Genomic DNA, 57,671 nt, shown 5'->3' on the forward strand with positions numbered 1-57,671 from the left:
TGGTGCTGTGGGAGCGGGATGACGTCACGGTGTCGGAGATCGGTGAGCGGCTGTTTCTTGACTCTGCAACCCTGACACCGCTGCTGAAACGTCTGGAAACTGCCGGGCTGCTGCACCGTCTGCGTTCGCGTAAAGATGAACGTCAGGTGGTGGTGACGTTGACGGATAAAGGACATGAACTACGCCAGCAGGCGCGGGCTATCCCTGAATCAGTGATCGGTGCTACGTCCTGTGAGATGGAAAAATTACAGTCGCTAAAAGGCGAACTGGAAATTCTGCGCAATAATCTGAACGGCTAATCTGCCCTTGTTCTTTGAGTCAAAAAGCTTTATTAATATAAATAGTGTGCGATTTAATCGCGTGAAAACTAAAAAAGGAAACACACCATGTCGTTAGAAAAAGTTGTATACCGTGCAAAAGCAAAAGCCACCGGTGGCCGTGAAGGCCGCGCTACTTCTTCCGATGGCGTGCTGGATATCCAGCTGGGCCTGCCGAAAGAGATGGGCGGCGCAGGTGGCAATGTCACTAATCCTGAGCAGCTGTTCGCGGCGGGTTACTCTGCCTGCTTCCTCGGAGCGATGAAGTTTGTGGCGGGGCGTGACAAGTTCGCTATGCCAAAAGAGGCGTTTGTTGAAGGGGAAGTGGGTATTGGTCCATTGCCGACGGGCTTTGGCATTGAAGCGACCCTCAACATTCATCTGCCGGGCATGGACAGTGCTGAGGCGAAAAAGCTGGTCGATGCCGCCCATATCGTCTGCCCTTACTCCAATGCCACCCAGGGCAATATTGACGTGACGTTGAATATTATCAACTAAGCCGTCTGACCGGGGCTGTCGCCCCGGTTATCGTCATTCCTGCTGTATCTGATCCCACACTCTTGCATACCGTTCGCGGCACGATTCCGCACCTTCCTCTCAATGATACGTAAAATGCCGAAATTACATATCCTCACAGACTAACCCTGCTGAGTGTGTTTAACTACGCCCCCTGCGAAGGATTGTTACCCCTCATTTATCATCAGATTCCTCTGGTTATGGACGGCCTTAAGGTTTATCGGTATTGCGTCCGAACTCTGACGCCGTACCAGGGTCTGATTAGCGTTCAGATCGTGTTAGCAATTGTTTAGGTTACGCCAGGATTAAGGTCGAATGAATTCTATTAAATTGTTTACCCAGCAAAAGTTGTCGCTGTTGCTGGCTGTCTACATCGGGTTGTTTTTAAATCTTCCGGTATTTTATCGTCGATTTGATCCCTTCCTCGCTAAGTTTGAAATGATGCAATGGCTTTCAGCACTGGCAGAAGGGATGGCGGCGATCCTGCTGACCTTCTTCCTGTTACGTCTGCTATCGCTGGGTGGAAAAATGTTCTGGCGCGTTACCGCCAGCCTGCTGGTGCTGATCTCTGTCTCAGCCAGCTACTACATGGCTTTCTTTAATGTCGTTATTGGCTACGGCATTGTCGCTTCCGTGATGACCACCGATACCGACCTGTCTAAAGAAGTGGTGGGTTATCACTTTGTCCTGTGGATGGTACTGGTCAGTCTGATCCCGCTGGCGTTGATCTGGTGGAGCAGCCTGCGCATGACGCTGCTGGAGCAGCTTAAAACGCCCGGCCAGCGCATCAAGCCATTACTGACGCTGCTGCTGGCGCTGCTGCTGACCTGGGGCCCTATTCGCTATTTCGATAAGGTGCAGAGTGCCAATGAGAAGCTGACCAACGTTGACCTGCCGAGCTATGGCGGGGTGGTGGCGCACTCTTACCTGCCGTCCAACTGGCTCACAGCGGTCGGGCTGTTTGCCTACACCAGCTATGACGAAAAAATGGACAGCGATGATCTGTTCGATCCGGCAAAAAACTTTACCTATAAGGCGCCTGAAGGGCTGGATGATACCTATGTCGTGTTCGTGATTGGTGAAACCACCCGCTGGGATCATATGGGGCTGCTGGGCTATGAGCGTGACAACACGCCAAAGCTGTCAAAAGAGAAGAACCTGGTGGCGTTCCGCGGTGAGTCCTGTGATACCTCCACGAAACTCTCCCTGCGCTGCATGTTTGTGCGTGAAGGGGGAACGATGGATAACCCGGGACGCACGCTGAAAGAGCAAAATGTCTTTTCGGTGTTGAAATCGCTGGGCTTCAGTTCGGATCTGTACGCCATGCAGAGTGAGGTGTGGTTCTACAACAACACCAATGCTGACAGCTATGCCTTCCGCGAACAGATTGGCTCAGAGAAGCGTAACCAGGGGAAATCCGTGGACGATATGCTGCTGATCCCGGAGCTGAAATCGTCGATTGACGACCACCCGAAAGGTAAGCACCTGGTGATCCTGCATACTAAAGGCTCTCACTATCTTTACTCTCAGCGCTATCCGCGTGAATTCGCTCGCTACCAGCCGGAGTGCATGGGCGTGGATGATACCTGCAGTAAAGCGATGCTGATTAACGCTTACGATAACTCCATTCTGTATGTTGATACGATGCTGGACAGCGTGTTTGACCAGCTGCGTGATAAGAAAGCGATTGTGTTTTACGCCGCCGATCATGGTGAGTCCATCAGCGAAAACATGCACCTGCACGGTACGCCACGCAATATGGCGCCGCCGGAGCAGTTCCGTGTGCCGATGATTGTCTGGGCGTCGGATAAATATCTGGCAGACCCGGCCAATAAGAGCGCGTTTGAGCGCCTGCAGGCTGAGCAGAAAGCGGGCAAGACGCACCGCCATGTGGAGCTGTTTGACACCATCATGGGATGCCTCGGCTATACTTCTCCCGATGGTGGAATAAATCCGGCCAACAACTGGTGTGCTAAACCATAAACAAACGTAGGGGTCAGGCATTCCTGACCCTGACCTGGGCGAGGCATGCCTCGCCCTACGTTTGCCATCATCCAACCGAATAATCTGCTGCCGCTCAACCTCTGAACAGCCCCCCTTTTTTGCAAATCAATTCCCATAAAACCGCATAAATCCTTATCCCGCCTGTATTGCCACTTAATTCGCAACGCGTTTTTCTTATGACCGAATGTGACTTGTTGCCTGTTTCTTATCTTAGCGTTGCAGCATTTTTATCTATAAGTTAGCCATATAGACCATTTTATCGGGTGGAAATTGGTTGTTTGTGGATTATTTTGTGGGTTTTTTTCGGCGTGATGTTCTGTAGTTCTGCCATTAACCCAGGGTTTAATGTGGTAGTCATCACACGTAATAACGTTTTACGCTACAAATGTTATTAAATTGTTTTTTTTATATTTGCTTGCTGTTTCTCACACTCTGAGTAAATACCCTACGCTTGTATTGACGTTCCCTGAAACAATTGACAAATTGAAGCCTCAGTACAAAAGGTAAGGGGATTTTTCTGATAGTTTCTGCATCGTCAGAACGTCTCCACATCCCGTCAGATTGACTGATGCCGCAAGGCACCACGCACAGGCCACTCAAAAAAATTATCGGCCGGCGTAACTACTCCTCTTTCTGCCAAAAACAGTAAGTCGGGTATGCACACAACAACATCACATCACTATTGGAGCATAAGCATGAGTATTTCCCTGGCTAAATCCGGGATGCTGAAAGTCGGTCTCAGCGCGATCGCGTTGTTAATGGCTACAGGTGTTCAGGCGAAGACCCTGGTGTATTGTTCTGAAGGTTCGCCTGAAGGTTTTAACCCGCAGTTATTCACCTCTGGCACCACCTATGACGCCAGCTCGCGTCAGATCTATAACCGTTTGGTGGAATTCACCATTGGTACCACCGAATTACATCCTGCGCTGGCAGAAAAATGGGATGTGAGTGCTGACGGTAAAACCTACACCTTCCACCTGCGTAAAGGCGTGAAGTGGCAGACCACCAAAGACTTTAAACCGACGCGCGACTTTAATGCCGATGACGTGGTATTCACCTTTGAACGTCAGCTGGATAAAAATAACAAGTATCACGGCGTGTCTGGCGGCAGCTACGAATACTTCGAAGGCATGGACATGCCGAACCTGATCAGCAAAATCGTGAAAGTGGATGACTCTACTGTACGTTTCGAGCTGACCCGTCCTGAGTCGCCGTTCCTGGCCGACCTGGGCATGGATTTCGCCTCCATTCTGTCGGCTGAATACGCTGACAATATGATGAAAGCCGGTACGCCGGAAAAACTGGACCTTAACCCGGTCGGTACGGGCCCGTTCCAGTTACAGCAGTACCAGAAAGATTCGCGCATTCTGTACAAAGCCAACCCGGAATACTGGGGTACTAAACCGAAAATTGATCGCCTGGTGTTCTCCATCACTCCAGACGCTTCCGTACGTTACGCCAAAATGCAGAAAGGCGAATGTCAGGTGATGCCGTACCCGAACCCGGCTGATATTGCACGCATGAAGCAGGATAAAAACATCAACCTGCTGGAGCAGCCAGGTCTGAACGTCGGTTATCTGTCGTTTAACGTTGAGAAAAAGCCACTGGATAACCTGAAAGTTCGTCAGGCGCTGACCATGGCAGTGAACAAGAAAGCGATCATCGAAGCGGTCTACCAGGGGGCGGGCCAGGAAGCGAAAAACCTGATCCCACCGACCATGTGGGGCTACAACGATGCCGTTCAGGACTATCCGTACGATCCGGTCAAAGCTAAAGCCTTGCTGAAAGATGCCGGTATGGCAGACGGCTTCGCTATCGATCTGTGGGCGATGCCAGTACAGCGTCCGTACAACCCGAACGCACGTCGTATGGCTGAAATGATTCAGAGCGACTGGGCGAAAATTGGTGTGAAAGCCAAGATTGTCACCTACGAGTGGGGCGAGTATCTGAAGCGTGCTAAAGCCGGTGAACACCAGACCGTCATGATGGGCTGGACCGGCGACAATGGGGACCCGGATAACTTCTTCGCCACCCTGTTCAGCTGTGCAGCCGCGAAAGATGGCTCGAACTATTCACGCTGGTGCTACAAGCCGTTTGAAGATCAGATCCAGCCAGCACGTGCCACCGACGACCACAACAAACGTATCGAGCTGTACAAACAGGCTCAGGTTGTGATGCATGACCAGGCACCAGCGCTGATTGTCGCGCACTCTACGGTCTACGAGCCAGTGAGTAAGAAAGTGTCAGGCTATGTTGTTGATCCGTTAGGCGGGCATTACTTCGCTCAGGTTGATATCCAGGAATAGTGTTCAGGGACGGGACTGACCCGTCCCACATCATTATTTGTAGGGGTCAGGCATGCCTGACCCTTCTTGCCAGGAAGCAAAAAGGTCGTCAAGGCGCGGTTCGCTGCGTCGCGGGTGGATGTCCCCTGAGGATTTTCGCGCGCAAGATGTGAGCAATAATAATCCTGTTGGTTACGGCTGGCAGGAACTAATAGAGAATGCGGAATATGCTGCAGTTCATACTCCGACGCTTGGGGCTTGTCATCCCAACGTTTATCGGTATCACCCTGTTAACCTTCGCGTTTGTTCATATGATCCCCGGTGACCCGGTGATGATCATGGTGGGCGAGCGCGGTATCTCCCCTGAACGTCATGCACAGCTGATGGCCCAGCTCGGTCTGGATCAGCCACTCTGGCAGCAATATCTCTCCTATATCAAAGGCGTGATGCATGGTGACCTCGGCATCTCACTGAAAAGCCGTGTCCCGGTGTGGGAAGAGTTCGTCCCGCGCTTTAAGGCCACGCTTGAGCTGGGTATTTGCGCGATGCTGTTTGCCGTTGCCGTCGGTATCCCGGTAGGCGTGCTGGCTGCGGTTAAACGCGGTTCCATTTTTGACCACACGGCGGTGGGCATCTCCCTGACCGGTTACTCCATGCCGATCTTCTGGTGGGGCATGATGCTGATCATGCTGGTTTCGGTGCAGCTCAACCTGACCCCGGTATCCGGGCGCATTGGCGATACGGTGTTTCTTGATGACACCATGCCGCTCACCGGCTTTATGCTGATTGATACCCTGATCTGGGGCGAACCCGGTGATTTCAAAGATGCTGTGATGCATATGATCCTGCCCGCCATTGTGCTGGGGACCATTCCGCTGGCCGTGATTGTGCGTATGACGCGCTCGGCGATGCTGGAAGTGCTCGGCGAAGACTATATCCGTACTGCACGTGCCAAAGGGCTGACGCCGATGCGGGTGATTGTGGTGCATGCGTTACGTAACGCCATGCTGCCGGTGGTCACGGTGATTGGTCTTCAGGTCGGTACGCTGCTTGCGGGTGCCATCCTGACGGAAACCATCTTCTCCTGGCCAGGCCTGGGGCGCTGGTTAATCGACGCACTTCAGCGCCGCGACTATCCGGTGGTTCAGGGTGGGGTGCTGATGGTGGCCACGCTGATTATCTTCGTCAACCTGCTGGTCGACGTGCTTTACGGTGTGGTTAACCCACGCATCCGTCACAAGAAATAAGGGGCCAACATGTCTGTTGTGGATCCAGGCAGCGTCAACGCTGCACCCAAGCCGATGACCCCGTTACAGGAATTCTGGCACTACTTTAAGCGTAATAAAGGTGCAGTGATTGGCCTGGTTTACGTGGTACTGATGATTATTATCGCGGTGTTTGCCAACGTGCTGGCGCCCCACGCGCCTGCTGAGCAGTTCCGCGATGCGTTACTGCGTCCGCCAGCCTGGCAAGAAGGTGGCAGCTGGCAGTATGTTTTCGGCACGGATGATGTTGGCCGTGACGTTCTGTCGCGCCTGATGTACGGCGCCCGTCTCTCGCTGCTGGTTGGCTGTCTGGTGGTGGTATTGTCCCTGATCTTCGGCGTCATTTTCGGCCTGATTGCTGGCTACGTTGGCGGTTCCGTGGATGCGGCGATTATGCGTCTGGTGGATATTATGCTGGCGCTGCCAAGCCTGCTGCTGGCGCTGGTGCTGGTGGCGATCTTTGGTCCATCGATTGTTAACGCCTCGATAGCGCTGACCTTCGTTGCTCTGCCGCACTATATCCGTCTGACCCGTGCGGCGGTGCTGGTGGAGGTGACGCGCGACTATGTGACCGCCTCCCGCGTGGCCGGGGCCGGAGCTGTACGTCAGATGTTCGTCAATATTTTACCAAACTGCCTGGCACCGCTGATCGTGCAGGCGTCTCTCGGTTTTTCCAACGCGATCCTCGATATGGCCGCGCTGGGTTTCCTGGGTATGGGTGCGCAGCCACCAACACCGGAGTGGGGCACCATGCTCTCCGACGTGTTGCAGTTTGCGCAAAGTGCCTGGTGGGTGGTCACCTTCCCGGGTGTTGCCATTCTGCTGACGGTACTGGCATTCAACCTGATGGGCGATGGTTTACGCGACGCTCTTGACCCGAAACTCAAACAGTAGGCAGCGAGATGGCACTTTTAACTGTAGATAAGCTTTCGGTGCATTTCGGTGACGAAAAAGCACCTTTCCGCGCCGTCGACCGCATCAGCTACCAGGTTGAGCAGGGGCAGGTGGTGGGTATTGTCGGTGAGTCCGGCTCCGGTAAGTCCGTCAGTTCGCTGGCGATCATGGGGCTGATTGATTACCCCGGCAAAGTCATGGCAGACAACCTGGTGTTTAACCAGCGAGACCTGAAACGCATTTCGGAAAAAGAACGCCGCCAGCTGGTGGGCTCCGACGTTGCGATGATTTTCCAGGACCCGATGACCAGCCTCAATCCGTGCTACACCGTGGGTTTCCAGATTATGGAAGCCATCAAGGTGCATCAGGGCGGCAACAAACGTACCCGACGTCAGCGTGCTATCGACCTGCTCAACCAGGTTGGTATTCCTGACCCGTCGTCGCGCCTTGATGTGTATCCGCATCAGCTTTCGGGGGGGATGAGCCAGCGCGTGATGATCGCCATGGCGATTGCCTGCCGACCTAAGCTGCTGATTGCTGATGAGCCGACCACGGCGCTCGACGTGACCATTCAGGCGCAGATCATTGAGCTGCTGCTTGACCTGCAACGCCAGGAGAATATGGCGCTGATCCTGATTACACACGATCTGGCGCTGGTGGCGGAAGCCGCGCAGCACATTATCGTGATGTACGCAGGTCAGGTGGTGGAAACCGGCAAGGCGGTAGATATCTTTAAAGCCCCGCGCCATCCTTATACCCAGGCCTTGCTGCGTGCGCTGCCGGAGTTCGCGGCGGATAAAGCGCGCCTCGCCTCGTTACCCGGGGTGGTACCCGGCAAGTATGATCGCCCGAACGGCTGCCTGCTGAACCCACGCTGCCCGTATGCCAAAGATCGCTGCCGCAGCGAGGAACCGCCACTGCGTGATATTGCCGGGCGTCAGTCCAAATGTCATTTCCCACTGGATGATGCCGGGAGACCTACTTATGAAGCCTGAACACGATAAACCGACGCTGCTGATGCAGGCGATCGATCTGAAAAAGCACTACCCGGTTAAAAAAGGCTTGTTTGGTCAGGAGCGTCTGGTCAAAGCGCTGGATGGTGTCTCGTTCGATCTGGAGCGGGGCAAAACGCTGGCCGTGGTGGGGGAGTCCGGTTGCGGAAAATCAACGCTCGGCCGTCTGCTGACCATGATTGAAACGCCAACGGAAGGTCAGCTTTTCTATCAGGGGCAGGATCTGCTGAAGCATGACCCGCAGGCGCAAAAGCTTCGTCGCCAGAAAATCCAGATCGTTTTCCAGAACCCGTACGGTTCTCTGAACCCGCGTAAGAAGGTCAGTCAGATCCTCGAAGAACCGTTATTGATTAATACGGACTTTACGCGCGCCGAGCGCCGGGAGAAAACCCTGGAAATGATGGCGAAGGTTGGCCTGAAAACCGAACATTATGATCGCTACCCACATATGTTCTCAGGCGGCCAGCGTCAGCGTATTGCGATCGCACGCGGGTTGATGCTGGACCCGGACGTGCTGATTGCCGATGAACCGGTATCAGCGCTCGACGTGTCGGTGCGTGCGCAGGTGCTGAACCTGATGATGGACCTGCAGCAGGACCTCGGCCTCTCTTACGTGTTTATCTCCCACGACCTGTCGGTGGTGGAACATATCGCGGATGAGGTGATGGTGATGTATCTGGGCCGCTGTGTGGAGAAGGGGAGTAAAGAAGAGATCTTCGCCAATCCGCGCCATCCTTATACTCAGGCGCTGCTGTCAGCGACGCCACGTCTCAACCCGGATGAGCGGCGTGAGCGTATTAAACTGACCGGTGAGCTGCCAAGCCCGCTGAATCCGCCGCCGGGATGTGCGTTTAATGCACGCTGCCGCCGCCAGTTTGGCACTTGCGTGCAGCTGCAACCGCAGTTGAAAACCTTCGGCGCACAACAGGTAGCCTGCTTTGCCGTGGAGCAGGACGAAAACAGTCAGGCCTGACCTATCTGGCTACCCTGAAAATGGCTCTTCTCCGGAAGGGCCATTTTGCATTTCCCGCCCGCTATCGACCGGGCGCCGCCGCCCCAACCAGTCTTTTCCCTTCTTATTTTTCAGATGCCTCTACTCATAAGCCGGATGAAATGCTTAAGAGAAATACGAGATTCATGAAGTACTGCTATGCTGTATGAAAAGCAGGCTAATGTATCGATTCTAAGTCCAGGTGCTCAGAAATGAGCAGAACACGCGCAACAGACGTTTCTTTTCAGTAGGTTAGGTAGCCTGTACGCGAAAAGAGAAAAAACGATGTACTGGAAAGAATATTACAGAGGTAAATGAACCGCTATGAAAGAGTAAGAGTTAGCAGGGTATTTCATTTTCACGAAATAGCTCACATCAAAATGTCATAAATAGACGATTAAGACAAATAATCACCCGGCTGATATATCACTTATGTAATTATATTTTTTTATTAAATTTCAGGTTATTAGCTCATTTAAAGTGTTTCTTCTATGATATGAGAATAGTCTGAACTATTTAAAAATGTATGTTATATTGCCGCGAAATCATCCACCTTGCGCGATCAGACATATGAACAGTTATGATGACCTGCAGCGTTTTAAGGAAAAAACGCAAACAAACCACATTGAATTCAAAGATATGTCTGAGCAAACGCTGAACTCGACAACCACCAATTGGGCCATCATCAAACAGTTGCTGAATGAGGGCGCAGGGTCGGTGCTGGATAACAGTCAGCGTATTGATCGGGCTGTTCCTCAACCGGTTGATTTTGCTGCTTTTACATCGTCATCGGTGGAAAACGCGCCGGCTATATCATCGCTGCCGGTTCAGTCCTTTGTGCCTGCCACGCCGGGCGCTTCAGATCGCGTTGGTGCATCGCTGCTCGACAGTATTTCAGCCTCGTTGCAGCCTGCCGCTGCGTCTGCTGAAGCGGTTGAACCCACGACGGTTAAGGCACCGGCAGCCGAGCCTGCTCCGCTGCGCGCCATGCCGGTTGCACAGCAAACGGCGGTATCCGGTAGCTCACTATTAGCGCAGTTGGCCGTCAGTACCGCGCCTGCACCACAGCCAGCCGCTGTCGTTCCGGCACAGCCAGTGTTCCAGGCCGGCACTGCTCACGTACCGCAGGCTGTTGACGCTCAACCCGTTATGCCGGCACATTCGCCTGCTGTCGAAGCACCGGCGAATGTGAGCTACAAACAGTTGTTTAGCACGGCAGCCGCGCCGGGCTCCGCTGCACTTCCGAAAGATATGTTGTTACATCCCTTGCTGGAGAAAATTGCCTCATGCCGTTAGTTTGTGTTTGCTCCCCTAAAGGCGGTGTGGGTAAAACCACCATGGCAGCCAACCTTGCTCACGCCCTCGCTCGTGGCGGCAGTAAGGTGCTGGCGATCGATTTTGACGTGCAAAATGCGCTGCGCCTGCACTTTGGTGTTCCGCTGGCCGATAGCCGTGGTTTTGTGGCGAAGTCCGCCGAATCTTCTGACTGGAGTCAGTCCATTCTTACCACGGGTGGCAATATTTTTGTTCTGCCTTATGGCGAGGCGACAGAAGAGCAACGTGTTGAATTCGAAGAGAATTTAACCAAGGATTCTAACTTTCTTGCGCGTGGTCTGCATACGGTCCTGAACTATCCTGGGCTGGTGATCATCGCTGATTTCCCTCCGGGTCCGGGTCCGGCCCTTAAAGCTATGGCCGCACTGGCCGATATGCATTTAGTGGTTATGCTGGCAGACACGGCCTCACTGTCTCTGTTACCACAAATTGAAAATGAGAAAATGATTGGTGGCCCACTCAACCACCGTGATGGTCATTATTTCGTTCTTAATCAAAGCGATAGCCGCCGCAATATCAGCCGGGATGTTACCGCTTTCATGCAGCAACGCCTCGGCGACAAGCTGATGGGCGTCGTCAACCGCGATGAAAGCGTGGCGGAAGCCAATGCTTCCCAGCAGTCTATTTTTGATTTTAGCCCGGTCTCTGCCGCGGCATTTGACATTGAGCTGATCGGTAAACGCCTTGCCGCGTTGCTTGACATCAAAGTCGGTGACGGTGAAATGCACGCCCCGCTAAAGTCCCGCTAACTGCCGGAATATTGCCAGGCAGGGATGCCTGAAGACGCGCGGTCCGATTATTTGGGGCTGCCACGAACTATAACAATCCGTATTCAGGATGACTTATGAATAAAGTCATGTTTTATCTGCTGCTGCTGATATTATCCCCCTTAGCCGCAGTGATCATCATCACGCCGATGGATAGTCAGAAACAATATATTTTCGGCTTAATCTCTATCGCGATCCTGTTCTTATTAGGGATCAGTAAGAGCAAAAAAATCTCGCTGGTGATGGTGATTCTCTCCGCAATGATGTCTACGCGTTATATTTACTGGCGCGCAACGGAAACGCTGCATTTTAATTCTGAAGTAGAAGCCATTCTCGGTATCGGGTTATTTATTGCCGAACTTTATGTCTGGCTGATATTAATCCTCGGTTATCTGCAAACCTCATGGCCGCTTAAACGTACTATTGAGCCAATGCCGGACGATGTCAGCCTGTGGCCAACCGTGGATGTTTACGTCCCCAGCTATAACGAAAGCCTGGATGTGGTGCGTGATACCGTGCTGGCCGCCCAGTGCATCGACTACCCGCGCGATAAGATTAAAATTTATCTGCTTGATGACGGTAAGCGCAGCGAGTTTGCCCGCTTTGCCGCCGATGTGGGCGTGGGCTACATCACCCGTGATGATAACCGCCATGCGAAAGCCGGTAACCTCAACCACGCGATGAAAATCACCAAAGGTGAACTGATCTGCGTGTTTGACTGTGACCACGTCGCGACCCGTACTTTCCTCCAGGCGACCGTGGGTGCCTTCCTGAAAGATGAAAAGCTGGCGCTGCTGCAAACGCCTCACTACTTCTATTCACCAGACCCGTTTGAACGCAACCTCAAAGCCGCGCGTGACATTCCTAACGAAGGCGCATTGTTCTACGGCCCGGTACAGCAGGGTAACGATAACTGGAACGCGACTTTCTTTTGCGGTTCCTGTGCGGTGATCCGCCGTTCAGCGCTGGAAGAGATTGGCGGCTTTGCGGTTGAAACCGTCACCGAAGATGCGCATACCGCGCTGAAAATGCAGCGTCTGGGCTGGGGCTCTGCCTTCCTGGCGATCCCGCTGGCGGCCGGTCTTGCGACCGAACGTCTGGGCCTGCATATTGTTCAGCGTACCCGCTGGGCGCGGGGCATGACGCAGATTTTCCGCGTCGATAACCCACTGCTGGGCCGGGGTCTGAAATGGCAGCAGCGTCTGTGCTATCTCAACGCCATGCTGCACTTCCAGTTCGGTCTGCCGCGCGTCATCTTCCTGACGGCACCGCTGGCCTACCTGCTGTTTAACCTGAACATTATTCACTCATCAGCCAGCCTGATCTTTGCTTATGTGCTGCCGCATCTGGTGATGTCGCTGTATGTTAACTCCCGAATGAATGGTCGCTTCCGTGCCACCTTCTGGGGGGAGATATACGAAACGGTGATGGCATTCCATCTGGTGATCCCGACCTTCCTGACCATGATTTCACCGAAGCACGGTAAGTTTAACGTGACGGATAAAGGCGGCCTGCTGGATGTCGGTTTCTTCGACTTTAACATCGTTCGTCCACATGTGATCTGCGCCCTGCTGCTGCTAGTGGGTGTGGTCAGCGGCATCATCCGCGCTACCGCCCATGATTACTTTGGCGTTGACCCTTACGTGATTGCGCTAAACGTCGGCTGGGCTTTCTTCAGCCTGATTATTCTGATGGCCGCCATCGCCGTTGCGCGTGAGACCAAGCAGGTGCGTAAAACCATCCGTATTGATGTCAGTCTGCCGGTCGTAGTGCATTACGCCAGCGGCATCTCTTCGCGGGCCACCACCATCAACCTGTCGATGGGGGGGGCGCAGATTCAGGCCCCGGACCAGCGTCATGAAAACGATGAGATTGAAGCGATTGATGTCATCCTGCAATCCGGTGTGATCTCCATCCCTGCGCAGTTTATCGGTGCTGAAGATGACGTCATCCGTCTGCAATTCCACGAAATGCCGCTGTCGCGCCGCCGTGAACTGGTGCGTGTGGTGCTGTCGCGTGCCGATGCATGGATTCAGCCGGAAGGACGTAAAGATAATCCGCTGCGTTCGTTGTTAACCATTATTCGTACGGTATTTGAACTGTTCTGGCTAACGTGGAAAGACCGTCGTGCCAAGAAAAAACGTCTGGCACAAGCGGAAGAGGATAGTGTGGCATGAAGCATTTATTACTGCGCGCACTGTGCCTGAGTACAGCGCTTACCCTGGGCAGTGTTCAGGCCGATCCGACCAGCGTGACCCAGGACAGCAGCGCGCTGTCTGATATTCCGCCGCCGGCCGATGTCGGTGCGGCTGCGGAACCTGTTGCACCGTCTGCTGAGTTACAAGAAAACGATCAGCCTGCCGCTGCTGCGGAAGGCGACTTACCTGCGGGCGAAGAAGCCGCACTGCCGCCGGGGACTAATGAGGGGCTGCCTGCGGGCCTGCCACCGTTACCGGCCCCGGTGATGGACGATGCGGCGCCAGCAGAAACGGTGATGCTCAACCAGCCGCTGACCAGTACGGTCAGCGTGGCGCAGATGGGCCAGACGCAGGGTATTACACTGACCGGCGGACAGTTGCAGTCAGGCATCGTCTTTACACTGCCGACGGATGAAGTCATCACCAATGCGCGTCTGAACCTGTCGCTGAAAGTGTCACAGGCACTGGCAGCGCGTAACACCTCGCTGCAACTGATGCTGAACGGTCAGCCACTGGGCACCTTGCCACTGAGTGCGTCCGACCGTGCCAGCGAAGATTATCAGCTGGATATTCCCGCTGCGATGGTGGTATCGAGCAATAACCTGAGCTTCAAAGTTAACGATGCAGACCAGTTAATCTGTGAGCGCGATAGCGATCAGCTGTATCAGGTGACAATCCTGCCGAAAACCACGCTGTCGCTGGAAGGCCAGCAGTTGAACATCGGCACCAGCCTGCGTAATTTCCCACGTCCGTTTATTGATCCCCTGCGGATGAGTCCGTCCAGCGTTGCCATGATCTTCGGCGAAAATGTGACGCCAGGTGAAGTCAGTGCAGCGGCGATCCTGTCATCCTGGATGGGGATTCAGGCAGACTATCGCGGCATCAACTTCCCGGTGATTCGTGGACAACTGCCCGAGAAAAACGGCGTGGTGTTTGGTCACCCCGGCGAGAAAATTGGCAGCCTGACGTTACCGGACAGCGAAGGTCCGTCACTGCAAATCGTGAATAACCCGGATAACCCGGTCTATAAACTGCTGCTGATTATCGGGAAAACCGACGACCAGCTGCGTCAGGCGACCTGGCGACTGATCCAACCCCTCAGCGTGGATGAGTCTACGCTGGCCGTGTCTCCGCAGAGTATGCCGCTTCGTCAGCCTTACGATGCGCCACGCTGGATTAATACCGACCGCCCGGTTCGCCTGAGCGAGTTGCTGCGTAAAGATCAGAACCTGACCACCACCGGCCTCTGGCACGATGCGCTGCGCGTTAACTTCCGCGCCGCGCCAGATCTGTTCCTGTGGGACGGTGACAGCATTCCGGTGCAGCTGAACTATCGCTTCCCGTCAGAAAGCTGGATTGATGAAGATCGTTCCCTGCTCAACGTCACGCTAAACGGCACCTTCCTGCGTAACCTGACGGTGAACAAAGTGGGCCTGCTGGAGAACATCTGGCATCGCCTTGGCGGCGATGCACGTCAGGAGAAATACAGTCTGAGACTGGACCCGTACCTGATTTACGGCGACAACCAGATGCAGCTCTATTTCAACATCAAACCCAAGGCCAGCGCCCCCTGTAGCGTGCTGACCAATAACAACATTAAGAGCCGGATTGAGGATGATTCGTTTATCGATCTGAGTCATACCCGTCACTTTACGCTGTTGCCGAACCTCTCTTACTTCGTGGGTGCCTCTTTCCCGTTCTCGCGTCTGGCTGACTATTCGCAGACGGTGCTGCTGCTGCCCTCAAACCCAACCGATGCTGAAATCAGTACGCTGCTGGATATGGCAGGGCGTTCGGGTAATGCAACGGGTGCGGCGCTGAGTCAGAACAGCGTGATGTTTGGTATTCCGACGACCGGCACACTGCGCGGTCGTCTGGAAAACAGCGATATTCTCTCGGTATCCACGCTGTCGCAGGCCAGCTTTAACCGCGAGATGCTGGAGAGTTCACCGTATGAGCTGAATAACCATACGCTGGGCGTTAAAGTCCCGAATATACTGGATAACCTGCGTGGCTGGCTGACGGGTGACTGGTATCGCCAGACGCTGGATGCTGACCGTTACTTCTCGTCAAATGAAGACTGGCGTGGCTTTATCAGCTATCGCTCACCGTGGAACAGCAGCCGCCTCGTGGTCATGACGGTGGCAACGGATGATAACCAGCTGGCCCGTTTGCATACCGACATGACTTCATCGCGGATTAACGCCGGTATTCGTGGCGATACGGCGATCATTACGGATGAAAACGGTATTCGCAGCTTCCGCGTTGGCGCGCAGTTCCCGAGCGGGCAGATGCCGTGGTACATGATGGTCGTGTGGTATGCCAACCAGCATGCGGTATTGCTGTCGTTGCTGGCGCTGTTCTGTTCAACGGTGGTGGGCCTGAGTGTCTATGTCTTGCTGAAACGCCATGCACGGCGTCGTCTGCAACCGAATAATAATTCCAATAGCTCTGGCGAGACAAAAGAATGATGAAAACCAAACTCACCCCATTAACCGCCAGAATTCGTCATTGCTGGATGATTGGCAGCGGGCTTGCGCTGTCGGTGATGGCATCCCCATTGTTTGCCGCAGAGAGTAACCCGGCGATTCAGGCGCTGTTTGACCAGGCGAACTACTGGCATCAGAAAGCCCATGATGAGCTGGCGCGTGATGCGTTAAACAAAGTGCTGATGGTGGACGGCAACAACACCCAGGCACTGTATCTGATGGCGCTCTGGTCCCAGCAGAGCGGTGACGGGGCAGCGGCGGCTAAATGGCGTGCACGCCTGAGTCAGGTGTCTCCGCAGGATTCGCGTCTGTCTGAGCTGGATAACGCACGCCAGTTGCAAACGATTCCGGCGGCGCAGCTGTCGCTGGCACGTCAGCAGGCGCGCAGCGGCAACACCGCCGCCGCATTACAGACCTGGCGTAATACCTTTAAAGGCACCGAGCCTCCTGCCAGTGTGGCGGCGGAGTATTACCTGACAATGGCCGGTGACCGCGCCATGCTGCCGCAGGCGGTAGACAACCTGCGCCAGTTTGCAGCACAGCATCCACAGGATACGGGCGCGAAGCTGGCACTCGGTAAAGCGCTAACCTATCAGGAAGCGACCCGCCGTGAAGGTCTGCAAACGCTGGAAGGGCTGGCAGGCGGCAATGCCGATGCTGACCGCTCTCTGCGTCAGGCCCTGCTCTGGCTGGGTCCGCAAGCCGGGGATGCCCCGCTGTACCAAAATTACCAGCAACGTCATCCGCAGGATAAGACGGTGATGGACTACTTCCGTAAAAACGTGGGCGGCGCAGCGAAAGGCCAGGGCTTTAACGCACTGAACAGCGGCGACGTCACGGGTGCGCAAACCGCGTTCGACCAGGTCCTGCAAACCAACCCGGAAGATGCGGATGCGCTGGCCGGCCTCGGCTATGTGGCGCAGCGCAGCGGTAATTATGCCAAAGCGGCTGATTACCTGGATCGTGCCGCGAAGCTGGGTGGTACTAACAGCGAGCAGCGCCAGCAGCAGGCAACAGATGCCCGTTTCTACGGTCAGCTAGCCAGTGCGCAGCAGGCGATGAAATCCGGCGACAGCGCCCAGGCGCTGAGCCTGAGTGAACCGTTAACGCAGGCGGCGGGCGAGAAAGGCGTAGCGGCGAAGCTGTTCCGCGCTGACGTGCTGCGCCGTAATAATCAACTGGATCAGGCCGCACAGAGCTATCGTGATGTGCTGGCGAGTGATGCAGATAACCGCCCGGCGAAAGAAGGGCTGTTCTATGTGCTGCGTCAGCAGGGCAATACCGCCGAAGCCAACACGCTGCTGGCCTCGCTGCCTTCCAGCGTGCGCGAAGCGGTGACCCCACGTCCGGTGGCGACCAGCGAGCCGGTACGTCGTGAAGCGAAACAGGCGCTGGCTGCGGGTAATCCACAGCGCGCCATCAGCATCCTGCAACAGGGCATGCAGCGCTTCCCGGCTGACGGCTGGTTGCGCCTCGATCTGGCGCGTATTTATCAGCAGCAGGGCAATACCGCCGCCGCATCGGGTGTGATGCAGCCTGCCTTCCGTAACGGTGCCAGCAGCAATGAAGTGTATGCTGCTGCGCTGTTTGCCAGCGAAAGCGGTGCCTGGGCACAGGCGCAGAGCCTGCTGTCCCGCATTCCTGCTCGCAGCCAGAATGCTGATATGCGTGCGCTGGTGCAACGTGTGAACTTCAATCAACAGATGTCCGTCGCTCAACAGTATCTGGCGCAGGGCTCGAATGCGGCGGCAGCGAATACGCTGAAAGCGCTGGCGGCGAACCCGCCACAGAACCCGGCCGATGTGGGTAACCTGGCGAAAGGGCTGGCGCAGGCGGGCGATATGTCCACGGCGGTGGCTCTGGTGCGCGCGAATATGCAGCGCGGCGTGCAGGGTAATGCCGGTGACTACGCGGCACAGGTGGCGGTACTGAACCAGGCGGGCCTGGGCGCAGAAGGGCAGGCCTTCCTCAGTAACCCGGAATTGCAGTCACGCAGCACCAGCGAACAGCTGGCAGGTCTGCGTAACGGCGGGGTGATCAATGAAGTGGATAACCTGCGCGAACGCAAACAGTATGCTGCGGCCTACGACAAGCTGATTGGCGCCCTGCAGAAAGATCCACAGAACACCGATCTGATGTTCGCGATGGCGCGTCTGTACCAGTCCGGCAAAATCAACAAAGAAGCGGCGGTGGTTTACGACTACCTGATGACGCGCGACACCGAGACCCAGGACGCGCGCGAAGGGGCAATCAATACTGCCCTGGCGCTGAATGACGTGCCAAAAGCACGCGGTCTGGCCAGTGGCCTGCGCGGGGAACCTTCACCGGAACGTCTGCTGCTGCTGGCGCGAGTGTCCGAAGCGGAAGGCGACCACAACCAGGCGCTGAGCTATCTGCGCACGGCGAAAGGCAAGATGATTGGCCTGGATGGCAGCAGCGTGGGCAGCACGGCCGGTATTGGCGGGCTGACGTTATCAGATAACCCGTTTATCAACCGCACCACCATGACGGTACGCAAATCACCTTCGGTGTATGGCAATACCATGCCCTGGCAGCAGGCACCGGATGCACGTGACTACCGTGATATTGAGGGTGTCAGCGGCGGCCTGACGGTGGTTGGCGGTGGCTCAGAGGCCGCCCTCAAGCAGAACCAGACGCTGCACCAGATCGACACCATGATGGACGATCTGACGAAAGATACCGGAACCTGGATGCAGGGGGGCGTGCAGATCCGTGGACGTGACGGCGAAAACGGCTTAAGTAAGCTGACCGAAGCCAAAGCCCCGCTGGTGTGGTCAAGTTCTCCGCTGGGTGATGCGCGTTTTGAGTTTACCGTAACGCCAATGACGCTGAGTGCGGGTAGTGCTGATGGGGATGCTTATCGCCGTCTCGGTACGGGTGCCGCGGGTGTGTCTGTAGAGAACCTGATTCAGAATATCAAGAATGAGCAGACCAACTACAGCGGGTTAACCGCCACCGAGAAGGCGACATTTGATGCCGCTAACCCGGGCGTGGGGGCTGAGCTTACCAACCTTACAGGTATTGATAGTGCGGATTATAATCCGTTCACTAACAGTGGCCTGAGTAACTTGCAGAGCCTGAACAATAACGCCACGCTGGCAAAATATCTGGCGGCTTCCTCTCGTAAAGTTAACGTTGATACTGCATCGTCAGCCTCAACCGATTCTCAGACCGCAACCGGTGTGGAGCTGAACCTGGCGTTAAGCGGCGACAGCTACAAAATTGACCTCGGCAGTACACCGCTGGGCCAGGATCTCAGCACCATGGTCGGTGGCGTGAAGTGGGCGCCGAAGCTGACGGACTACCTGACGCTGATCCTGACCGGTGAACGCCGTGCCGTCACCGACAGCCTGCTCTCTTATGTGGGTGTTAAAGATGCTTACTCTGGTAAGAGCTGGGGCCGCGTGACAAAAAACGGCGGTAACGCCATGCTGAGCTACGATGACGGCGATGCCGGATTCTATGTGGGTGCAGGCGGTTACAGCTATATCGGTGAAAACGTCGCCAGCAACACCTCGTTAATGGGGAATGCCGGCGCCTATGTGCGTCCGTTCCACTTTAATGACCGCGAGCTGAAAACCGGGATCAACATCAGTTGGATGGACTTCTCGAAAAACCTCAGCAACTTCAGCTACGGTTCAGGCGGTTACTTTAGCCCGCAGAACTATGTCAGCGTGTCGTTCCCGGTGGACTTCACCCAGACCTATGACGATGTGAGCGTGAAGATTGGCGGTTCGGCGGGCTATCAGTCCTATACTCAGGATAAAGCTGCCTATTTCCCGAACAACAGCGATTATCAGTCACTGCTGGAAGATATGGTCACAGCGGGCTATGCCAAAGAAGCCTACTTCAGCGGCGGCAGCAAAAGCGGCATCGGCTATAACCTGCATGCGGGTGCCGATTACAAGATCAACAAAGACGTTACCATTGGCGGTCAGTTGGGCTATGACACCTTTGGCGACTATAACGAAAGTACAGCGCAGCTCTACTTCCGCTACATGCTGGGAGGCAAATAAGCATGAGTCAGTTACAGGAACGCACCCTGCAATATTACCGTCAGCAGCAGTATCAGCCGGGCTGGTTTGATCTGCTGAGTGTGATGATTAACGGGATGCTGAATAACGCCGGTGAGCGCGAAAGTCAGGCCTTTTTACGTCAGATGGGCGATAACCTGGCCCACCGTTACCCGCTGGGAGCGATCGCTACCGTGGCGGATCTGGAAGCACAGATCAATCAGGTGCTGGCGCGCTTCAACTGGGGATTTGTTGATCTTAAACCGTCGGAGACGGCGATTGTTATCGATCATCTGGCGCTGCCGCCGGGTGATGGGGTGATGCCGGACCGTCAGTGGCGTCTGGCGTTGGGTGCGGTTCTGTTGGGCCTGTATGCCCGCTGGCTGCGCGGTCAGGGAGGGAGCGATAACGTTGCCCTGACCTGTGAAGAAACCGGTGAAAGCTCACTGCGTTTTCGTTACCAGGCGTGAGGAATATGATGATGGCAATGCTCAGGACAGGCATGATTCTGCTCGCACTGGTGCTGGGGATGTCCCAGGCCAGTGCCGCAGACGGTTGGAGCACGTTTAAAACGCGTTTTATGACATCCGAAGGACGTATCCAGGATACGGGCAATAAGAATGTCAGCCACACGGAAGGCCAGGGCTATGCGATGCTGATGGCGGTGTATTACAACGACCGCAGCAGTTTTGACAGCCTGTGGGGCTGGACGCAGAAGAACCTCAGCAATCCGAACAACGGTCTGTTCTACTGGAAGTACACCCCCGGTGCCAGCGACCCGGTCAGTGACCGCAACAACGCTTCTGATGGTGATGTGCTGATCGCCTGGGCCCTGCTGAAAGCGGGCAATAAGTGGAACGTACCGGCGTATTTACAAGCGTCCGATCGTCTGCAAAAAGCGATTATTGACCGCAATGTAATCACCTTTGCCGGGCGGACGATTATGTTGCCTGGCGCCCAGGGTTTTAACAAAACCAGCTATGTGATCCTCAACCCGTCTTACTTTGTTTTCCCGGCATGGCGTGACTTTGCTGCCCGCAGCCATTTGAAGGTGTGGAACGCTCTGATTGACGATGGTACGCAGTTGCTCTCTGAAATGCGTTTTGGTGACAGTGGCCTACCAATGGACTGGGTGGCAATGAACGCCGACGGTTCAATGGCTCCGGCTACCGCCTGGCCGCCGCGTTTCAGTTATGATGCAATCCGTGTTCCGCTTTATCTGCACTGGTATGATCCTGCCTCGCTGCAACTTGTGCCGTTCCAGCGTTTCTGGATGAACTTCCAGCGGCTGCAAACGCCGGCCTGGATTGATGTGCTGAGTAACGATAAAGCGCCGTACAATATGGCGGGCGGCCTGCTCGCGGTACGTGATTTGACGCTGGATGATACCGGTTATATTAATGATGCGTTGAACAGCAGTGAGGATTATTATTCGGCCAGTCTGCGTCTGTTGACGTTCCTGGCGCTGAACGACCGCTAATGCCTGTGGGTCGGGCATGCCCGACCCCTACAACGGACAGGTCACCCACCCTCATTTTGCATAGGGTCGGCCCCCCCCCCCCCCTACTGTGGATACGCCACCCAATCCCCACCGTTCAGCCGAATCCACGGTTTACCCTGATACATCATCACCACCGCATTATCATTCTCGGAGATCACCGGGGTCTGGGGTAAATCAGCCGTCAATGTCGCCATATTCACATTGGCGGCATTAAACACCTGACCATCAACCACGCGGGAAACCAACTCGGAAATCGCCAGCAGGCTGGTCGGTGTACTGACATCCAGCGGCTGTGCCGCATGGGGTGCCTTCATACCAACAAACTTGATGCCCACCGGAACATGGGTAATCGACGGGCTGGGAATATCGCGCAGGCCGGACATCTGCATCCGGTCACCTTCCAGCGCCGCACCGTGCTCCGGCACCACCAGCACCATCACCCGGCGGCCGGACTTATCCAGATTGGTCAGGAAAGCATCCAGCTGATCGAACAGCTTTTGCGCCCGTGGCTCCCAGGGGGCGGTTTTGTTGCTGCCCAGTGCACGTGTGCCGTCGTGCAGCGGAATCAAGTTATAGAAAGTGGCGCTGCGGGCATCGCTGCTTTTCTGCCGGTCATCCAGCCAGCGCTGCATTACCTGGGCATCATCAAACACCGGTTCCCCGTCAAACGAGGTTAACTGAGGTTTCAGCCCGGCCTGTGACATCAGCGGGGCCTGTAAATTGCCGTCATCACGCAGCTCCTGCAAATAACCGCCAAATACGCCCGGATGGTCCAGCATCAGCTGCTGCTTAAAGCCGAGCTTCGCCAGGTTATCAAACAGATAGCAACGCTCATCAACCGGTTTGTACAGATCGCTGTGCGAACTCTGACCACAGCTGGCACGCAGCAGGCGGATCCCCGCCGGCCCGCTGTAGCCGGTCGCGGCATTGTAGTTATCCAGCACCACATCAAAGTGCTGCCACAGTGGGTGATTGCGCAGTTTCGCAAACTCGATGTCCGACCAGGCCAGCGAGCAAATATTGATCACCAGAATATCAAAGGGCGCGGAGTCCGCAGGCAGCGTCTCCGGGAACTGCGTAATACGCTGTTTTTCGCTGTTATAGAAGGCGTTGAGATGAGCCGTCAGGTTGGCGCTGGTGGGAGGAAGTGTCTCTTCCATACCGCTTGCCGCACTTTTTGTGGCCTCAGGTGCCGGGTTTGTTGCCACCGGCGGTGTGGCTTCCCCGGCTGGCAGCAGGGTAAATGCCGGTCCGGCGAGGTTCACCACGTTCACCCACACCAGCATCAGCGAAACCACTACCGTCACCCGTACCCATTGGGCAAGGAACAGGTACAGCACCAGAAGAATAAAGGCACCACCAACCATCTGCCAGTTAATGAAGCGGGTCGCTAAGTCCAGCAGATAGTCGGCGGAAAATCCGGCGAGCTGCCCGCCCTGGCTAAGCAGTGTTTGCAGGCCCGGTAGCCAGGTATCCTGCCAGAACAGGGCAATACCAATAGGAATGGAGACCCAGTGACGCAGCCGGTGCAGCTTCACCGATGGGATCGGCATCAGCAGCCACGCCAGGAAAATCAGATTGTTCAGCGCATGGAAATTAAGGTAGCCAAACCACAGCAACCCAAACTTGAGCAGAAAGTAAAAATTCCAGCCGCCCAGCCCGCGCCAGTAGCGCCAGACAGGGGGGGAAGAAGAAGTGACAGGTTGGCGATCGTTCATCGTTTCTTGGTTTCCGAATCAGGAGATTTTCGCCGCCAGGTCCCTTCATATTTCAGGGCGCGGGGGGGCAGAACACGGTGCAGGATCCCGCGCCATTTTTTGGGCAGCCAGCGGCTGTAAAAAGGCTTCAGTAATAACAGGATCAACAGCAGCAGAATGACGATCTGCACCCCATCCATCAGTGTCATTGCGGGCCCTCTTTATCTGAACGGGTGGCGAGCGTCACTTCTTCCGGCACCAGGCGGATCTCTGGCTGTTTGGTATCGGCCGCCAATTCGTGGGTCTCAGTCGGTGGGGCATCACGCCAGGCGCTGGGCAACATACTGGTTATCTGCCTGACTTCCGAGAGGATTTGTAAATCTTCAAACCACACCATCCGGTTGGTGAAAATCTCGTTGGGTGGCAGATGGAAAATGTACTGCAATGCCGTATCCAGGTCGTTGTAACGGCAGGAAGAGAGGAACAGATACACCCGGTCCTCTATACGCGTCACAAGGTCACCGTAGCGTCGCGGCTTGCACAGCGTCAGTGCCTGTTCAGGGCTGAGTTCCGGAACGGGACGCAGGGCCACCAGCAGACCTTTGCCATCCTCCGGCAGCATGGTGTTATCGATCAACCGTGCCACTGAGCGGCAAAAATGCTCCAGCGGCAGGTAGCCTTTCTCCTGCAGTGGCTGCATGGAGCGCAGTAAAACGCCAAGGTCAGCAGGCACATGGCGGTTATAGAACTGCCCCTGCAACCCTTCCAGAGTGGTCAGAAAACGCGACATAGTGGCATTGAAGGGCACGATGGCATTCACGCCGCAGGCCAGCAGCAGGCGTTCATCGCTGTAGCGCAGGGATGTTTGCATTTCACGCACCACAATTTTCAGGGCGCTGCCGCGCGTGCGGCGCAGGCCGTGAATATCACCCGCCAGAGTCGCGATCTGGTCGTTATGATGCAGATTAAAGATCACCGTGGCGGCACTGGCCTGCTGTGCCCGGCTGGCAAGCTGGCTGTTATCATCAAACAGCGTCCATGCGCTGGAAAGAGGGGGCGCACCTTCCAGTACCGTTTTTTCTGCCAGATAAAGATATTCATCATTTAATGTTAACGGTGTGTTTTGCTCTTCTTCATTAATTTGCTGGAAAGCATCCTGAATCAAAGTGAGGCGCAGCGCACGATCTGCCAGCATGCCACTTTTATTACACCACCAGTTAACCCGGTAATTCCAGCTGTCCTGTTGCCATTCAAGATGCGACAAACCATCCAGATGGCGATAGCGTGTCTGTAAATCATTGCGCAGAAGATTAACGCCGGGACCGGAGGTGATAATCAACAATGTTGATTTTCGCGCGGTTAACCATTTTTGAATCCCCTTCAGCCAGTTATTTAACTCAATGGACGATAACGTCTCCCACGTACTGAAGGCGGTATAAAAAATCAGGAATCGGGGTTTATTGGCTAATACCCGGGAAAAATCTTCCGCTAAATCCATCAGCGCTTCGGTCGTTTCAGGCAAAGAGAATAACGGGATCTTATTCGGGCCGCCTTGTGGGGCAGGTGTCAGCAGGCTGTGGGGAGGTTCAGTCGTGCTGATCAGGGTCAACGCTCGTTGAGCGGCTATCGTCTGGCGCACCAGCAGGCGTGCATCTTCCTGCCTGTTTACTGTGACCCAGTAGCAGCCTGGCGGTTGCATCAACACTAATTCATTTTGAACCTGTCCAAGCCCTAAGGTAAATGAAATCGTCATAAGATTTTTTTGCACCAGGAATAATCCAGCGTGATGGCAGCCTGGAAAAAATTTTCATACCGCTTGTTATACTGTAAATATACATTACTACTTAACAGGTGCCAGTGAATCATTGATATCGCTTTCACATTTTTATGCATTAGATTGTCGGGATAGTCTGACCACTGACGGCGGTCAGTGTGGGGTCGTGCGCCATCGATGGCTTTTCTGGCATGGTAAAGCAATGAGCTTTAACTCATTAACGTGACAAATGTGTATTATTAAATCGACCTGTTCCTGCATAATGGCTGGCAAAGATGAATAAAAATCAGCGTCCTGCTTTACAAACCGAGAGTGAGCCACCTGATGATATTAGTGCATTGGGGGAGGCATTTTCACTCGGCGCATTTCGTTATATCGATATTGCCCGTCAGGAAAGACTGGCTGCCATTTATGCGCGATGGCCACTACTGACAGAATTGGGTGCACTTCAGAATAAGGAAAGTTAATGCCGATCGTTGCATTGTCGGGATTACGTGGCGGTGTGGGTACCACTTCTGTCACAGCAGGGCTGGCCTGGGCGCTGAACCGCCTTGGGGAAAGGACTATTGCCATTGATTTTTCACCACATAATCAGCTGAGTACCCATTTTAATTCTCCCGTAACACAGTCCCGTGGCTGGGCACACAGCATGCGACACCAGCAGCCGTGGCAGCAGAGCGCGATGCGTTATACCGCGCAACTCGACTTTATTCCCTTTGGGCAGCTTCCGCGTGAAGAAGGGCAGGATTATTTTCGTCAGCCTGAAGCGTTACTGACCCCGTGGTCCACGCGTCTTGAAGCCCTGCGTAGCGAGTATCGCTGGGTACTGCTGGATATCCCGGCGGAGTTATCCCATCTGAATCCTCCGCTGCTGCAGGCCGATCACCATTTACTGGTGCTCAACCCGGATGGCAACTGCCATCTGCGCCTGCATCAGGCGAGCTTTCCTGCCAACACCCTGTTCCTGATCAACCAGTTTACTTCCGTCAGCAAGGCGCAGCAGGATTTGCACCAGCTGTGGTTAAGCTCGCTCAGGGCGATGGTTCCGCTGGTGATCCATCGCGATGAGGCAGTGGCCGAAGCGCTGTTGAGCAAGCAACCGCTGGGCGAATATCGCCCACTCAGCCTGGCGGCAGAGGAGATGGCGACACTGGCGACCTGGTGCCTGGTCAACCTTAAAGGTAAAGCGGCATGAACCCGCTGCGCTGGCTGTTGATCCCCCCGGTGTGGCAGGCATTACACCAGCGTTATCGCGACTATCGCCGTCATCGTACCCCGGTGCTGGCCGCCGCGCTCCAGTGCCTGCTGGTGATGTTGGGCTGGACGCTGCTGCGATTTGAATCCCCGGAGTGGCAGTCCGTGCGTGCCCGCCGTCGCCATCTTTACCCGCAGATTTCGCCGGAACGTCCACGCCCGGCGGATCTGTTGCGTTATCTGGTGCAGAGCCTGTGGCTGATGTTGTTTATGCCGCTTGATGCCTCACCGCGCAGTGAGCGCGTGCGGCTGAATGCCTTCCGCCCGCTGGCACTCAGGCGCAAACTCTTTCATCGCTGGCTGCACCGCCTGTCGCAAAAAGCGCAACGCAGCAGGCTGGAGAGCCGGGGTGAGCGCTGGTTAAATCAGCTGCATCCGTGGCTGCGCAAAGCCTTGTTCAGCGTGGCGGTGCTGGTGGCTACGGCGCTGGCCCTGCTGTGCATCTCGCAGCCGTTTGATATCTGGACGCAGTTTATTTTTGTTATGGTGCTGTGGATGGTGGCGATGGTGGTGCGGCGCATTCCGGGCCGCCTGCCGGTCATGATGATGATTGTCCTGTCACTGACCATCTCCTGCCGTTATCTGTGGTGGCGTTATACCGTTACGCTGAACTGGGATGATCGGCTAAGCCTGTTTTTTGGTTTGCTGCTGATTGCCGCTGAAACTTATGCCTGGGTGGTGCTGTTACTGGGATATTTCCAGAGCCTGTGGCCACTGCACCGTCAGCCGGTGTCGATGCCGGAGGATACTCATAGCTGGCCGACGATTGACCTGCTGGTGCCAACCTACAATGAACCGTTAAGCGTCGTTAAGCCGTCCATTTATGCTGCACTGGGCCTCGACTGGCCGCGAGAGAAGCTGACGATCTATCTGCTGGACGATGGGCAACGCCCGGAATTTCGTGAATTTGCCGCCAGCGTTGGCATTCAGTACGTGGCGCGTGAAACCCACGAGCATGCGAAAGCCGGCAATGTTAACCATGCCCTGCGCACGGTGTGCCGCAGTGAGTACGTCGCCATCTTTGACTGCGACCACGTGCCGACGCGCTCGTTCCTGCAAATGACCCTGGGCTGGTTTCTCAAAGATCCTAAACTGGCGATGTTGCAGACACCGCATCACTTCTTCTCGCCGGACCCCTTTGAGCGTAATCTCGGACGATTTCGCCGCACGCCCAATGAGGGCACGCTGTTCTACGGGCTGGTCCAGGATGGGAATGATGTCTGGGATGCCACTTTCTTTTGCGGTTCCTGCGCGGTGCTGCGCCGTAGCGCCCTGGAGGAAATAGGCGGGATTGCCGTTGAGACCGTCACGGAGGATGCCCATACCTCGCTACGCCTGCACCGTAAAGGCTATACCTCGGCCTATATCCGCATTCCGCAGGCCGCCGGGCTGGCAACGGAGAGCCTGTCGGCGCATATCGGGCAGCGCATCCGCTGGGCGCGCGGGATGGTACAAATTTTCCGCCTGGACAACCCTTTGCTCGGCAAAGGGCTGAAGCTGGTTCAGCGCCTGTGCTACGCCAATGCCATGCTGCACTTCCTTTCGGGCATTCCCCGGCTGATTTTCCTGCTGGCCCCGCTGGCCTTCCTGCTGTGCCACGCGTTTATTATCTTCGCCCCGGCGCTGGCGATCGCCATTTACGTGCTGCCACATATGCTGCACACCAGTCTGACCAACTCGCGTATCCAGGGACGCTGGCGGCACTCCTTCTGGAGTGAGGTCTATGAAACCGTGCTGGCCTGGTATATCGCGCGCCCGACCACCGTGGCGCTGCTGAATCCGCATAAGGGGAAATTCAACGTTACGGCCAAGGGCGGGCTGGTCGCGGAAGAGCACCTCGACTGGGTGATCACCCGCCCCTATATGTGCCTGGTGCTGATTAACCTTGCCGGCGTTGTCGCCGCCGTCTGGCGCCTTGCATACGGCCCGCCCAGCGAGATCCTGACGGTGCTGGTCAGCCTGATCTGGGTGTTTTACAACCTGATTATTCTGGGGGGCGCGGTGGCGGTGTCCGTTGAGGCCCGGCAGATCCGTGAAGCGCATCGCGTGGAGATTGCGATGCCTGCGGCGATTGCCCGCGCAGACGGGCATCTGCTGCCCTGCACTTTGCGTGACTATTCAGACGGTGGCGTTGGGGTGGAGCTGCGTGAAGGCAATGCGCTGAGCGATGATGAGGCGGTATTTTTACTGCTTAAACGGGGCCAGCAGGAGTTCAGCTTCCCGTGCATTGTGCAGCGCACCTTTGGCCGCCGGGCGGGCATCCGGCTGGATAACCTGACGACGCAGCAGCACGTTGAATTTATTCAGTGCACCTTTGCCCGGGCCGATACCTGGGCACTCTGGCAGGACGGCTTCCCGGAAGATAAACCGGTACAAAGTCTGGTTGATATCGTGGTGCTGGGCTTTAAAGGCTATCTGCGTCTGGCGGAGTACGGGCCACCGCGCATGCGCCAGTTATTTGTTGGTTTAACCGCGCTGGCAGCGTGGATAACCTCTTTCCTCCCTCATGGTGTGGGGCGCGTGCGCAGCCCCGTGACGCAACAGTGAAGATAAAATGATGATGATAAAAAAAAGCTGGTTTACTGCGCTGTTGATCGGGGTGATGCCACTGAGTCAGGCGGCCGATATCCCCACGCCACAGGCGCCTGTGATATCACCGCTGCCCGCTGCACCGCTGCGCGAGTCCGTGCTCAATTTTGCAAAAATCGCGCCGCCGCCCGGGGCTTTCTCCCTGCGCGGCACCCATCCCGAGGGGCAGATTGAATTTGGCGTGCGCAGCGATGAGGTGGCGACAAAGGCGCTGCTGATGCTGAGTTTCCGCCCGTCACCCGCGCTGCTCCCGACGCTGTCGCACCTGAAAATCTACCTGAATGACGAAATGGTCGGACTGGTGACGCTCACCGCCGAACAACTGGGAAAAGAGAACCAGGTGGAAGTGCCGATTGACCCGCGTTTTATTGGTGATTTCAACCGCATTCGTTTTGAGCTGGTGGGACATTACACCAACGTCTGCGAAAACCCGGCGTACAGTTCGATCTGGCTGGATATCGGTAAAGAGAGCCGTCTGGCGTTGACGCTGCAAAAGCTGCCGCTGACCAACGATCTTTCACATTTCCCGGAACCGTTCTTCGACAGCCGCGATAACCGTCCGATGTCGCTGCCGGTGGTGTTTGCCTCAGCGCCGGACCTTGCCGAACAGCGTGCGGCGGGTATTCTGGCGTCCTGGTTTGGTACCAAAGCGCAGTGGCGCGGGCAGAACTTCCCGGTGATGTACAACCAGCTGCCGCAGGATCAGCATGCAGTGGTGTTTGCGACCAACGCTAAGCGCCCGGATTTCCTGAAGGATCTTCCGCCGGTGAATAAGCCGACCGTGTCGATCGTCAGCCAGCCAGACAATCCCTATCAGAAAATGCTGCTGGTCATGGGCCGTGACGATAACGATCTGATTATGGCGGTTCAGGGGATCGCGCAGGGGGAGTTGCTGTTACGCGGACAGACGTCCATCGTTGACTCACTGAAACCGCTGGCTGACCGTCAGCCTTACGATGCCCCCAACTGGGTGCGTACCGACCGCGCCACCACCTTCGCGGAATTGCAGCAGTATCAGGGGCAGTTGCAGTCTGATGGCCTGCAACCTTCGCCGCTCAATTTCACCCTCAATCTGCCGCCGGACCTGTTCCTGATCCGCGCGCGTGGGATTGATATGGATCTGCGCTATCGCTACACCTCGCCGATCCTGAACGACAGTTCACGACTGGCCGTTCACCTGAATAATCAGTTTGTTCAGGACTACCCGCTGGTGGTGAAGAAAGACCGCAGTCAGCAGCTGCTACACATTCCGCTGATCCAGGGACTGCAGGATGGCAGTACTAACCTGACGATCCCGGCACTGCGCCTGGATGTGGTCAATCAGCTGCGCTTCGATTTTGACTATGCCCTGACCTTTATTGGTGGAACCGCCGACGGGCGCTGTGAAACGGTGGTGCCGGTTAAAAATCACGTGGTGATCGACGGTAGCTCCACCGTCGACTTCTCGGGTTATCGCCACTTTATCGAAATGCCGTCCCTGCGTGCTTTTGCCTCCGCCGGGTTCCCGTTCAGCCGTCAGGCCGACCTGGCGAAGACCCTGGTACTGGTCAACGCGCAGCCGCAGCCTGAGCAGGTGACCGCAATGCTCGACGCACTGGCCACCATCAGCGCACAGAGTGGCTATCCGGCGATGAAGGTTCGCCTGACTGATAATTGGTCGCAGGCGAAAACAGAGGATGCTGACCTGCTGATGATTGGCAGCCTGCCCGCAGACTTAAAAGATGACAGCAAAATTAATCTGCTGGTGGATGCGGCAAAAAGCTGGGTTAACAAACCGCTGCGTCAGCCGGTACTCAGCAGCGTTGACGGCCCGGCGGTCGATCGGCAGCCGGAAAGCCAGACCACCATTGTTTCCGCCGGGCCGATGGCCGCCGTTGTGGGCTTCCAGTCGCCGTTCTTTGAGCAGCGTAGCGTGGTCGCTCTGCTGGCCGACAGTCCACAGGCCTGGCGACTGCTGGCCGATGCCATGAATGACAGCGGCAAACGGGACGCGATGTTTGGGTCGGTGTCGATTATTCGAGAGTCCGGCGTTAACAGTCTGCGTGTGGGTGAGACCTATTATGTCGGGCACCTGCCGTGGTGGGAGCGCCTGTGGAACCTGCTGGCGACGCACCCGCTGTGGCTGGCAACGCTGGCGGGTGTGGTGGTGATCCTGTTCGCGGTACTGGTCTGGCGCGTGATGCGCGGCATCAGCCGTCGTCGTCTGTACGACGAGGATGACGAAGAGTGATGCGCCCGCTGCATGGGCTGCTGCTGCCTGTTCTCCTGTTGCCGCTCAGTGCCGTTTTTGCGGCGGACAGTGTGGCGCCGGTAGCGTGGCTGTTACAACAGGTGCGTACCGGGGAGGCGACCAATAAGTACGACCTGGTCGCCCAGTCACTCTACCGACTGGACAAAATTGCCCCGGATAACCCGGATGTGCTGGCGGCAAAACTGCGTCTGGCGCTGCGCCAGGGCGATCAGGCCACCGCTGCCCGGCTGATGAGCCAGCTTAATCAGATTGCCCCGTCTTCGGCGGCAGCGCGGCAGGCAGCAGCCAGTATGCTGCTGATCACGCCGGAAGGGCGTCAGCAGTTCCAGCAGGCACGGCTACTGGCGGCGTCAGGTCGGCTGGAGGAAGCCCGGACCGCCTGGGACCAGCTGTTCCACGGCGCGTTTCCGTCAACTGATATTGCGCTGGAGTACTGGCGTCTGGTGGCGCGGCTGCCCGGCCAGCAGGCGCTGGCGCTGGCAGAAATGCAGGCACTGGACGGCCAGGCACCGGGCAATGCAGAGCTACAGCAGTCGATTACTCTGATAAAGCAGGATGTCGGCCGCACACAAGCGGATACCCGTGCCGCGGCGCTGGGCGCACGCGGCCAGGCGCTGACTCAGGCCGGTAACCGTGCGGCTGCCACGACCTGGTTTCGCCAGGCGATCGCTGCTGCCCCGGAGGGTGACGACGTGAGTAAATGGCAGAGCCTGCTGCGTTCGAATCAGTACTGGCTGGCCATTGAACAGGGCGATAAGGCGCTGGCGCAGGGGGATACTCGCGCGGCAGAGCGTTACTACCTGCAGGCACGGCCGCTTGACCCGCGTGACGGCTATGCGCGCATTGGCCTGGGCGATGTGGCGCTGGCCCGTAAGGACAATAGTCAGGCCGAACAGCATTACCGCGAAGCGCTGCGCGTTGAGCCGGGTAACACCACGGCGGTGCGTCGGCTGGCCGCTGTTTATCAGCAACAGTCCCCGCAGCGGGCGCTGGATTTCCTGAATACCCTGCCCGTTGCGCAGCAGCGTGCGCTGGGCGATACCCTTGCCAGTCTGCGTAGCAGTGCGCTCAGTGATGAGGCCGATCGGCTGGGGCAGCAGGGGAAATGGTCGCAGGCAGTAGCAAAATATCGCCAGGCGCAGCCGGATGCCCCGGATGATGTCTGGCTGAATTATCGCTACGCCGGAGCGCTGCGCGAAAACGGCCAGACGGCAGCGGCAGAGGCGGTGATGGCGGCGATGGCCCGGCGCCAGCCGCAGGACCCGGCACAGGTCTATACCTACGGGCTGTGGCTCTCCGGGCGTGATAACGATGATGCCGCGTTGAAGCAGCTAAATACTCTGCCAAAATCCCGGTGGACGCCCGATATTCAGGCGTTGTCAGACCGTCTTGAAAGCCAGCGTCTGCTCGACCAGATTGATGCTCAGATAGCGCAGCAGCAGCCTGCTGATGCGCAGCGTCTGTTACAGGCGTTGCCCCCTGTGGTCAGTGCAGCCAGCCTCAGCAACGGACGCCGGGTGGCGAATGCCTGGGCGAGCATCGGTGAAACCGATCGTGCGCGGACACAGTATGCCGGGCTGAAAGCGCAGGCAGAAAAAGAGAGCCCGTCGGAGCTGAGTGCGCTGGTCCTGCGTGATGCCGCCAGGCTGGAGGCCGCACAGGGCCAGTCCGCGGCCGCACTGAACGATTACCGGCAGGCGATGGTGTCCAGCGGTATTGCTGCACAGCCCCCGGTCGATAACGATACCTTTACCCGGCTGACGCGTAACGATGTGCGCGATGACTGGCTGAAACGGAGTATCCGCAGCGACAGTGCCGACCTGTATAAGCAGCAGGATACGGTGTTCACGCTCGAAGAAGATTACTCGCGTAATAAAGGCACCGGCGGTATTTCAGATTTCACCGCACGTACCACCATGTTGCAGGCGGAAACGCCCTGGGATGAGGGCCGTAGCTGGCTACGACTGGACAATGTCGATGTGTCGGCGGGGACCTTTTCACGCAATAGCAGCGGTAATATCACCGAAAATTTCGGCACCTGCGCCAATGACGATGCGCAGTGCCGCCAGGACGTTAAACAGCACCAGAATGGCACCAGCATCGGCGCAGGATATCGCAGCGATCGCTGGTCAGCCGATCTCGGCACCACCCCACTCGGTTTCGAGGTCACGAACTGGGTAGGGGGCCTGACCTGGAATACCGATATTGATGAGGTGGGTGTTTCGCTGACCGCCTCACGGCGACCGATTTCCAGCTCGTTACTGGCTTTTGCCGGGGCGCGCGACCCGAACCCGGCCAGTGGAAAAACCTGGGGCGGGGTGGTGGCTACCGGGGGTGCCATTGGCCTGAGCTATGACCGGGGTGAGGCACATGGCATCTGGGCCGATATCAGCGCTCATCAGATCGGCGGCACTAACGTGGCGGATAACTCTCGCGAACGCCTGATGAGTGGCTACTACTATAAGTGGATTAACGAGGATAACCGCCGCGCAACGATTGGCCTGAATGGCATGCTGTGGCATTACGCGAAGGATCTCAGCGACTACTCTCTCGGCCAGGGCGGCTACTACAGTCCACAGCGTTATGCGTCAGTGTCAGTGCCTGTCACCTTCCGTCAGCGCACAGAAAACTGGTCATTTGACCTTGGCGGTTCGGTTTCGCTGTCCCACTCAAAAACGCGTGCTCAGCCGCGCTATCCTCTCAGTTTTGGCGACCTGACCCGCGATAATCCGCCGGGCAGTGACGGGGGCGGCAGCGGCGTTGGCTACACGTTACAGGCGCTGGTGGAACGGCGGTTATCGTCACACTGGACGCTGGGGCTCGGGGTGGATATTCAGCAGGCGAAGGATTACACCCCCAGCCACGGATTGATGTATCTGCGCTATTCGATGGCGGGCTGGCAGGGCGATCTGGATATGCCGCCGCAGCCGCTGATCCCCTATGCAGATTTTAAATAATGCGCAGGGAGCCTGAAAAGGGGACAGGAAGACCAGGAAAATCCCTAAACGAACGATTGCGAGGCGTGATAGCTTAAAATACGCTTGCCTTAGGATATACTCGGGACTGTTTTTTTTGCCCTATATGCCCTGAATCAGAGATTCGGTGCTTCGGAGAACAGGCTTGCGCGTCAGTCGTTCGTTAACGATTAAGCAAATGGCGACGATTTCCAGCGTTGCAGTCGTGGCCATTTGTATTTTTATAGTCATACAGCTTTTTCATTTTGTGCAGCAGCGCAGAATCGACTACGCCCAGCAAATGGAGAACGTGGCACATACCGTTCGCCAGCCGTTGTCACAGGCGGTACTCAAAGCGGATATTCCTCAGGCTGAATATATTCTTAACTCACTGCGTCCGGCCGGTATTCTGGCGCGCGCAGAAGTGGTGCTGCCCAATGGGCTCCAGGCGCTGCATACGGACTTTGAGCCCGAGAAACCGGTGCCACGTTTTATCATGGAGTTGTTTGAGCTGCCGGTGCAAATCACGGTCCCTCTCTATTCTGTCCAACCGGCCAACCCTAAGCCCCTGGCGATACTGGTGTTGCAGGCCGATTCCTGGCGCGTGTATCAGTTTATCCTTAGTGCTGTCTCGACGATGGTCACCGCCTATCTGCTGCTGGCGCTGATCCTCTCTGTCTCTATCAGCTGGTGTATTAATCGGTTGATGGTGCGCCCGCTGCGCAATATTGCCCACGAGCTGCGGGACCTGAGCCTGCAACAGGCGATCGGTCATCAGCTGTCGTTGCCGCGTCATCATCGTGATGATGAAATCGGCATGTTGATCCGCCACTACAACCGTAACCAGAAGATGCTGGCATCGTCCTTTGATGAGATGAGCCACATGAGCACCCATTTTTCTCTCACCGGCCTGCCGAATAAAACGCTGTTCCTGGCGCTGCTGGAGCAGCATCTGCGCGCTGTTGGCCCGGCGGGTATGTTTACTCTGATCGTGGTGCGTATTGAAACGCTGCTGGAGACCAACGGGCTGGTCACCGACGAACAACGTCATGCCATGCTGCTGACGCTGGTGGAGAAAATGCGCGAGTGTATTGATGAGCGTACGGTACTGGCGCAGCTGTCGATCTGCGATTTTGCCCTGCTGGTGAAACGCGCGAATAACCCGTTCCGTGGACTGCGGCTGGCGCGGACTCTGATGGTGCGCCTGAATCAGCCGATCGGTTTGCAGCATATGCAGCTGCGGCCGAATATCAGCGTGGGCATGGTACTGCGTGAAGCCGACAGCCTGAGTGCCGCCGATCTGCTGGCCCGTGCGACCTCGGCCATGATGTCGGCACGCCATCAGGGGAAAAATCAGATCCTGTTCTTCGACCCGGCATTAACCGAGCGCGCGCAGAAACGTCTCACCCAGGAACATGATATTTTGCAGGGGCTGGAGCAGCAGCAGTTTGCGCTATGGTTGCAGCCACAAATTGATATGAACAACGGCAAGCTGGTGGGCGCTGAAGCGCTGCTGCGCCAGCGTCAGCCCGATGGCTCCTGGTGCCTGCCGGAAGATCTGATTACTAACGCGGAAGAGATTGGGGTGATTACCGCACTCGGCCGCTGGGTGTTTGAAGCCTCCTGTCGTCTCCTGGCCGACTGGCAGCAGCAGGGGATCGAATTGACGCTGAGTGTGAATCTCTCGGCAATCCAACTGCGCGAAGCCACAATGGTCAGTCATTTACAGGAGCTGATTCAGCGTTATGACATCCGTCCTGGTCGTCTGATGCTGGAGATCACTGAAACCGCCCAGATCGGTGAGCCAGAGCAGGCGCTGCACCTTTTGCAGGAATTACAGAAAACCGGCGTTTCCATCGCGCTGGACGATTTCGGTATGGGCTATGCCAATCTGAACTGGCTGAATCAGTTTAAAACGCTGCCGATTAGCAAACTAAAAATGGATCGCAGCTTTGTCGCCGCGTTGCCGAATAATGACAGTATGGTGAGAATTGTTTCTTTCATCGCTGAGATAATGCATCTGGACGTCGTGGCCGAGGGTGTGGAAACCGAAGAGCAGCGTGACTGGCTGCTGGCACGGGGTATCTCTATTGGTCAGGGTTATCTGTATTCAGAGGCGCTGCCGCTGCCGCAATTTGAGCAACGTTATCTGTCACAATCCTGAGACGCGGGTCTACCTTCTACTTTCTTTAGTTATACAACTTTCTGCTGACGTGATTCAGCTCTTATAAATGTCGATTAGGTGGCCCCACGCCGGGCCACCCCGTACCAATCCTGTTAACCGGATGTTACTTTCGCGCTGTCGTTGGACTAAAAAACAACAATTAACGCGGTTAACGGATACCTTTATGAAAACTTCCCTGTTCAAAAGTCTTTATTTCCAGGTACTGACAGCTATCGCCGTCGGTGTTCTGCTCGGGCATTTCTACCCGGAGCTGGGCGCGCAGATGAAGCCGCTGGGTGATGCCTTCGTCAAGCTGATCAAAATGATTATTGCCCCGGTGATCTTCTGTACCGTGGTGACCGGTATTGCCGGTATGGAAAGCATGAAAGCGGTCGGGCGCACCGGTGCCGTGGCGCTACTCTATTTTGAAGTGGTCAGTACCATTGCGCTGATTATCGGCCTGGTGGTAGTGAACGTGTTGCAGCCTGGCGTGGGCATGAACGTTGACCCGGCTACGCTGGATGCTAAAGCGGTGGCGATGTACGCCCAGCAGGCTGAACAGCAGGGCGTGGTGGCATTCCTGCTGGATGTGATCCCGGGCAGCGTCATTGGTGCCTTTGCCAGCGGCAATATTTTGCAGGTGCTGTTGTTCGCGATCCTGTTTGGCTTTGCTCTGCACCGTATGGGCGATAAAGGCACGCTGGTGTTCAACTTTATCGACAGCTTCTCCAAGGTCATTTTCGGCATCATCAATATGATTATGCGCCTGGCACCGATCGGGGCTTTCGGTGCGATGGCCTTCACCATTGGCAAATACGGCGTGGGTTCACTGGTACAGCTCGGCCAACTGATCATCTGCTTCTACATCACCTGCCTGCTGTTTGTGGTGGTGGTGCTGGGGCTGATTGCTCGCGTGGTTGGTTTCAATATCTTCAAATTTATTGCCTATATCAAAGAGGAGCTGCTGATTGTCCTGGGGACGTCCTCTTCTGAGTCGGCGCTGCCACGTATGCTGGATAAAATGGAGAAGCTGGGGTGTAAGAAATCGGTCGTCGGCCTGGTGATACCCACCGGTTACTCCTTCAACCTCGACGGCACCTCGATTTACCTGACGATGGCGGCGGTCTTTATCGCTCAGGCCACCAATAGCCATATGGATATCTGGCATCAGATTACCCTGCTGGTGGTGTTGCTGCTCTCCTCGAAAGGTGCAGCAGGGGTGACCGGCAGTGGTTTTATCGTGCTGGCGGCAACGCTCTCGGCCGTTGGGCACCTGCCGGTGGCGGGCCTGGCACTGATTCTCGGCATTGACCGCTTTATGTCCGAAGCCCGCGCACTGACGAATCTCGTGGGTAACGGCGTGGCGACCGTGGTGGTGGCCAAATGGGTGGGTCAGCTGGACGAAAAGCAGTTAAAAGAGACGTTGAATGCGAGTAAAAAGCAGCAAAAAGTAGCCTGAAACATCGCGATAAGTACTTAATTCACAAAAAATCACCTCAAATGCCCGTCGTGACTTGCCCTCACGGCGGGCATTTGCATAATAACCCTCATATTATTTTATGATTTTTCATTCCGCTGTGTGACATCCTCGTCGATGCGTGGTCTAAGAGCTGTTCCTTTTAAAAACAGTGGCTTTCCGGAGCCATCTGTCACCGTGACAGAATCAGGCCGTAGACCGCCAGTGATAATTATTTGGTTTGTGATTGAGTAGGGGTTCACATGCAGGGCACCAGAATTCGTTTATTGATTGGTGGAATCTTACTGGCAGTGGCCAGTAGCACTGTACAGGCTGAAACACTCCAACCCGATCCTGCCTGGCAGCAGGGCAAACTGGAGAACGGTTTTAGCTGGCAGTTGCTCACCACCCCGCAGCGTCCAAGTGACCGCGTTGAAATTCGCCTGTTAGTTAACACGGGCTCGCTGGTAGAAAGCGCCCAGCAGGCTGGCTACAGTCATTTGTTACCCCGTCTGGCGCTGGTGCATAATGCCACGCTGGATCCGGCGCAGCAGCGCTCACTGTGGCAGCAAAGTATTGATCCGCAGCACCCCCAACCGCCAGCCATCACCTCATACGATTACACGCTTTACAATCTGAGCCTGCCGAATAACCGCCCGGAAATGCTGAAAGAAGCCCTGACCTGGCTGGCTGCAACCGCAGGTAAAATGACGATTAACGATCAGGTGGTGAACACCGCCATCAATGCTGATGACCCGATTGCCACCTGGCCGGGTAATCCGCAGGATGTCTGGTGGCGTTACCGCCTGAAAGGCTCTTCGATGCTGGCGCATGACCCGGCCGCCGCGGTAAAAACCCCGGTCGATATGGCGCAGCTCTATGCATTCTATAAGCAGTGGTACACGCCCGATGCCATGACGCTGTTTGTGGTGGGTAACGTAGACAGCCGCAGTCTGGCCGAGCAAATCAATAAAGTGTTCTCCCCGCTGGAGGGCAAGCGCGATCAGCCTTCCGCGATGCCAACGCTTTCGCCGTTGCCACAGCAGCCGGTGAATCTGGTGAACAACGGTATTAGCCAGGATCGTCTGTCGCTGGTGTGGGATACGCCGTGGCAGCCCATCCGCGAATCACAAAACCTGCTGCGCTACTGGCAGAGCGATCTGGCGCGTGAAGCGCTGTTCTGGCATGTGCAGAAAGTCCTGAGTGATAACAAAACCCAGGGAATGCAGGTTGGCTTCGATTGCCGGGTGCTGTATCAGCGCGCCCAGTGTGCCATCAATATGGACGCAGACAACGCGGCACTGAACAACAACCTGGAGCTGATCGCCAAAGAGATGGTCAACGTGCGTGATAAAGGGCTGACTCAGCAGGAGTTCGATGCGTTGATGACGCAGAAGAAAAGTGAACTGACCAAGCTGTTTGCCACCTATGCACGCACCGATACCGATGTTCTGATGAGCCAGCGCCTTCGCTCTCAACAGAACGCAGTGGTGGATATCGCTCCTGAGCAGTATCAGAAACTGCGTCAGACTTTCCTGTCAGAGTTAACCCTCGACCAGCTCAACCAGGAGCTACGTCAGCAGTTAACCCAGGATATGACGATGGTGCTGATGCAGCCGCAGGGCGAACCTGAAACCAAGGTGAAGATGTTGCTCGAAAGCTGGCAGAAAATTATGACGCCGATAGCGCCAGTGGCTGCCCCAGCGGACGCGGCACAAACGGACGGCAGCGCACCGGCACAGTGACAGGTGTGATCACGGGGCGGACCCGCTGTTTTGGCCCGCCCGTGATATCACCATTTCCGCGCGCGTAGCCATTCGTTGACCAGCATCGGCCAGCTGGCGAGCGGCAGGTCGGCCACGTTGCGAATGCCAAAGCCGTGGCCGCCTTTTTCATAGAAGTGCAGCTCGCACGGCACCTGATGTTCACGCAAAGCGCTAAACATCACCATGCTGTTATTCACCGGGACTGACGCGTCATCAACGGCGTGGATCAGCAGCGTCTGCGGTGTGTTATCGCTCACGCGATTCTCCATTGAGTACGCGTCAATTTCCTTCTGGCCTGGTTTTTCACCCAGCAGTTGCAGACGCGACCCGCTATGAGCCAGCCCGTCACGCATACTGATGACCGGATAGATCAGTACCAGCGCATCGGGGCGCGGAGAGCGCGCATCAGCAGCATCCTGCACCGGATAGAGTTTTTCACCGAAACGCGTTCCCAGACTGGCGGCGACATGCCCTCCGGCTGAGAAACCCATCATGACAATTTTCTCACCATTGCGGCCACGCAGCGCACGTTCACGCAGCACTCTGACGGCGCGCTGGGCATCGGCCAGTGGCGCATCAGCACCTTCATGGTGACCATCTGCGGGCAGACGATAGGTCATGACCGCCAGCGTATAGCCCATAGAGGTAAAGAACATCGCCAGGGCGCTGCCCTCTTTATCGATCATGATGCGCTGGTAACCGCCGCCAGGGGCGACCAGCAGCGTGATGCCGTTCGACTGTTCCGGGTACCACACTGCCAGCTCCGGACAGCGGACGCCGCTGGCAGCACGGTCGAAGGGCTCATAAGGTTTGGCCAAATCAATAATCTGCGGCTGCGCCCGTGAATCGCTGGCGCCTGGCGCATCGCCGTGTGGCCAGAGGTTGAAAATTTCTGCGTTCATAGGCGCCTCAATATTATTGCTGCAACAATAATTAGAAATTATAGAAGCCGTAGAAAAAAGGAAGGTGATATTTATCACGGCGTATTGAACAGAAACTGTGCCGCTTTATTTTTCCGCCGTCTACTATTTCACCTCATCGGTAATCAATTTCGGAATATACTCAATTCTTTCTTTTTTCCGGCCTGATGCACTGTCATTGCTGCTCTGGGCGGCTTTTACATTAGATTTTTTTAAATATTGACCTAAACACAAACTATTTATGCGGCTGCTGTTTTTACTCATTAATAATGGTTCTTTGCTCAGGAACTTTCCCCGGTAATAATTTGACTTAATATTATTGATTCATCAGAACGGCATATTTTACTGTCAGAGACTATGCTGTCAGACGGAATCTGAACGGAGAGTGAAGATGAAACGCAGTGTGCGTTATATCCTGATTTTATGTCTGGGGATGTTCGTCAGTTTGCCCCTGTTTGCGCAGCAGTATGCGTTTCTCAACCAGGATGACCTGGTGCTGAATAAAACGCGGTTGCAGCAGCAGCAGGCACCCACGCTGACACTGAAAGCCTGGCATCAGCTACAGCACGAGGCCGATAAGGCGCTGGTTGCGCCACTGCTGAGCGTGGCAGAGAAAGGGCTTACGCCTCCCAGCGGTTCAAAACACGATTACCTGAGCCTCAGTGCCTACTGGTGGCCAGATGACGCGTCTCCGGATGGGCTGCCGTGGGTACGCCGTGACGGTAAAATCAACCCTTCAACTAAGAACAATGACAGCGACGGTGTGCGGCTGGCGACGTTTACCGCCCGGGTACAGACCCTGACGCTGGCCTGGTATTTCTCCGGCGATGAACGGTATGCCGATCGCGCGATCGCCCTGATCCGCCACTGGTTTCTCGATCCTGCCACGCGGATGAACCCTAACCTGAACTGGGCCCAGAGCGTACCGGGCAAGGCGGAAGGGCGGCGCTCCGGCGTGCTCGATGGACGTTACTTTGCCACGCGGATTGTGGATTCCCTGCTGATGCTGCGCACCGCGCCTGGCTGGCGTGCGCAGGATGAACAGCAGATGCAGCAGTGGATGAGTGATTACCTGCACTGGCTACAGACCAGCAAACAGGGTAAGGGGGAAGCGCAGGCGGAGAATAATCACGGTAGCTGGTACAACGTGCAGGTGGCGGGTATTGCCTGGTATCTGCAACGGCCTGAGGCGATCACACCCATGCTGGAGCAGGCAAAAAAACGCATGAATCACCAGATTGCTGCCGATGGCAGCCAGCCGAAAGAGCTGGCACGCACCCGATCTTTCCACTACAGCTGGTTTAATTTGCAGGCACTGACCGCGCTGGCCACGGTGGCGCAGAACAGTCATACCGGCGATCTGTGGCATTACCGTACCCCGCAGCAGGCCAGCCTGCTGACAGCGCTGGATTTTATGGCACCGTACAGCGGCAACAACAAAATCTGGCCCTACCACAGCCTTGACCGTATTGGCGTGCGCCTGATCCCGTTGCTGTCGCAGGCCGATAATCAGCGTAATAGCGATCGCTATCAGGCGGCGATCCGTCAGGCTAACTGGGATCTGCCCAATGGCGGAGAAGGGCGCGGGGCAACGATCTCCGCGCTACGTGATACCTGGCTGCTGGCCGTGCCGCGCGTTAGCGAGGCGCAGGCATCCGCTCACGGGGAATAATCGCCCCGCGATGCTGGATCACCGTACTGGCGGTGAGGTGGCCGCGCTGTGCGGCTTCGGTTGCGCTCCCGCCGGTCAGACGTACGGCGAGGTAGCCAGCGCTGAAGGAGTCCCCTGCTGCCGTGGTATCAACTATCGCTGATGCCGGCAGACGCACCGCGGGGATCTCCAGCAGCGGCTCGCTGCCATTCGCTACCAGGCAGGCATCGGCACCGCGTTTAATCACAATCTCACTGACGCCCGCCTGCTGCGTGCGTGCAATCACGTCTGCTACGCTGGCTTCGCCCCACAGCAGGGTTTCATCGTCCAGCGTCAGGAACGCGATATCGGTGCAGGCGAGGATTGCCTGATAGGCACTCTGCGCCTCTTGCGGGTTCTGCCACAGGCGTGGGCGGTAGTTATTATCTAAAATAATCTTGCCGCCGTTTTTGCGGCAAGCGGCCAGCAGGGCGTAGAGGGTTTCCCGGCTCTCTGGGCTTAAGATCGCGAGGCTGATCCCGCTCAGATAGAGATAGTCATAATGGGCCAGCTGCTGACAGATCGCTTCTGCACGCTCGCCTTCCAGCCAGTAACGCGCGGCAGCATCGTTGCGCCAGTAGTAAAACGTACGCTCACCCTGCGGGTCGGTTTCAATCACATACAGGCCTGGCAGTTTGTTCTCCATGCGCTGGATCAGGCCGGTCTGTAGCGACTCGCTTTGCCAGGCGGCGATCATCTCACTGCTGAAGCTGTCCTGACCCAATGCGGTCACATAATCCACCCGCAGCGCCTGCTCTGGTACCTGGCGAGCTACGTACACCGCGGTATTCAGCGTATCGCCACCAAATCCCCGGCTCATATCGCGACCCTGCTGGGAGAGTTCAATCATACATTCGCCGATCACGGCCAGTTTCTGTTGCGTCATGGTCATTCGCTCAATGAAAAGTCTGCGTTCAGTCTCGCTGCGTGCGGGGCAACAGTCAATGATTTAAAACGATGTTTTAATTTTATTGTGACGTGGGTTTAGTCCGGGCCAACTGATGATAAAACGCCCTAAACAGCGCCTGTTTTAGCGATTGAAAGGGCAAAAGATGGGTAATCTTAGCAAGGCTAACGTGGCTGTATGTCGATAAAGTTCTCAGGGACAGTGCCGATACTTGCAACACGGGATGCCATACGAAGGCGGTCTCACAAATAAAGGATCATAATAATGGTGCTGAATAGCCTCAGTCACCGGTTACCGAACGCAATCGTCGAACAAGAGCAGCTTAAAGAACCTGTTTACTGGCAACAGTGTCAGCGTTCCTATAACTTCCAGCCGATTTACCGGGTAGACGGTAGCCTGATGGCAATTGAGTTGCTCACAGCGGTGTTTCACCCATCCGCGCCGAGCCAGAGAGTTTCGCCGGAGCTTTATTTTGCAACGCTTGAGATCCCTCAACGCCTGCATATTGTGGCCGAGCAGCTGACGCTGCTGGCTAAATGGGAAAGAAAATTTGCCAGTACTAACATCGTCGCCTCCGTCAATATCGACGGGCCAACGCTGTTGGAAATCCAGCATAACAGAACCGTTCGTCAGTTAATTGCACGCTGCCCGTGGGTGCGTTTTGAACTGGTCGAGCACCATGTGTTGCCACAGGAAGTGATTGTTGCGCAGATGCCTGAACTGGGGCCGCTGTGGCTGGATGACTTCGGCTCCGGCATGGCGAACTTCTCCGCGCTGACCGAACTGAAGTACGACTACATCAAGCTCGCACGCGAGCTGTTTATCCTGCTGCGTGAAAGCGAAGAGGGCCGAAATCTGTTTGGAATGCTGCTGGCCCTGATCAATCGCTACTGCAAAGGGGTGATTGTTGAAGGGGTAGAAACACCTGAAGAGTGGGAGCAGGTACGTAACTCTCCTGCCTATGCTGCACAGGGGTATTTCTTTGCCCGTCCTATGCCGTTTGAACAGCTTGAGGCATTGCCGCTGAACCTCGTCTGATCCCATGTGCTGTCGTCTCGACTATCTTTAACCAGAGACGGATAGCCATCAAGGAGACGACGAATGTCGCGTACGGGGAAAGTCATTAGCTGGATTGCCGGGATTTTTGTGCTGTTGGTGGTGGTGATGGTCATTGTGATCGCCACCTTCGACTGGAATCGCCTGAAGCCCACCATCAACCAGAAAGTTTCTGCCGAGATTAACCGCCCGTTTGCCATTCGTGGCGATCTGGGTGTGGCGTGGGAGCGCAACCGCAGCGAACCTGGCTGGCGTCGTTGGGTGCCCTGGCCGCACGTCCATGCCCAGGACATTATGCTGGGTAACCCTCCTGACATTCCTGATGTCACCATGCTGCATCTGGCGCGTATCGACGCCACTCTCTCACCCCTGGCGCTGCTGAGTAAGCAGGTGTATCTGCCGTGGATCAAACTGCAACAACCGACCGCAAAGCTGGTGCAAACGGCCGACCGCAAAAATAACTGGACGTTTAACCTCGCGGGCAGTGACTCAAAACAGGAAAATCAGCCGCCTTCCGCATGGTCGTTCCGTCTGGATAATATCGTTTTTGACCAGGGGAACATCGCTTATCGTGATGCGATCAATAAGGCGGATGTGCAGATCACCGTCGATCCGCTGGGTAAACCGGTGCCTTATGCCCAGTTGGCAGGAGGCAACGACCAGCAAAAAGGGGCGGCAGATTTTGTCTTCGGCTGGCGAGTCAGCGGGACGTACAACAACGAGAAACTGAACGGTGACGGCAAAATGGGCGGCATGCTGTCGTTACGCAGCCAGAATACGCCATTCCCGATTCAGGCTGATATCCGCAGTGGCACCACGCGCGTGCGGGTGGCGGGGACCGTGCAGGACCCGATGAACCTCGGCGGGGTAGATATTCGCCTGCGTTTCTCCGGTGATACCCTGGCCAACCTCTATGGGTTGACGGGCGTTCTGCTGCCGGATACGCCGCCGTATGAAACGGATGGCCATCTGACGGCGCGTTTCCAGCAGGCCGCCGGTGCGGTGTTTCGCTATCAGGGCTTTAACGGCCATATCGGCGACAGCGATATTCATGGTTCCCTGACCTACAGTCAGAGCAAACCCCGACCTAAGCTGGAAGGGACGCTGGAGTCGCGTCAGCTGCGTATGGCCGATCTCGGCCCGCTGATTGGCGTCAATTACGGTAAAGGCAGTGAAAAGACCGAAAAGGCCAAGGCACAACGTGGAGAGGCCGCCACGCAGCCCGCCGATCGCGTGCTGCCGCATGATAAGTTCGACACGAAAAACTGGGATGTGATGGATGCGGATGTGACATTCAAAGGTCGGCGCATAGAGCACAGCAGCTCATTGCCGATCAGCGATCTTTCCACTCATCTGATCCTGAAAAACGGCGATCTGCGCCTCGACCCGCTGCGCTTCGGCATGGCGGGAGGAAACCTGAATGCCAGCGTCCGGCTGGAAGGCGACAAATCGCCAATGCAGGGACGCGTGGATCTCCATGCCCGCAATCTGAAGCTGCGGCAGCTGTTCCCGGGCGTGGAAGCGATGCAGAGTGCGCTTGGCCAGATGAACGGTGATGCGACGCTGAGCGGGCGCGGTAATTCAGTGGCCGATTTGCTGGCAACCAGCAACGGTGACCTGAAGCTGCTGATGAACGATGGCCTGATCAGCCGCAGTCTGATGGAAATTGTGGGTCTGAACGTGGGTAACTACGTGGTGGGTAAGCTGTTTGGTGATGATGAAGTGAAAATCAACTGCGCGGCCGCCAATCTTCAGGTGAACAACGGGCTGGCCTCGTCACGGTTGTTTGTCTTCGATACTGAAAACGCGATTATCAATATTACCGGCACCACCAATTTTGCTAACGAACGGCTGGATCTGTCGATTAACCCGGACAGCAAAGGCATCAGGATTATCACGCTGCGCTCACCGCTGTATGTGCGTGGCACCTTTAAAAATCCCGATGCCGGTGTGAAACCCGGGCCACTGATTGCTCGTGGTGCGGCGGCGGTGGCATTAGGTGCCGTGGTGGCCCCGGCAGCGGCGCTGCTGGCGCTGATCTCACCGAGTGACAACGACGATAATCAATGCAGCCGCGTATTGCAGCAGATGAAAAGTGGGAAATAACGTCGTGCAGGGCGGATATTGATAAGGACGAGGCAGACCTCACCGCTACAATCATTGACACGGGCGAGGCATGCCTCGCCCCTACAGTCATCGATACGGGCGAGGCATGTGGTCGGTCTGTACCCATGCCTCGCCCCTACGGTCATCGATACGGGCGAGGCATGTGGTCGGTCTGTGCCTATGCCTCGCCCCTGGATCCGTTGTAGGGGTCGGGCATGCCCGACCCGCCATCAGGCAATATCAATCAAATAACGATTCGTGACGGGTTTCTTTGCACAGGATCAGCGCAATCAGCGTCAGGCAGGCCATCGACGCCAGGTAAACGCCGACATAGAACAGCCCGTAAGTGTGCGCTAACCAGGTGGCAATATATGGCGCGATGGATGCACCCAGAATCGACGACAGGTTATAGGAGAACGATGCTCCGGTATAACGGACTTCGGTCGGGAACAGCTCCGGTAACAGTGCGCCCATCGGTCCGAAAGTCAGCCCCATAATGCTCAGGCCACAGACCAGGAAAGCCATAATCAGCATCTGATTACCGGAACCCAGCATCGAGGGGAAGATCATCGAAAAGCCGATAATAATCAGGGTAATGACGATCATCGTCCTGCGGCGACCAAAGCGGTCGGCCAGCAGCCCGGCAATCGGCACCATGATGCCAAAACCAATCACCGCCAGCATCAGCATCCACAGGAAAGTATTACGTGGAATACCCAGTCCGTTAGGCGCGGGCGTGGTGCCATAGGTCATGGAGTAGACGGTCATGATATAGAACAGGGTGTAGGTTGCCAGCATGATGAATGTACCAATAATGGTGGTACCCAGATGCTTGCTGAACAGGGTGCCAATCGGCACTTTCACCTGTTTCTTCTCTTTCTGTACTTTGGCGAAAACCGGTGACTCATGCAATGAGACGCGCACATACAGGCCGATCAGCACTAATACCGCTGAGAGGATAAACGGCACGCGCCAGCCCCAGCTCATAAACTGTTCGTCGGTCAGCAGCCAGGAGAGCAGCAGGAAGGTGCCGTTGGCAAAGAAAAAGCCAATCGGCGCGCCAAGCTGCGGGAAGGAGCCATACAGGGCGCGTTTTTTCGCCGGAGCGTTTTCCGTGGCCAGCAGTGCAGCACCGCCCCATTCGCCGCCCAGTCCCAGACCCTGACCAAAACGTGCCAGCGCCAGCAGCAGGGGGGCAAACACGCCAATCGTTTCATAGCTCGGCAGCAGGCCGATCGCCACGGTTGAAATTCCCATGGTCAGCAGCGAGGCGACCAGCGTCACTTTACGCCCGACACGGTCACCAAAGTGGCCAAACACCGCTGAACCGATAGGGCGCGCGATAAAGGCAATGGCGAAGGTGGCCAGTGACTGCAGCGTGGCAACGGTGGCATCACCCTGTGGGAAGAAGATATGCGGGAACACGATTACCGCGGCAGTAGCATAAATATAGAAATCGAAGAATTCGATAGCAGTGCCGACCAGTGAAGCAATAACGACTTTACCGCGAGAGTTGACGGGCGTGGCGTTGGGATCGGTGTCGATGGATGGCGCGATGGAAGCTTGCATAAATTTTTCTTATTTGAATGTGAATGTAAACGGCGTAACAACGAATCTTACGCACAGGCAAAGCCGCATTCAATGACGAAAAAGCACCGAAAAGGCGGGTTAATCCAGCGAAAAGAGGATAATTTTCATTCCGCGATATTTGCGGGTGGATGGCAGGGTGAAATCGACTATTTCTGGCGTGAATCACTGCAAAATAGCCAAATTAAAGTTATGTCTCAGCCATTAATGCTGTTCTTTGGCGAATTAATCACCAGGTATCGAGATTTTCAACTGGCTGCCTCCTCAGGTGGCGACCTGGCAGATAAGGAGATTCTTAGTATTGTTGATAAAAGGTTTAGAAAGGAAACTATCAGCACGGTTTACAACCTGGTTTCGGCGGAATAGAATCTCGTCACTTTCTTCTCAGGAGCACACAATTGGACAGTCACCCTGTAACTCACGCGTTATAAAGGCAGGCCCACTCCGTTGTGCGCCTGCCGTTAATCGGCGGGCTATGTTTCCTCTCTTCTCAGAGCAGTAGCATCCCGTATAAAGAACTTTAAGATGTCCAGCCTGTGGCCGGACTGGGATTGCGTATGCGCTTTTTTGTTTTCACACCACAACGTCATCATCTTTTTCCTCCGGGCTGCCTGCGTTAATTCCTGTGCAACCGGTGCGCCTGTGCGCATCTCAATTCCCGTCGTGAGACGACAATGAGAACGACAAAGATGACATGGACTCCTTTTATCCTGCATTTGACCCTGGCGGTAGCGCTGGGGGCGATTATTGGCGCCGAGCGCCAGTGGCGACAGCGTATGGCTGGCCTGCGTACCAATGCGCTGGTAGCCACCGGTGCGGCTATTTTTATTCTCAGTTCGGTCAGCACCTCGCCGGACAGCCCTGGGCGTATCGCCGCACAGATTGTTTCCGGTATCGGTTTTTTAGGTGCCGGCGTCATTATGCGCCAGGGAATGAACATCTCCGGGCTGAACACGGCAGCAACGCTGTGGTGCTCTGCGGGAGTGGGCGTGCTGTGCGGTCTTGGGCAGTTTGCCAATGCCACCGCAGCAACCCTGGTGCTGCTATGCGCCAATATCCTGCTGCGTGAAGCGGCCCAGCGTATCAATACCCGGCCCAGCGCGACAGAGCATGAACCGGAGCAGCGCTACCGCATTCAGATTGTGTGCGGCAGTGAAGATGAAATACTGGTGCGCACGCTGATCCTGCAGGCGCTGAATGGAATGGCACTGCGCCTGCAGTCGCTGTACAGCGCGGATATCGCCCGCCCGGGTCATCTGGAAGTGAGCGCTGACGTGATGGCATTTCCCGCCGCGCAGCGGGAGATTGAAAGTATTGTCTGCCGCATCAGTCTGGAAAAGAGTGTCAGTGCGGTGCACTGGCGGATAGCGCCAGACCAGGCGATTTAACCCCACACAGGAGCATAACGATGAAAGAACCTCCGTCCCGAGAGAGGCAGTGGTGTGATAACAGGAGGCGCGTGCGGAAATAATTCCAGCCTGCTGTTCATCCTGCCCGTCGCCTCCCCCCTGAATCAATAAAAAATCCTCGTGTGCAGGCGTGCTATGCCTGCGCGTGAAACACCTTTGTTCAAGGAATGGCATGATGAAAATGCACCAGAGCAACCTGAAAATGGCACGTGACCTGGCGATCGCCAGCGCGGCCACCCAGAGCCAGGATCACACCCTCGCTCGTCTTAATACCCAACGCCAGGGCCTCACCCGTGAAGAGGCGGCGGCACGTTTACAGCAGTACGGCGCCAACCAAATCGCCAGTGATAATGCCCCGGCAGCGCTGACCCAGCTGTTGCAGGCGTTTAATAATCCGTTTATCTGGATCCTGATGGTGCTGGCGGCCATCAGCGTGCTGACCGACTACATCCTCCCACTACGCCGGGGAGAAGAGACCGATTTGACCGGTGCCATCATTATGCTGGTGATGATTAGTCTCAGTGGATTGCTGCGCTTCTGGCAGGAATATCGCACCAATAAAGCCACAGAAGCCCTGAAATCGCTGGTCAGCACCACCGCTACGGTACAGCGCCGCAGCCATGCCGACAGTGAAGCGGTCAGCATTGAGGTGCCGCTGCAGGAGGTGGTTCCAGGCGACATCGTGCTGTTATCAGCAGGCGATATGATCCCGGCAGACGTGCGGCTGCTCTCCTCACGCGACCTGTTTGTCAGCCAGGCGGCGCTGAGCGGTGAAGCGTTGCCGATCGAGAAATACGACAGCCACAGTCATCTTCATCGCGCCAGCCCGCTGGCCGATGAGCAAGATTTGCTGAGCCAGCCCGGTATCTGCCTGATGGGTACCAATGTGGCCAGCGGCAGTGCGACGGCGGTAGTGGTCGCAACGGGCAATCAGACCTGGTTTGGTTCCCTGGCGAAGTCGCTGGTCGGTGAGCGCCCACAAACCTCCTTCGACCGTGGCGTCAACAGTGTCAGTTGGTTACTTATCCGTTTTATGCTGGTGATGGTCCCGGTGGTCTTGCTGATTAATGGCTACACCAAAGGCGACTGGAGCGATGCGCTGCTGTTTGCGCTGGCTGTCGCCGTTGGCCTGACGCCAGAAATGCTGCCAATGATTGTCAGTTCCAATCTGGCGAAAGGGGCGATTGCCCTGTCGAAACGCAAAGTGGTAGTGAAGCGTCTGAATGCTATCCAGAACCTGGGGGCGATGGATGTGTTATGCAGTGATAAAACCGGCACCTTAACCCAGGACAAAATCATTCTCGCCGGGCACCTCAATGTGCGGGGCAACAGTGATGATGGCGTACTGCAACTGGCCTGGCTTAACAGCCGTCATCAGACCGGGGTAAAAAATCTGATGGACCGCGCAGTACTCGGGTTCAGCCAGGGTAACGCTGCCGTCAGTGGGCTGTGGCGCTTTCGTAAAATCGATGAACTGCCGTTTGATTTTGAACGCCGCCGCCTGTCGGTGCTGGTCGCAGATGATGGCCAGCAGACCCTGATTTGTAAAGGGGCGGTGGAGGAGATGCTGGCGGTGTCAGCCTGGTGGCAGGATGAAGGAGAAGTGCGTCCACTGGATGAAGCAACATGCCGTCAGATTCGGCAGTTAGCAGCGGACTATAACCAGCAGGGCTTCCGTGTGCTGGTGGTGGCAACTCGCCAGATAAGTGAGCACTCGCTAATCACTCAGCTCAGCGCCGCCGATGAACGTGAACTGGTCATTACTGGCCTGCTGACGTTCCTCGACCCGCCGAAAGAGAGTGCGGCTGCCGCGATAGCCGCACTGCATGAACAGGGTGTGACGGTCAAAGTACTGACCGGGGATAACGCAGTGATCACCAGCAAAATTTGCCGGGACGTGGGGCTGGAGCCGGGGGAGCCGCTGTGCGGCAGTGAGCTTGCGCGTATCAGTGATGCTGAGCTGGCACGTCTGGTAGAGCAGAGAACCCTGTTCTGCCGTCTCAGCCCGCAGCAGAAAACGCGCGTGTTGCAGGCGCTGCAAGGTAACGGGCACACCGTGGGTTTCCTCGGTGATGGGATTAACGATGCCCCGGCGCTGCGCGCGGCGGATGTCGGGATTTCCGTCGACAGTGCAACTGACATCGCCAAGGAGTCAGCAGACATCATTCTTCTGGAGAAAAGCCTGCTGGTGCTGGAACAGGGGGTGATCAAAGGCCGCGAGACGTTTGGCAACATCATCAAGTACCTGAATATGACCGCCAGCTCCAACTTCGGCAACGTGTTCTCCGTGCTGGTGGCCAGCGCCTTTATTCCGTTTCTGCCGATGATGGCGATTCATCTGCTCTTGCAGAACCTGATGTATGACCTGTCCCAGCTGGCGCTGCCGTGGGACAAGATGGACAAGGAGTTTCTGCGTAAACCGCGTCAGTGGGATGCGAAGAATATCGGTCGCTTTATGCTGTGGATGGGGCCCACTTCATCGATCTTCGATATCACCACCTTCTGGCTGATGTGGCATGTCTTTGCCGCGAACAGCGTTGAGGCGCAGGCGCTGTTCCAGTCTGGCTGGTTTGTTGAAGGGTTGCTGTCGCAGACGCTGGTGGTGCATATGCTGCGCACGCAGAAAATTCCGTTTATTCAGAGCCGCGCCGCGTTGCCGGTGATGCTGATGACCGGGCTGGTTATGGCGCTGGGTATTTTGATTCCCTTCTCACCGCTGGGCCATGCGGTGGGGCTGGTGCCATTGCCGTGGAATTACTTCCCGTGGCTGCTGGCGACACTGCTGGGCTACTGCCTGGTGACGCAGGGCATGAAACGTCTTTATATGCGCCGTTTCGGTCAGTGGTTCTGAGGAGAAGAGATCATGAAAAATTCGAATGCCGTTACGGCTATCGTGCTGTTTTTCGTTGGATTGCTGATTTTTTCCAGCAGTATTGCGATGATATTTAGCGGATAAATAAAACGGGCGGACCGAAAGAGAAGGTCCGCCCCTACAGAATCCAGGTGGCCGCGAACCGATAGTTTGCACCCACCGTAATGAAGACCATTTTTCCGGTCGCCCCGTTCCGATGATTTGTACCGGCACCTCGGGTTTTATCCATTTTTCATTAATACAATGGACTGAACTTGACGACTGAATAAAAAGAAATCAACCTGAGTCCTCATATGGAAGATGAAAAACAAGAGGGATATAATGCCGATAAAATCATTTCGTTTTACTCAATTTGCAGATTTGCGTGCTGAAGGTGTCGGATCCCTGAATGCATCTTTTACATTATCCCTTCATGTCGCCGAAGATAATGTAAAAGAAGGCAAAAAGTTACAACTATCTGCTTCGATGATATGCAACGCTGCTAAAGCATACGGGTCAGGGAAAGTCATACCCTGGTGTACAGTAAAAAATAATGTTAATCATAATAAATATATACTTGATACCAAAGGTAAATCATTTTCCCTCGGTTTAGATGAAATACTTATCGGTAGTTCGATTTTTATAATTCCATATAAGAAAAACATACATCCAATTTTAGAAGTACAGGCGGGATATGTTTTAGATACGGGTTATACAGGAACAGTAAGGCCTTTTCCCTTAGACATGACTCAACGTATTTCATTAAATAAATTCAATATGGATTCTTATGAAAAGCAAAATTGACTCTTCGGTTTTTTTTGTTTTATTTATCTTTGTGATGGTCTTTCTTTGCTCTTGTGCATCAGCGAAGGATGGTTCTTTATCCAGAGATGAACCCACCCAAGAAGCCGTTGAACTCACGAAAAAAATGATTTTTTCAGATGAAGAAGAGAAGAATAAAATCTTCTCTTCTTTTAAAGAATTAATGGATGAAAACCCAGGAAATATCACCATCAGAAATATGTATATCAATAATCTGATTGCAGAAAAACATTATGAAGAAGGGTTGAAATATCTCCGTGCGATGAACAAGAAAAACCTCATGCGGACTAACTTACTCACTCAGTGTATGTTGCAGGAACGGCTAGAGAAAAGAGACGAGGGGTGCTATAAAAAAGTTATTGCTCTGTCTGAAGAAAACAATGCTATTGATTCAGACTATATCAGTGCCCTGTTTTTTATGGATGACAAAAGATTTGAAGCGTTAAGACACGAACTAATTAAAGAAAATAAGTTTAAAGAATCTGATTTCTTGGTCTTTACGCTGGGAAAAGAGAAAATGTTACATGAGTTCTTTCCATAGTTCTTTTGTTGAACGGGCCGACCGAAACAGAAGGTCGGCCCATTTTTTTTACGGGCGAATAAACCGCACGTAAATAAAGCGGATGATGTAAAACTCAATCACGCCCAGCAGCAGGAACCACAGGCAGAACACCAGCGTATACAGCTGGCCGATATCTGCCAGGTGGAACATCTCTACCAGCCTGCGTGCCAGCGTCAGACCGAATGAAGGCGCAGGCAGCAGCAGCGCAGAGAGGAAGCCGAGCAGCAGGGCGCTCATTGGCATCAGGAAAGTTTCAAACGGGTTTTTCATCACAATTCCGTGTTAGTCAGTTGCGGCTATTTTCTGTTAATCCCAGACCGTCTTCAATCATTAACCACCAGGGCTGCGGGCACTTGCTCACGCATCCAGCGCACAAAGCTGCTACGTTTTTCCGACGGGCTGAGGTCCTGGCGCCACAGCAGATTAATCGGGCGACTGGCCGGTTGCCACTGTTGCAGCAATGGCACCAGCCGACCCGCAGCAATATCCTGCGCCAGCAGAATACGCGGTTGCAGTATCAGCCCGGCACCGGCCAGCGCCGCCTGACGCAGCGCCTGACCATCGTTACAGGTAAAGCTGTTGTCGAAAGGCCAGGTGACATCGCCCCACTGCCAGGCGTTATTCTTATTCCATGCCATATTGGCGAGGCAGCGGTGCCGATGCAGATCCCCGGGCGTTTGTGGCGTGCCGTGTTGTGCCAGATAGTCCGGCGCTGCGCACACCACCATCTGATACTCTCCAAGAAACTGGGCAACCAGCGGTTCATTATGCTTCAGCCCCCCGATACGGATGGCAAAATCAAACCCTTCGGCAATCAGATCGACAAAGCGGTCGTTGAGATCCAGCGCGATCTTCACCTGTGGATAACGTAACTGATAGCCGGTGACGACGGTCGCGATAGCGCTGGCCCCCAGATTGAGCGGGGCGCTGATACGCAGCAAGCCGGACGGCGTCTGCTTCATATTTTCCACGCTTTCATCCGCTTCCCTGAGCAGGACCAGTGCCTGTTTGCACTGCTGGTAGTAACGTTCTCCGGCTTCTGTCAGATGCTGGCGTCGGGTGTTTCGCTGCAACAGGCGGGTATTCAGCGCGGTTTCCAACTGGCGAACATGTTTACCGACCATCACGGCGGTGATATCCAGCCGCCGCGCGGCTTCGCTGAAGTTGCCGCTCTCAACAGCGCAGATAAAGGCTTCAATGCTGCGTAATTTATCCATGATTGCAAACTCTGGGTTTGGAGTTCCCGAAAGTATCGCGCATTTATCCCGCAACTGCACTGCGTCACACTGACCGGACTCATTCATCAGGCAGGAGACACAACATGAAAATTTTAGTGATTGGCGCATCAGGTACGGTGGGTCAGGGCATTGTGCAGGAGTTGGGGCACGACCATCAGGTCATTCGCGTGGGGAAAACCCGGGGCGATTTTCAAGTCGATCTTACACGTGAGGAGAGTGTCAAAGCGCTGTTTGCCCAAACGGGTAAGGTAGATGCGGTGATCTCAGCGGCAGGCGGTGTCCACTTTGGCCCGCTGGCTGACATGAGCAGTGAACAGTTTAACAGCGGGCTACAGGACAAGCTGATGGGGCAGGTGCGGCTGGTGCTGATCGGCCAGGCATTCGTCAATCCCGGCGGTTCCTTCACGCTGACAACGGGGATTCTGGCCCAGCAGCCGATCCGCACTGGGGTCAATGCCACCGCCGTCAATGCCGCGCTGGAAGGCTTTGTACTGGCGGCGGCCAATGAACTGAACGGGTTGCGCATTAACGCCGTCAGCCCAACGGTCTTAACCGAATCGCTGGAAAGCTACGGCCCGTTCTTCCCCGGTTTTGAAAGCGCAGCGGCAAGCCGTGTGGCACTGGCCTATCGCCGTAGTGTAGAGGGAATCGATACCGGACGTGTTTTCCGCGTCTGGTAATGTCCGTCATACTTGACGCTGGCTCTGCGTTGGTTGCATGCACTTACCCGAGTCACTGACTTAAGTCAGCTCATCGGGATGCATTTATTTACCGCCTTGATCCAGCGCCAATTATTCAGGACATATGAGGTGGGGATATTGATGCTGAAAAGTGGCGAAATATCCCCCAACCCCCGCAGGGATGTATATCCCTACACTTTTTGTAAGACGGTAATTCTTTTAGAGTTTTCGCCCACATTTTCCCCGCTAAAATAGCAATCGTTAAAAAGTATAGCCAAGGCTATACTCAAATCCCTGATTTTACTGTCTTTTTTTCTGGCGATTAGCGTGCTAGGATGCGCTTCACTTGAACGAGCTTGTGATTATTTTTCCAACATAAGCTGATGTTTTAACGAACTGGAACGCAACTGCGGTTTCAGACCGGATAAATACAATGAACCTATACGCCACTCTTATTCTGGCTTTTGCTATGTCGATGGATGCCTTTGCGGCCGCTATCGGCAAAGGGGCCAGTCTGCATCGCCCCAGCCTGAAAGAAGCACTGCGTACCGGTTTGATCTTCGGTGTGATTGAAGCACTCACCCCGCTGATTGGTTGGGCGATTGGTCTGGCTGCCAGCCAGTACATCATGGCGTGGGACCACTGGGTGGCCTTCGGACTGCTGTTTATTCTTGGCAGCCGGATGATCGTTGAAGGTGTGCGTAAGAAAGAGTGCAAACCAGAAGAAGCGCCAACCAGCCACGGTTTCTGGCTGCTGGCCTGTACGGCTGTCGCCACCAGCCTGGATGCTATGGCAGTCGGCGTCGGCCTGGCCTTCTTGCAGGTGAATATCGTCACCACTGCGCTGGCGATTGGTTTTTCCACCATGGTCATGGCCTCTGCGGGTATTCTGCTGGGGCGCTTCCTTGGCCCGGTGATGGGAAAATGGGCAGAAATTTTCGGCGGCGTAGTGCTCATTGGTATCGGCTGTAGTATTTTGATTGAACATCTGGGCCGGTAAACAGAAATTCCGGCCTCTTTCTGGGGCGGAGTGGGTATGGCGTTATCGGTAGTCGACTGGAACAGCCGTAATCACATTGAATGTTCACATCTGACCGCCAGTCATGCGGCCTTCCCGCTGCACACCCACGAAGAATATGTCATCAGTGCGAATCTCAGCGGCATTGAAACCCTCAGCCTCCATCAGCAAACCCTGTCAGTTCATGCCGGGGATATCACCATTTATAACCCTGAAACGCTCCAGTCTTCGCAGTTTGGAGCCGAGCCGGTTGAGTTTTTTAGCATTCATTTACCGCAACAGGTTTTTGCCGATCTCACCGATCGATCACTGCCGATCCTGCGGGAAGGGGTGCTGCGCGATCCCGCATTGTTCGCGGCGATATGTGGTTATGTGTTGTCGCCGGATGAAGAGCAGGTTCAGCAGCAAAACCTGCTGTGGCTGACCAGCCAACTGCTGAAACACAGCCATGGGGAGGAGACCCCGCTGGCACCCGTCACCATCGGGCGGGCGCTGGAGTGCATGCGTGACAATCTGACGATGAAGATGACGCTGGATGAGTTGGCCGCCGCCGCCGGGCTGAGTAAATATCATTTTGTGCGTCAGTTTCGCCAGCAGATCGGCATTGCGCCGTTGCAATATCATATGCAGCTGCGCCTGCTGGCAGCGCGTAACCTGCTACGGCACCAGCACAGTGCGCTGGATGTGGCGCACCGGCTGGGTTTCTACGATCAGAGCCATTTTATTAACAGCTTTCGGAAGATGATGGGCATTACGCCGCATCACTATCTGCGTATCTTCAGCCAATAAATTCACGGTAACCGGAAAGGATAACGTAACCCGCGAAGTAGCAAAAAATCACCGCTGACGCGATGTACGACCAGCGTAGCATCTTTGCCCCCAGCATCCGTCCGCCCACGCTGCCCACCGTGCACAGCACGGCCGTCCAGACAACGCCTGCAAGGAAAAATCCGCTCAGGAACCAGCCTGAAGCCGCGGTGCCGTTGCTGCTCATCCGCGAAATCAACGCCCCGCCGACGGCGGCAAACCACAGGATTGCCGTGGGTGAGGACATGGCAAGGAAGATGCCTCGGAAAAAATTCTGGCGCAGACTCAGTGCTTCACCGATATCCCCGGCGCTCAGTTCTGCGGTCGGGCGCAGGGCGCTTTGCACCATCTTCCAGGCAAACCACAGCAGGATCAGGGAGCCGCCGATCCACAATACCCAGCGTACCGGAGTGAACTGCAGCAGCACCGCCATTCCGGCCATCGCGAGGACCGCATAGATCAGATCGCCCACGCAGGTGCCGATCCCCAGCCAGAAGCCATGGA

General features: G+C 55.6%; 44 protein-coding genes (2 of these 44 running past the window's edge). 34 read left to right on the top strand and 10 right to left on the bottom strand.

The features are described from left to right. The 15 genes from WH277_RS09055 to WH277_RS09125 all read left to right on the top strand — a co-directional run. Positions 1-299: the 3' portion of a MarR family winged helix-turn-helix transcriptional regulator gene (locus WH277_RS09055; protein WP_133844634.1), read on the top strand. 160 nt of this gene lie to the left of the window's left edge; only the last 299 of its 459 coding nucleotides appear in the window; its start codon lies beyond the left edge, outside the window; its stop codon occupies positions 297-299. Between the two features lie 87 nt (positions 300-386). Continuing rightward, the gene (locus WH277_RS09060) at positions 387-815 is read left to right on the top strand and encodes an organic hydroperoxide resistance protein (protein WP_133844632.1); all 429 of its coding nucleotides are present in this window, start codon (positions 387-389) and stop codon (positions 813-815) included. A 333-nt stretch (positions 816-1,148) separates the two neighbouring features. Further along, positions 1,149-2,816, top strand: coding sequence for a kdo(2)-lipid A phosphoethanolamine 7''-transferase (gene eptB / locus WH277_RS09065; protein WP_133844630.1), 1,668 nt, complete (start codon positions 1,149-1,151; stop codon positions 2,814-2,816). Positions 2,817-3,532: 716 nt separating this feature from the next. Continuing rightward, complete coding sequence (dppA, locus tag WH277_RS09070) at positions 3,533-5,143, top strand: dipeptide ABC transporter periplasmic-binding protein DppA (RefSeq protein WP_133844628.1); 1,611 nt, start codon at positions 3,533-3,535, stop codon at positions 5,141-5,143. Positions 5,144-5,349: 206 nt separating this feature from the next. After that, a complete protein-coding gene (dppB, locus tag WH277_RS09075; RefSeq protein WP_133844626.1) occupies positions 5,350-6,369 on the top strand; it encodes a dipeptide ABC transporter permease DppB in 1,020 nt (339 codons plus the stop codon). Positions 6,370-6,378: 9 nt separating this feature from the next. Continuing rightward, positions 6,379-7,281 (top strand): dipeptide ABC transporter permease DppC, encoded by a 903-nt coding sequence (gene dppC / locus WH277_RS09080; RefSeq protein WP_133844624.1) that lies wholly within the window; start codon positions 6,379-6,381, stop codon positions 7,279-7,281. 8 nt (positions 7,282-7,289) lie between these two features. Continuing rightward, positions 7,290-8,276, top strand: a complete 987-nt coding sequence (gene dppD, locus WH277_RS09085; RefSeq protein WP_133844622.1) for a dipeptide ABC transporter ATP-binding protein — start codon at positions 7,290-7,292, stop codon at positions 8,274-8,276. Further along, positions 8,266-9,267 carry a dipeptide ABC transporter ATP-binding subunit DppF gene (gene dppF, locus WH277_RS09090; RefSeq protein ID WP_133844620.1) on the top strand — a complete coding sequence of 334 codons (1,002 nt, stop codon included), beginning with the start codon at positions 8,266-8,268 and terminating at the stop codon, positions 9,265-9,267. The genes dppD and dppF overlap by 11 nt, the downstream gene beginning before the upstream one ends. Positions 9,268-9,855: 588 nt before the next feature. Next, entirely contained in the window at positions 9,856-10,581 is a 726-nt protein-coding gene (bcsO, locus tag WH277_RS09095) for a cellulose biosynthesis protein BcsO (RefSeq protein ID WP_133844618.1), read from the top strand. Beyond that, positions 10,572-11,369: a cellulose biosynthesis protein BcsQ gene (gene bcsQ / locus WH277_RS09100; protein ID WP_133844616.1), complete on the top strand. Its 798-nt coding sequence runs from the start codon at positions 10,572-10,574 to the stop codon at positions 11,367-11,369. The genes bcsO and bcsQ (WH277_RS09100) overlap by 10 nt, the downstream gene beginning before the upstream one ends. Positions 11,370-11,464: 95 nt before the next feature. Beyond that, entirely contained in the window at positions 11,465-13,564 is a 2,100-nt protein-coding gene (gene bcsA, locus WH277_RS09105; protein ID WP_133844614.1) for a UDP-forming cellulose synthase catalytic subunit, read from the top strand. After that, positions 13,561-16,056 (top strand): cellulose biosynthesis cyclic di-GMP-binding regulatory protein BcsB, encoded by a 2,496-nt coding sequence (gene bcsB / locus WH277_RS09110; protein ID WP_133844612.1) that lies wholly within the window; start codon positions 13,561-13,563, stop codon positions 16,054-16,056. Before bcsA (WH277_RS09105) ends, bcsB (WH277_RS09110) begins: the two co-directional genes overlap by 4 nt. Then, positions 16,056-20,111, top strand: a complete 4,056-nt coding sequence (locus WH277_RS09115) for a cellulose biosynthesis protein BcsC (protein WP_339505387.1) — start codon at positions 16,056-16,058, stop codon at positions 20,109-20,111. The genes bcsB (WH277_RS09110) and WH277_RS09115 overlap by 1 nt, the downstream gene beginning before the upstream one ends. Before the next feature lie 2 nt (positions 20,112-20,113). Further along, on the top strand, positions 20,114-20,578 hold the full coding sequence (gene bcsD / locus WH277_RS09120) for a cellulose biosynthesis protein BcsD (protein ID WP_133844610.1): 465 nt from the start codon (positions 20,114-20,116) through the stop codon (positions 20,576-20,578). Between the two features lie 11 nt (positions 20,579-20,589). Then, complete coding sequence (locus WH277_RS09125) at positions 20,590-21,588, top strand: glycosyl hydrolase family 8 (protein WP_171149496.1); 999 nt, start codon at positions 20,590-20,592, stop codon at positions 21,586-21,588. An 83-nt stretch (positions 21,589-21,671) separates the two neighbouring features. Here WH277_RS09125 and bcsG read toward each other — a convergent pair whose 3' ends face one another. From bcsG to bcsE, 3 genes are read right to left on the bottom strand one after another with little or no spacing between them, the layout of a single operon-like run. Beyond that, on the bottom strand, positions 21,672-23,327 hold the full coding sequence (gene bcsG, locus WH277_RS09130) for a cellulose biosynthesis protein BcsG (RefSeq protein WP_133844608.1): 1,656 nt from the start codon (positions 23,325-23,327) through the stop codon (positions 21,672-21,674). Continuing rightward, complete coding sequence (gene bcsF / locus WH277_RS09135; protein WP_133844606.1) at positions 23,324-23,515, bottom strand: cellulose biosynthesis protein BcsF; 192 nt, start codon at positions 23,513-23,515, stop codon at positions 23,324-23,326. Before bcsF ends, bcsG begins: the two co-directional genes overlap by 4 nt. Further along, complete coding sequence (gene bcsE, locus WH277_RS09140) at positions 23,512-25,059, bottom strand: cellulose biosynthesis protein BcsE (protein ID WP_133844604.1); 1,548 nt, start codon at positions 25,057-25,059, stop codon at positions 23,512-23,514. The genes bcsF and bcsE overlap by 4 nt, the downstream gene beginning before the upstream one ends. A gap of 296 nt (positions 25,060-25,355) precedes the next feature. On the opposite strand from bcsE, the gene bcsR reads away from it, so the two are divergent. The 8 genes from bcsR (at position 25,356) to WH277_RS09180 (ending at position 39,493) form a co-directional block, all read left to right on the top strand. Then, positions 25,356-25,547 carry a cellulose biosynthesis protein BcsR gene (gene bcsR / locus WH277_RS09145; protein WP_133844602.1) on the top strand — a complete coding sequence of 64 codons (192 nt, stop codon included), beginning with the start codon at positions 25,356-25,358 and terminating at the stop codon, positions 25,545-25,547. Next, positions 25,547-26,275, top strand: a complete 729-nt coding sequence (gene bcsQ / locus WH277_RS09150; protein ID WP_171149452.1) for a cellulose biosynthesis protein BcsQ — start codon at positions 25,547-25,549, stop codon at positions 26,273-26,275. Before bcsR ends, bcsQ (WH277_RS09150) begins: the two co-directional genes overlap by 1 nt. Further along, a complete protein-coding gene (gene bcsA, locus WH277_RS09155) occupies positions 26,272-28,881 on the top strand; it encodes a UDP-forming cellulose synthase catalytic subunit (RefSeq protein ID WP_339505344.1) in 2,610 nt (869 codons plus the stop codon). The genes bcsQ (WH277_RS09150) and bcsA (WH277_RS09155) overlap by 4 nt, the downstream gene beginning before the upstream one ends. Positions 28,882-28,891: 10 nt before the next feature. Continuing rightward, positions 28,892-31,153, top strand: a complete 2,262-nt coding sequence (bcsB, locus tag WH277_RS09160) for a cellulose biosynthesis cyclic di-GMP-binding regulatory protein BcsB (RefSeq protein ID WP_133844924.1) — start codon at positions 28,892-28,894, stop codon at positions 31,151-31,153. Continuing rightward, positions 31,153-34,131, top strand: a complete 2,979-nt coding sequence (locus WH277_RS09165; protein ID WP_133844926.1) for a cellulose synthase subunit BcsC-related outer membrane protein — start codon at positions 31,153-31,155, stop codon at positions 34,129-34,131. Before bcsB (WH277_RS09160) ends, WH277_RS09165 begins: the two co-directional genes overlap by 1 nt. 163 nt (positions 34,132-34,294) lie before the next feature. Further along, positions 34,295-36,292 carry a biofilm formation regulator HmsP gene (hmsP, locus tag WH277_RS09170; protein WP_339505345.1) on the top strand — a complete coding sequence of 666 codons (1,998 nt, stop codon included), beginning with the start codon at positions 34,295-34,297 and terminating at the stop codon, positions 36,290-36,292. Between the two features lie 184 nt (positions 36,293-36,476). Beyond that, the gene (locus WH277_RS09175; protein ID WP_133844594.1) at positions 36,477-37,751 is read left to right on the top strand and encodes a dicarboxylate/amino acid:cation symporter; all 1,275 of its coding nucleotides are present in this window, start codon (positions 36,477-36,479) and stop codon (positions 37,749-37,751) included. Between the two features lie 260 nt (positions 37,752-38,011). After that, positions 38,012-39,493, top strand: coding sequence for a M16 family metallopeptidase (locus WH277_RS09180; RefSeq protein WP_133844592.1), 1,482 nt, complete (start codon positions 38,012-38,014; stop codon positions 39,491-39,493). A 47-nt stretch (positions 39,494-39,540) separates the two neighbouring features. Here the strand turns inward: WH277_RS09180 and WH277_RS09185 are convergent, their stop codons facing one another. Further along, a complete protein-coding gene (locus WH277_RS09185; RefSeq protein WP_339505346.1) occupies positions 39,541-40,416 on the bottom strand; it encodes an alpha/beta hydrolase in 876 nt (291 codons plus the stop codon). 123 nt (positions 40,417-40,539) lie between these two features. Then, positions 40,540-40,698, bottom strand: coding sequence for a hypothetical protein (locus WH277_RS09190; RefSeq protein WP_159338354.1), 159 nt, complete (start codon positions 40,696-40,698; stop codon positions 40,540-40,542). A gap of 127 nt (positions 40,699-40,825) precedes the next feature. Between WH277_RS09190 and WH277_RS09195 the strand changes: the two genes are divergently transcribed. Next, positions 40,826-42,106, top strand: coding sequence for an alginate lyase family protein (locus WH277_RS09195; RefSeq protein ID WP_339505347.1), 1,281 nt, complete (start codon positions 40,826-40,828; stop codon positions 42,104-42,106). Here the strand turns inward: WH277_RS09195 and WH277_RS09200 are convergent. Further along, positions 42,072-43,010, bottom strand: coding sequence for a sugar kinase (locus WH277_RS09200; protein WP_339505348.1), 939 nt, complete (start codon positions 43,008-43,010; stop codon positions 42,072-42,074). The genes WH277_RS09195 and WH277_RS09200 overlap by 35 nt on opposite strands. A gap of 285 nt (positions 43,011-43,295) precedes the next feature. On the opposite strand from WH277_RS09200, the gene pdeH reads away from it, so the two are divergent. Further along, positions 43,296-44,069, top strand: coding sequence for a cyclic-guanylate-specific phosphodiesterase (gene pdeH, locus WH277_RS09205; RefSeq protein WP_133844583.1), 774 nt, complete (start codon positions 43,296-43,298; stop codon positions 44,067-44,069). A 63-nt stretch (positions 44,070-44,132) separates the two neighbouring features. Continuing rightward, positions 44,133-46,193, top strand: a complete 2,061-nt coding sequence (locus WH277_RS09210; RefSeq protein WP_339505349.1) for an AsmA family protein — start codon at positions 44,133-44,135, stop codon at positions 46,191-46,193. Between the two features lie 240 nt (positions 46,194-46,433). On the opposite strand, the gene WH277_RS09215 is transcribed toward WH277_RS09210, so the two are convergent. Next, a complete protein-coding gene (locus tag WH277_RS09215) occupies positions 46,434-47,762 on the bottom strand; it encodes an MFS transporter (protein WP_133844578.1) in 1,329 nt (442 codons plus the stop codon). A 72-nt stretch (positions 47,763-47,834) separates the two neighbouring features. On the opposite strand from WH277_RS09215, the gene WH277_RS09220 reads away from it, so the two are divergent. From WH277_RS09220 to WH277_RS09240, 5 genes are all read left to right on the top strand, one after another. After that, on the top strand, positions 47,835-48,146 hold the full coding sequence (locus WH277_RS09220) for a hypothetical protein (protein WP_339505351.1): 312 nt from the start codon (positions 47,835-47,837) through the stop codon (positions 48,144-48,146). Between the two features lie 323 nt (positions 48,147-48,469). Then, positions 48,470-49,168: an MgtC family protein gene (locus tag WH277_RS09225; RefSeq protein ID WP_133844575.1), complete on the top strand. Its 699-nt coding sequence runs from the start codon at positions 48,470-48,472 to the stop codon at positions 49,166-49,168. Positions 49,169-49,364: 196 nt separating this feature from the next. Continuing rightward, a complete protein-coding gene (gene mgtA, locus WH277_RS09230) occupies positions 49,365-52,040 on the top strand; it encodes a magnesium-translocating P-type ATPase (protein WP_238337123.1) in 2,676 nt (891 codons plus the stop codon). Between the two features lie 342 nt (positions 52,041-52,382). Continuing rightward, complete coding sequence (locus WH277_RS09235) at positions 52,383-52,844, top strand: hypothetical protein (protein WP_339505353.1); 462 nt, start codon at positions 52,383-52,385, stop codon at positions 52,842-52,844. Next, complete coding sequence (locus tag WH277_RS09240) at positions 52,828-53,403, top strand: hypothetical protein (protein WP_339505355.1); 576 nt, start codon at positions 52,828-52,830, stop codon at positions 53,401-53,403. The genes WH277_RS09235 and WH277_RS09240 overlap by 17 nt, the downstream gene beginning before the upstream one ends. A gap of 48 nt (positions 53,404-53,451) precedes the next feature. Here the strand turns inward: WH277_RS09240 and WH277_RS09245 are convergent, their stop codons facing one another. After that, positions 53,452-53,694, bottom strand: coding sequence for a DUF1158 family protein (locus WH277_RS09245; RefSeq protein WP_133844569.1), 243 nt, complete (start codon positions 53,692-53,694; stop codon positions 53,452-53,454). Positions 53,695-53,747: 53 nt separating this feature from the next. Continuing rightward, complete coding sequence (locus WH277_RS09250; RefSeq protein ID WP_133844567.1) at positions 53,748-54,641, bottom strand: LysR family transcriptional regulator; 894 nt, start codon at positions 54,639-54,641, stop codon at positions 53,748-53,750. A 104-nt stretch (positions 54,642-54,745) separates the two neighbouring features. Between WH277_RS09250 and WH277_RS09255 the strand changes: the two genes are divergently transcribed. From WH277_RS09255 to WH277_RS09265, 3 genes are all read left to right on the top strand, one after another. Beyond that, a complete protein-coding gene (locus WH277_RS09255; protein WP_339505357.1) occupies positions 54,746-55,342 on the top strand; it encodes a short chain dehydrogenase in 597 nt (198 codons plus the stop codon). A gap of 433 nt (positions 55,343-55,775) precedes the next feature. Further along, on the top strand, positions 55,776-56,342 hold the full coding sequence (mntP, locus tag WH277_RS09260; RefSeq protein ID WP_133844564.1) for a manganese efflux pump MntP: 567 nt from the start codon (positions 55,776-55,778) through the stop codon (positions 56,340-56,342). 36 nt (positions 56,343-56,378) lie between these two features. Next, complete coding sequence (locus WH277_RS09265) at positions 56,379-57,149, top strand: helix-turn-helix transcriptional regulator (RefSeq protein WP_159338360.1); 771 nt, start codon at positions 56,379-56,381, stop codon at positions 57,147-57,149. Here the strand turns inward: WH277_RS09265 and WH277_RS09270 are convergent. Next, positions 57,139-57,671, bottom strand: the 3' portion of a protein-coding gene (locus WH277_RS09270; protein ID WP_167864276.1) for a LysE family translocator. 100 nt of this gene lie beyond the right edge of the window; the window shows 533 of its 633 coding nt (coding positions 101-633); the start codon falls outside the window, past its right edge; its stop codon occupies positions 57,139-57,141. The genes WH277_RS09265 and WH277_RS09270 overlap by 11 nt on opposite strands.

Origin of the sequence: Erwinia sp. MYb416 (assembly GCF_037479575.1) — a bacterium.
Lineage (GTDB): Bacteria > Pseudomonadota > Gammaproteobacteria > Enterobacterales > Enterobacteriaceae > Erwinia > Erwinia rhapontici.

Bases quoted from the DNA above. Each gene is read 5' to 3' on its own strand.
- WH277_RS09060 (WP_133844632.1), top strand. From the start codon at position 387: ATGTCGTTAGAAAAAGTTGTATACCGTGCAAAAGCAAAAGCCACCGGT.
- eptB (WP_133844630.1), top strand. From the start codon at position 1,149: ATGAATTCTATTAAATTGTTTACCCAGCAAAAGTTGTCGCTGTTGCTG.
- dppA (WP_133844628.1), top strand. From the start codon at position 3,533: ATGAGTATTTCCCTGGCTAAATCCGGGATGCTGAAAGTCGGTCTCAGC.
- dppB (WP_133844626.1), top strand. From the start codon at position 5,350: ATGCTGCAGTTCATACTCCGACGCTTGGGGCTTGTCATCCCAACGTTT.
- dppC (WP_133844624.1), top strand. From the start codon at position 6,379: ATGTCTGTTGTGGATCCAGGCAGCGTCAACGCTGCACCCAAGCCGATG.
- dppD (WP_133844622.1), top strand. From the start codon at position 7,290: ATGGCACTTTTAACTGTAGATAAGCTTTCGGTGCATTTCGGTGACGAA.
- dppF (WP_133844620.1), top strand. From the start codon at position 8,266: ATGAAGCCTGAACACGATAAACCGACGCTGCTGATGCAGGCGATCGAT.
- bcsO (WP_133844618.1), top strand. From the start codon at position 9,856: ATGAACAGTTATGATGACCTGCAGCGTTTTAAGGAAAAAACGCAAACA.
- bcsQ (WP_133844616.1), top strand. From the start codon at position 10,572: ATGCCGTTAGTTTGTGTTTGCTCCCCTAAAGGCGGTGTGGGTAAAACC.
- bcsA (WP_133844614.1), top strand. From the start codon at position 11,465: ATGAATAAAGTCATGTTTTATCTGCTGCTGCTGATATTATCCCCCTTA.
- bcsB (WP_133844612.1), top strand. From the start codon at position 13,561: ATGAAGCATTTATTACTGCGCGCACTGTGCCTGAGTACAGCGCTTACC.
- WH277_RS09115 (WP_339505387.1), top strand. From the start codon at position 16,056: ATGAAAACCAAACTCACCCCATTAACCGCCAGAATTCGTCATTGCTGG.
- bcsD (WP_133844610.1), top strand. From the start codon at position 20,114: ATGAGTCAGTTACAGGAACGCACCCTGCAATATTACCGTCAGCAGCAG.
- WH277_RS09125 (WP_171149496.1), top strand. From the start codon at position 20,590: ATGGCAATGCTCAGGACAGGCATGATTCTGCTCGCACTGGTGCTGGGG.
- bcsG (WP_133844608.1), bottom strand. From the start codon at position 23,327: ATGAACGATCGCCAACCTGTCACTTCTTCTTCCCCCCCTGTCTGGCGC.
- bcsF (WP_133844606.1), bottom strand. From the start codon at position 23,515: ATGACACTGATGGATGGGGTGCAGATCGTCATTCTGCTGCTGTTGATC.
- bcsE (WP_133844604.1), bottom strand. From the start codon at position 25,059: ATGACGATTTCATTTACCTTAGGGCTTGGACAGGTTCAAAATGAATTA.
- bcsR (WP_133844602.1), top strand. From the start codon at position 25,356: ATGAATAAAAATCAGCGTCCTGCTTTACAAACCGAGAGTGAGCCACCT.
- bcsQ (WP_171149452.1), top strand. From the start codon at position 25,547: ATGCCGATCGTTGCATTGTCGGGATTACGTGGCGGTGTGGGTACCACT.
- bcsA (WP_339505344.1), top strand. From the start codon at position 26,272: ATGAACCCGCTGCGCTGGCTGTTGATCCCCCCGGTGTGGCAGGCATTA.
- bcsB (WP_133844924.1), top strand. From the start codon at position 28,892: ATGATGATAAAAAAAAGCTGGTTTACTGCGCTGTTGATCGGGGTGATG.
- WH277_RS09165 (WP_133844926.1), top strand. From the start codon at position 31,153: ATGCGCCCGCTGCATGGGCTGCTGCTGCCTGTTCTCCTGTTGCCGCTC.
- WH277_RS09175 (WP_133844594.1), top strand. From the start codon at position 36,477: ATGAAAACTTCCCTGTTCAAAAGTCTTTATTTCCAGGTACTGACAGCT.
- WH277_RS09180 (WP_133844592.1), top strand. From the start codon at position 38,012: ATGCAGGGCACCAGAATTCGTTTATTGATTGGTGGAATCTTACTGGCA.
- WH277_RS09185 (WP_339505346.1), bottom strand. From the start codon at position 40,416: ATGAACGCAGAAATTTTCAACCTCTGGCCACACGGCGATGCGCCAGGC.
- WH277_RS09190 (WP_159338354.1), bottom strand. From the start codon at position 40,698: ATGAGTAAAAACAGCAGCCGCATAAATAGTTTGTGTTTAGGTCAATAT.
- WH277_RS09195 (WP_339505347.1), top strand. From the start codon at position 40,826: ATGAAACGCAGTGTGCGTTATATCCTGATTTTATGTCTGGGGATGTTC.
- WH277_RS09200 (WP_339505348.1), bottom strand. From the start codon at position 43,010: ATGACGCAACAGAAACTGGCCGTGATCGGCGAATGTATGATTGAACTC.
- pdeH (WP_133844583.1), top strand. From the start codon at position 43,296: ATGGTGCTGAATAGCCTCAGTCACCGGTTACCGAACGCAATCGTCGAA.
- WH277_RS09210 (WP_339505349.1), top strand. From the start codon at position 44,133: ATGTCGCGTACGGGGAAAGTCATTAGCTGGATTGCCGGGATTTTTGTG.
- WH277_RS09215 (WP_133844578.1), bottom strand. From the start codon at position 47,762: ATGCAAGCTTCCATCGCGCCATCCATCGACACCGATCCCAACGCCACG.
- WH277_RS09220 (WP_339505351.1), top strand. From the start codon at position 47,835: ATGACGAAAAAGCACCGAAAAGGCGGGTTAATCCAGCGAAAAGAGGAT.
- WH277_RS09225 (WP_133844575.1), top strand. From the start codon at position 48,470: ATGACATGGACTCCTTTTATCCTGCATTTGACCCTGGCGGTAGCGCTG.
- mgtA (WP_238337123.1), top strand. From the start codon at position 49,365: ATGAAAATGCACCAGAGCAACCTGAAAATGGCACGTGACCTGGCGATC.
- WH277_RS09235 (WP_339505353.1), top strand. From the start codon at position 52,383: ATGCCGATAAAATCATTTCGTTTTACTCAATTTGCAGATTTGCGTGCT.
- WH277_RS09240 (WP_339505355.1), top strand. From the start codon at position 52,828: ATGAAAAGCAAAATTGACTCTTCGGTTTTTTTTGTTTTATTTATCTTT.
- WH277_RS09245 (WP_133844569.1), bottom strand. From the start codon at position 53,694: ATGAAAAACCCGTTTGAAACTTTCCTGATGCCAATGAGCGCCCTGCTG.
- WH277_RS09250 (WP_133844567.1), bottom strand. From the start codon at position 54,641: ATGGATAAATTACGCAGCATTGAAGCCTTTATCTGCGCTGTTGAGAGC.
- WH277_RS09255 (WP_339505357.1), top strand. From the start codon at position 54,746: ATGAAAATTTTAGTGATTGGCGCATCAGGTACGGTGGGTCAGGGCATT.
- mntP (WP_133844564.1), top strand. From the start codon at position 55,776: ATGAACCTATACGCCACTCTTATTCTGGCTTTTGCTATGTCGATGGAT.
- WH277_RS09265 (WP_159338360.1), top strand. From the start codon at position 56,379: ATGGCGTTATCGGTAGTCGACTGGAACAGCCGTAATCACATTGAATGT.